Source organism: Aliifodinibius sp. S!AR15-10, from assembly GCF_031569985.1.
Taxonomy (GTDB): domain Bacteria; phylum Bacteroidota; class Rhodothermia; order Balneolales; family Balneolaceae; genus JAMQKA01.
In genome coordinates this window covers 1-57671 of record NZ_JAMQKA010000037.1, presented here as the reverse complement: position 1 = coordinate 57671, position 57671 = coordinate 1, and the positions used below count along the sequence as shown (strand labels likewise).

Below are 57671 nucleotides of genomic sequence, written 5' to 3'. Positions count from 1 at the left end.
GCGCAGATCACGCAGACAGGATAAGAAAAAATGACACAACCTTATTCCTCTATAGTCACTCACCTACAATAGAGGTCGCAGCGCGCCGGATATAATAATCGGTGCCCCACTGATCGTCGTGGGTTTCCTGCATGGTTTTAATCTTCTCTGATATATGAGTTGGTAGATTATCAATATCTAATGCCTTTATGGTATTCAAAGACCGTAACTTGGCAAAGGGATGCTCCAGGTCAAGCGATTGTTCCAGGATTTGGAGTGCCTCTGACTCATTGCCGTACCGGTACAACGCCTCCGCTACAGCAATTCTCACCGCCGGGGAAGAATCATCGGTATAGTTTAACAGCTTCTCCCCCATTTCAGCTGGTTTCTCATCTGCTACGGAAAATCCTGTGGCCGCCCAAAAACGCACGGCCCCATCTTCGTGATCCAGCCGCCCTGCCAGCGTATCCAGGTTTGCGGAGGCATTTCGTGTGGCGAGCTGAGCCGTCTCAATGATCTCACCAATCGGCAATGATTGCTCTCGCACTACATTATACAGGGGCTGGTCTCCCCGCAGAGAATCGATTGTCTCTTCCGGGATGAAACCCAGGTCAGTTGACTGGTGCATCCAGTCTGAGGTTGCCTTTCGCATACGCTCCAAGATCTCCTGGTACTCGGGGTCACCGGCAAGGTTGTTCACACTGTGGGGATCGGAATCCACGTTGTACAACTCTTCTGCGGGTTTAGTATCGAAAAAACGGCGTTGCGTTTCATTTAAATTGCCTTGCAGGTACTGTTCATGCCAGCTCTGCATCGAAGGAGCACGCCACAGGTACGCCAGGTGCTGCCCGTAAATCCGATGCGGCATGAAATTACGGACATAGAGAAACTCCTTGTCGCGAATCGCCCGCACCAGGTCAAACCGCTCATCCATCCGGCCTCGATAGGTCTGCACGTATTCTCGTGGTTCATCCTCATATTCACCCAAAAACGCTTGGCCATGCATATATTCCGGCGGTTCGATACCGGCCAGGCTCAAGACTGTTTTGGGGAAATCAACAAACGACACCAGCCGGTCTGTACGATCCTGGTCGGGTGCCAGGTGCTGGTATTTGGGCGGAAAATAGACGATAAGCGGTACGCGCAGACCTGACTCAAACATAAACCGCTTTGAACGTGGCAACACGCCGCCGTGGTCGCTATAGTAAAAAACAATCGTATTCTCAGCTTCGCCGGAAGCTTCCAGCTCGTCAAGCACCTCTCCCACCTGGGCGTCCATTTTGGTGATCTGGTCATAATAGTGGGCCCAGTCAGTTTTGATCGCCTCCGTATCCGGGTGGTATGGTGGAATCGGCATCTGGTCGGGATCATGTATCAGTGTATCGATCGGATCGTGGAGCCGGCTTTCATGTGTGGTTGTGAAGTTCCGCACGTGAAAGAAAGGTTGACCCGGATCCCGCGTTTTGTAGGTGGCACTGTCACTGGACTCCACCCACGCCTCCGGCTGGTCGACGGTGTTATAATCCTTCTTCACATTGTTGGTGGTATGATAGCCGACTTCCCGAAGGTATTTGGGAAAGAATTGGATCTGTTCAGGAATGGGAAATGTGCTGCGCATATTTTCGGTCCCCATCACATTGGCGTAGAGACCAGTGATGAGCGTAAAACGCGATGGCGCACAGACCGGTGTGGTTGCAAATGCATTTTCGTAAACCGTGCCCTGTTCGGCCAGTCGATCCAGGTTGGGCGTATCTGCCAGGGTATCCCCGTAAGCTCCCAGGTAGGGGCTGTTATCCTCGCTTGTAATCCAGAGGATATTAGGAGGTTCACTGGTTTCCTCCTGTTGCCCGCAACCCAGCATTACGACGGTTATCAATAGTATAATCCCTATTCGCATCTTCATCATTATTCCATCCCCTTTTCTTTAATTGTCTTAATTCACTAATATCCCGATCACTATTATAGAGTATGTGCCGGGCTTGAGCAAATAGAAGGAAAATCCTGAAAAACTATCCCTGGGCGTTCATCGAAGTTTTTCTAACTTGTTTATCACTGCTCCAATCGTCGTTCAACCAACTTTAGATAAAGTTCCTGCAGGGTGTTGTTAACTGGCTGCTCAGTGTTAACCCTTATATGGTTTGACGGGTGGATTTCGATAGGAGGCTGGTAATTCTGATCAAGTTCTTCGAAATCTTCGAGACGAGCATCGGAGACAATCTCGCTCCCATTATCACGCTGTTTTAACCGTTCTTTTATGGTTTCGTCAGAGGCTTCTGTCTCCACAAAAAGATACTCAAACTGCTGGGCTTCAAGCAATTTCATCCATTCCTGCCGGCCTTCCTGGTTGCTAAAGGTGGCATCCAGGATCACGCTTTCCCCCTGATTTAGCTTTTGCAAGGCACGATTATGCAGCTCCTCATACGTTTTGTCAGACATCTCCGGTGAATACAACTCCTCTCTCTCTGAGGCCGGCGTCCGCTCATAAATCGGCAGCCCGGCCATCGATTTGCGGACATAGTCGGAAGAGTAGTAGTCGATCGACATTTTCTCCGCAAGATTTCCCGCCAGTGTACTCTTTCCACTGCCGATCCGGCCCATAAAGATACAGGCCATCGGTTTGGAACCAAGGGTGGCATACCGCAGGGAGAGATCAAAATAGCGTCGCGCGGTTTCTTCAGCTTGTTTTCGATCCTCTTTAGCCACTTCCTGCTCGGTACTCTGAAGGCTTTTGACCTTGCCCTTCACATAGGCCCGATAACACTTATAAAAATTAATCATCCGGTGCAGATCGGCATCACCAAGCTTGGCCGCCATCTGTTCAACAAAATAGCGCTCCTCCTTCCATCGCCCGTTGAAATCCAGGTCCATTGCCAGGAAAGCCAGGTCCACCGCCAGATCGCCATACCGAAACCGCTCATTGAACTCAATACAATCGTATATCTGTACTTTTTGGGGAGTGATATGGATATGGTCGAGGTGTAGATCACCGTGCCCGTCAACAATCCGCTTCTCCTCGATACGGTGCTTGAACAACCCGGTGTTTTGTTCAAAGTACCCGTTGGTATACGCCTTAATAGCGTTATAGGAAGCCCGGTCAATAATCTCATCACTAAAGGGCTTTGTTTGCCGGAAGTTCTCATCCGTATTGTACTTGATCTTTTCTACGGCTCCATATTCAAGAACCTCCGGTGAAGGATCTTGCTCCCCGTAAAATGATGCCAACTTATCAACAACGCGATCGAGATGGGTGGTGGTCAGGCTCTCATTTTGAATGAGGGAGTGCAGGAAGTATTCTTCGGGAAGCCTGTTCATTTTCACTGCATATTCTACAACGGTGCTGTGCTCTCCCTCTTCCAAACCAAACTGGTTATCATGTAATGTGATCGGAACCACCCCCAGGTAGATATCATCGGTGAGGCGCCGATTGAGTTCGACCTCTCGCTGGCAGAATTTCTTTCGCTTTTGGAGTGTACTGTAGTCCAGGAACTCTAAATCCACAGTTTTTTTAATCTTATACACATATGGATCTGCTATAAAAACATGAGAGATGTGCGTTTGAAGATGCTTTACCTGCTCAGGTTGATGGGAATACGAATCCGGCTGCTCCAAGAAATGAATCAGCCTGGAATATTGATCATCAGAAAGCCTCATGGGACGCCGCTTTTCTTTTAAAAAAGGATTTCACCTGTTGTACAAAATTAAATATATGAATTAATAAAGCCTTTTACTTGTAACCGGCAAACAATAGCTTGGTCCCAATGCTCTGCGTTGGGACCTGTTGGGACGCTCCGTGTCCAGTATAGCCTATGGTGCCACAGGAACGCGGAGCGTCAGAGGGTCTTCCGCCGCAGAGCGTACGGAAGCGAGTAATGGGTGGGAAGATTCCTCGGATTACCGGAATGCTGCTGAATGCCGGTCAGCGACCGGTTTTTGGCAAATGGAAGGTTAGTGGTTCAAAAGCAAATCGTAACGACTGTTTATCTCTCACGTTAAACTAGACAGTTCCATTCAGAATCATTTCTGCCCTCTGAGCGACCCACTCTTGTTGAGGCGGTCCAAAAAGTCACGTTCAACAATCAGATTCCAAAAAGTAACAAATGAGTCTTCCTCCCTGATTATCAGGGAGGAAACAAAGGTGGGTCAACAGAGGGCAGCAAATATTTTTTATTCTGCTATCCCCAGCTTTAGAAAATGACCACGGGCATAGGGTCCAATAATTATAAAATAAGCCTCCTATATAATTGCAAGGACATTACAATTACAATTGCAAGACCCTTACGATTATAATCGTAAAAGCTTCTCAATTATAATCACGAGACTCTTGTGATTATAATCACAAAACCTATACGATTGTGAGACGCTTTAAACGGCATCTCTGGGAGCATTTTAACAAGGATCAACTTTCAGCAGTGCCCTTGGTAAATGACAACCACAGCTGGCCGGCAAGCAGGGGGATCAAACTAAACCCAAAAACGATGCCCCATCCCAAGATGGTTGGTGGTTGAATTTGAAGGACGAGAGCAATAGGTGGAATGTATACAGCCATCAATAAAAGAAGCAGGCAGAGCACCAGGGCGCCCCAGACCCACCGGTTGCGAACGATAGTGTTGTTGAAGATGCCTGAGGAGGAACTTCGCATGTTGAACACATGCCACAGTTGAGAAAGCGCCAGGGTTAAAAATGAGAGCGTGACCGCCGACCTGTTATCAAGTTCCAGCATGTTAAGGCTCAGCAGCAAAACACTGAGGACGGTAGTAGTAATCACCAGCCCATAAACAAAAATGCCTGTCCAGTGGCGGTTGTCCAGGATCGGTTCCTTCGGGGGGCGGGGTGGACGATGCATCACCCCATCTTCTGCTTCCCCCACTCCCAGTGCCAGGGCAGGAAAAACATCAGTGACAAGATTTAGAAATAATATCTGAAGTGGCAGAATCGGAAGTGGAGTTCCCAGCATCGATGCCATCCCAACCACCAGCACCTCACTAACATTGCAGGACATCAGGTAGTAGATAAAACGCCTGATATTGCCAAAGATAATGCGCCCCTGTTCAATGGCCGCCACAATCGAGGAGAAAGAATCGTCCGTAAGCACCATGTCCGCGGCCTCACGTGCCACCTGTGTGCCGCGCTGTCCCATCGCAATCCCGATATCCGCTTTCTTCAGTGCCGGCGCATCATTGACTCCATCCCCTGTCATCGCCACGATGTGCCCGTTTTGCTGATACAGTTCGATCAGATCCAGCTTTTGCCGGGGGCTGATACGTGCAAAGATTGATGTGTCCATCACTGTTCTTTTATCCTGCAGAGAAGCTTCCAGCTCCTCATTTTGCATCAAATCATTCCCATGTATCACCTCGCCTCCCGGCCCATCCTGTAACCCAACCGCGCGGGCTATATAGCGCGCCGTCTCAACCTGGTCTCCGGTTATCATTATGACGCGTATGCCAGCATTTCGGCAGTGATCAATAGCAGGTTTCACACCTTCCCGGGGTGGATCGAGCAATCCTACCAACCCGATGAACACCAAGCCTTCATATGGTTCTCCCGCGTCATCATCCGTATCTTTGTATGCAAAAGCCAGCACACGTAAGCCATCAGCAGCAAGATCCTGGTTTATCACTTTCCACTGATCCTTTTTTTCCTGAGTAAACGGCTTGATCTCACCCTTTTCAATCATATTATCGCAGCGATCCATCACAGAACCTGGCGCCCCTTTTACATGGATCCTGAATTCATCTTCACTCAAACGGTTCCAAGTTGCCATCATTTTCACCTCGGGGTCAAAAGCATCTTCCCTTATCTCGGGATATTTTTCGCTTAATGCCCTCGCTTCAACCCCCATTTTTCGTCCCGCTGACAACAGCGCAATCTCAAGTGGATCTCCGACTCCCTTTTCCAACACCCCCTGATCGCTCAGCGAAGCATTGTTGCACAACACTCCTGTCTCCAGCAGCAGGCGCAGGTCCGGGTCATCCTCAATATTCGGTACTTGATTCGCCTTCCCACTCCCATTTTCGTCAAGTTGAACCTTATGTTCCGAGAGCACTACCTGTGACACTGTCATCCGGTTTTCGGTAAGTGTTCCTGTTTTGTCAGTACAAATCACACCGGTAGCCCCTAGTGTCTCCACTGATGAGAGTCTATTGACCAGCGCATTGCGAGAGGCCATTATTCGAAGTCCCTTGGCCAGGGCAATGGTGGCCACCACAGGCAGCCCCTCCGGGATTGCAGCAACCGCAAGGGCGATGCCCGTCTCAATCATCAGGAACAGCTCCTTGCCGGCGATGATACCCGAAACTGCCACAAAAATGGCGATTACCAATGTCACCACAATCAGCCGGTACCCGAGCTCCGTTCGGGTTCCCGTCGCCACCACAATCCCCTCTCCTGCTCCACGGGTTATAGCGGTTCCCTTGTAGAGCATGCTGCAGCGTTCAGCGAGCACGGTATCTTTCCCAACAGGATCGGTCTGCTTGCTGACCGGCAGGCTCTCCCCTGTTAGCGCAGATTCATCGGCCTGCAGTCGCGAGGCAGCTATAACGCGCATATCAGCAGTCACAACATCGCCGCCCTCCAGGATCACAATATCGCCGGGGACCAGTTCAGAGGCGTCGATCTCCTCAATTGTCCCATCCCTCCGGACGCGCGTATTTACCCTCCCCAGCTTGAAAAGGGCTTCCATAGAGCGCACCGCCCGCAGTTCGGTAAAAAAACCGATCAAGGCATTGATCAGGATGACTACCAGGATTGCCCAGGCTTCAATCGATTCCCCAAACCAAAAAGCGACTAATGCTGCCACGCCCAGCAATCCAATGATCAGGCTGCGAAACTGCTCCAGCAAGATAATCCATACCGATTTCTTTTTGTGCCTCCGTAGAAGGTTCGGACCGAACTTGTTTCTCCTGGCAACAGCCTCTCTTGCAGTAAGGCCTTCTCGACGAGAGTCGTACTCCTCCATCACCTCATCTACCGGGAATGCCCATACTTCACCAGACGAGTCTTTAGGCCGTGTGGAACTTAGGTCTTCTTGGAGGGTTGGGGATGTACCTTGGGTATGCATGGGCAAACAGACGATATTTTTAGCTGATAATATGATCTCACGTTGTACTCACCACCAGACAAATGCAGCTCCTAATGACACATAAAAAGTGGCACCTTACTTCGGGTGAGCAGGTAATGAGTCGTTGAGCCAAATGCAATTCTCCTGAGTGCTGACATGGAATGGGCTCCGAGAATAAGAAGATCCGCAGATATTTTTTTCTGGTGCGCAAGCAGGTTTTCTCCAGGAGTATCTCCTTCCAGAACAGTCTTGGTCACATTTTTAAAACCATGACCTCTCAGGTAGTCCTCTGCCAACCGCAATACCAGGTTTGACTCGTCGCGGCTTCGCTCTGAACTTCCCGAATTGACATGAACCAGTTCCATCTCTAACTCATTGCCATACGGCTGTAGTTGCACAAACCACTGCAGCGTCCGTGCCACCGAGCGTTCACCGTCAAAAGCCACCAATGCTCGTTCAATATCTCTATATGATTCCATGACCACCAGGGAGGGCACAGTGCCTTTCTTTACAATCTTGGATAGGGTATTGGTCTTTTTTTCAGGCTGACTATAGAAAAAGTGGGTATCGCGGCCGATAATGAGCAGATCATGATATTTCATATCCTCAATGATGCGCTCATAGGGCACTCCCTCTTCCATGACCTCGCTGTGCTTGACACCGGCCGTACTGACCGTTTCCTCAAATGCGGCAAGTAGTTTTCCCGCCTCCTTGCGAGTATTTTCACTCACCATTTTCTGAAGGTGTTCGGGATAGTACATGATACCAACACTGCCGCCACTGACTTCAGCAGCTACTTGTTCAGTATCTACAACAGCAAGCCCGGTTACAGTTGCATCAAAATTCCGTGCCAGCTGAATTCCATAAATTGTGGCAACCTGTGTATCCACATCCGGATCCAGGGCTATTAATATTCTTTTAATCATAGCTTGTCTCCCATGTTAGTTAAGTGTACTGAAAAGATGCTTGTCCAGGTATCGAAACTCTGAATACCCGGTCGGTGATATTTCTCTTTTCTTAATTTCCGCCTCCGCATATGGTCGAACCGCCCCTTTGTCACGTTTCAGAAAATGCTGTACCATCTGTTCTGTGGGACTTATGATATCGCAGTAACCCGTCTTAACCACAGCCAAAGGGAGGTCCGGCATTAGTGATGTGCTAATGTCCTGAACCAGTACATGTCCCCCGGCCTGTTTTATAGCACCAGCGCCGGCCACGCCGTCTTTCCCACACCCACTCAAAATTACGCCCATGGCTCCCGGTCCATAAAGTCGCCCTGCCGAACGGAATAGCATATCGATGGAGGGGCGGGCGTCGTGCTCACGGGGTCCCTTGTGTACTTTCAGCACTGTCTCATTTCCATCCCGGTGTACTTCAGAGTGAAAACCACCTGGAGCTATCCAAACTCCACCGCCATTTAAAACAACTCCATCGGTTGCTTCCCGAACTTCCAAATCAGAGACTTCATCCAAGCGGGCGGCCAATACCTTCGTATAATATTTCGGAAGATGCTGCACAGCAACGATCGGGATGTTAAAATTTTTGGGTAACGTTTCAATAAGTTTGAAGAGTGCCGCTGGTCCCCCAGTGCATCCCCCGATGGTTATCAGGTTGAGGGGCCATATAGAAGTCAAATCTTTCTCAAAACTTTGTGACATGGTTCCTTCTCTCATCCCGTGATTTGCTCGCAACGATGCTTCAACAATTGGGATCAATCTTTTAGTCAGGTGGCGCTCGGCAAAAAGCATTGAGCAAAAATTTTCTGACTTTGTGATAAAGTCAACCGCTCCCAATCGCAGGGCTGCTATTACGACCGCTGCTCCGGGTTCACTCCGTTCACTCAAAATAATGACGGACAGGTTGGGAAACCGAATCTTGATGGTACTCAACTGCGCGATCTCTTCTACCGAATCAGGGCTAATTCCCAACAAAAGAAGATCTGGCTCTGCCTCGATAATATGTTCCACTGCCCGGTTTGACTCCCCGTTAATTACGATTTGATGTTGAGTTTTTTCCTGGAGGATTTGTGCAATGGCTCGGCGGGTGATTACATCTCCATCTATTACTAAAATCTTTGTCATTTTTCTATCCTTTTGATGTTCAGTATTCCTGTTTTTTCGTCTCCCATTAGTCGACCCTCCATTGATTTACAAGAACCTAAATCATCTTTGGCTAATCTTCTGTAGTAAAAAAATTGGATAATATGTAAGTCTTTTCACTACATGTGCTTGTGGAGTAATAATAACTGGTACTTTCAATTCATTCTGAATAAAATAATGATTACGGACCTTTGCGTAGGATACATGGATAAAAATTTTATCAATTTGACTGATGTTAACCCCAAAGGTCGCTAAGAAATCGCAAAGGACCACAATGGATTTCTTAATGTAACTTTGTGTATTCTCAGTGATACTCTGTGCAACCATTCCACCAGCGCCTTTGATAATTGTAATTTGGTATTTATTTATATATCTGTTATTCCGTTCAGCAGCGCATTCGAGTGCCCCAGCCCCTTGCTACGCTGCGGCACCCTTCCGGGAGAGGATTTCTATGAAGTTTTCTCTTGGTATGGATTTCTAACTTGTTTGGTGGCTGATATTCTCTAACTTCTTGGCCCAATTGCTGCTTCCACGTGATGGGTTTTCCCATCCTTTTTCATTCGAAAGGTAAAAGATCCTTTCTCATTTTCGTGGGATACTCCATCGATTACACCGGTTATTTTCCCCGAACTCAGGCCATTCTTGTTGCATACCTTGATTACATAGATCGAGTCTCCCTCCAACTCCCTTATCCGCACCGTGTATTCACTCCATTTGGAAGAAATGTGAGGCTCGATGGTTACTTTGTTGCCCTCGGTGATCCTGACTCCCAAAACCGATTCTACAAACACCCGGTACATCCATCCCGCGGATCCAGTGTACCAGGTCCACCCGCCCATGCCAGTCAGTGGGGGCTCGCCATAGATATCAGCAGCTACCGCATAGGGCTCCACCTTGTAGCGCATTACGAGGTCATAAGTAGCAGCATGCTGTACCGGCGAAAGCATCCGCAACAACTCAACCGCCCGCTCACCTCTGTCTAGTTCAGCAAAGGCACTTATCAGCCACAATGCCCCATGGGTGTATTGCCCGCCATTTTCGCGAACGCCGGGTATGTAGCCCTTGATATAGCCCGGGTCTTTTTCCGTTTTGTCAAAAGAGGGAGTCAACAGGCGTATAATACCCTCATGCTCCGACACCAGCATTTGATAGGCGGAATCCAGCGCTTTTTTTGCCTGACTGGACGGGGCGGCCTTCGAGATAACCGACCACGCCTGTGCAATCGCATCAATTTTACATTCGTCGTTTGTCGAGGATCCCAGCGGTGTCCCATCATCATAGAAGGCGCGGCGATACCATTCTCCATCCCATCCGTCCGTATTGAGATGAACTTTTAATTCCTTCTGGTAGGCAGAGTACCGGTCCACGCGCTCGCTCTCTTTTTTCTTTTTAACAATCGGAATAAAATCAGCCAGTATCCTGTAAAGGAAAAAGCCCAGCCAAACGCTCTCGCCCTGGCCCTGCTCTCCCACCCGATTCATACCGTCGTTCCAGTCGCCGGTTCCTATGAGGGGAAGTCCATTCTTCCCCTTGGTTAATGACCGATCGATGGCCCGGCAACAGTGATTGTAGAGTGTATCCTCGGTTCCGGCGTCTTTCGGAGTTAAATAGGCCTCATCCTCTCCCTCATTCAGCTTCCGGGCAGTAAGGAAGCCAACCTTCTCATCCAGGATGCTGTAATCACCTGTTCTGCGGACATAAAGCGCGGTTATATAGGGCAGCCACAAAAGATCATCGGTTATACGGGAACGGATGCCCCGGTCTGTCGGTGGGTGCCACCAGTGCAGCACATCACCTTCTGGAAACTGGTGGGCAGCATGCAGCAAAATTTGCTCCCTCGTCATTTGTGGATCCAGATACAGCGCAGCACCCGCATCCTGCAACTGATCCCTAAACCCGTAAGCTCCGCCCGACTGGTAAAACCCTGAACGCGCCCACATTCGGCACGCTATGTTTTGGTATTGGAGCCAGCCGTTGGCCAACAGATCCAGCTCGGGCAGCGGCGTCTGTACCCGGATTCTGCCTAACTTTTGTTGCCAAAACTCACGAACCTCGCGCAGGCTTGACTCCAGCACCTCGGGATCACAATACTTTTCAATCAATTCACGGGCCTTTTCTTCAGAAATCGCCTCACCCACCAGGTAGTATATGTCTAGTGTACTCCCTGACTCCATGAAAAAAGATGACTGCATCGCCCCGCACGAATCGATACCAGCTCCTGATTCTCCATCCAATAATTCGTTGTAAATCACTCCTACCGGGTTGTTTAGACTTCGATTCCTGCCAATAAACGCCTCACGGTTAGCCGTATAGCTGTCTTCAGTACTTTGTTCTGTAAACTGGGTGGTAAACGCTATACGACCGGCAAATTCGTTGTTGTAATGATTCTGTGCAAAAACAGACTGCAGTTCGGGGTCGATGTTCGTAAGAATATGCCTGGTGGATTTTTCTCGCTGAACGCCCAGCACCCAGTCATTGTACCGAATCAACGAAAGGTGCCGTGTGGAAAGGTCCGTGTTGTGCAGCCGGAGCTTCACAATTTTCAAGGGATCATTCAGGGGGACCCATTTTGTTACCTCCTGCTCAATATTCATGATGCGGCTTTGGGTTACAGAATAACCAAATCCGTGGCGCACCTCATACTGGTGACTGCCGGCCACAGGACCCGGCGTTGGTGTCCAGTAAAGCCGCTGCTCTTCATCCCTGACGTAAATCACCTCTCCCGGCGGATCCACCACCGCGTCGTTAGACCAGGGCGTCAGCCTGTTTTCCCGGCTATTCTGGCTCCAGCTATAATCAGACCCTTTCTCGGAGGTGATAAAGCCAAACTCTGGATTTGCTATCACATTGATCCAGGGGGCCGGCGGATATTCCAGGCGTCCTGTATCCTCGCTGGTCTTAAGTGTAATTACATACTCATTGCCATCTTGGGTAAAACCACCGAAACCGTTGTAAAACTTCAGATCAGCTCTCATCTGTGGCTGTTCTTCCTGCCCTTTCAAATCGATAGGACGATACTGATGTTTGAACTGGTAAGCATCTATATCCTGCCAATCTCCCTTGAAACTAAACTTTTTGATCTTTCCACTGAGTACGCAGGACGCTACTGTCTCCAGCAATATTCGGTCTTGCGGGGACAGATCATCTCCACGCAACACGAATAGACCGCCTCGCTCATTCAACCATTGACGTTCCGTTGACGACTGTATCATCTGGTGTATCGTCTGATGCAGCTCATCAGCATAGGATGGTGGATGATCATTGATAATGACCAGGTCGACCTTAAATCGCTTGAGTCGCCAGAGGGCGTGTGCTTTCAGAAGCAGGTCAATATATTTCAGATAATCGGTATCCTCTATACTGTACAGCAGGATCGGGTAATCCCCGGAGATACCGTAGGTCCACAGGCCGGACTGGGTTTTCCGATTTTTTTGAATGACGGATCCATGAGTCCTGAGAGCGGGTTCTCCATACAGAAGTGCCCCGGCAAGTTTTTGGAGAGTGTGGGCTTGTTGTCCGCTCAGCCCGATATGTTCCAACTCCACACGACCGTAAATTGAAGCCAATTCAAAAACCCGATCGGTGGCATAGGGATTGTCATAGCGATCGGCCATAGTGACGGCCTCTTCCCGGCTGTTGACCTTCCCCAGGCCATACGTTACACTTTTTTTCTGCCCCGGTTTCAGCTCAATAATCCGTCGCATACTTACAATTGGATCGGGCACATTGCCAGTTGATCCGCTTAGATCATGATCAATGTCCAAGGCAGCCGGTTCTTTCAGCGTTCTTCCACGGCCTATAAATTTTCCACGATCTGTTTCGTACTCCAGGGGTTCGGGCAGATTATTGATGTCATCGCTGGCCATGGTATGTACCAACCAGCTTTCTTTCTCTTCTTTGGCACGGGGACGCCGTCGGGCAATTAGGGCATGATGCTCGGGAATATGATCGGTTTGTACAAAGAGGTTTGAGAATGCCGGGTGTGCAGCATCCGCTTCCTGGGTATTGAGGACAATTTCGGCATAACTGGTCACCTCCAGCCGCCGCACGCGGTCCGAGTAGTTGGTCAGCGTAATTTTTCTCAGCTCGATATCGTCATCCGAGGAGACGCAGACCTCCATGAAAGATTCAATCCAGTCGTCAACCCGGGCCGTCTGCACTTTGCCGTCATGGAACCAGCTGTCGTAGCGATCGGCTTTCCGCTGTACAGGCTGATGCCCCATCGACCAGTACTCACCGTTTTGCAGATCTTTGATATAAAAGAAAAAACCATAGGGATCCTGCACTCGGTCGGCTCTCCAGCGAGTTAGTGTAATATCATCATGCGAAGAGTATCCGGTTCCGGCATGTGTAATCACAGTGCTGTGGCGCCCATTCGAGAGGATGTGGGTACGCGGTGTGGAATCGTTCAGTGCCTGCTGGTCAGAGTGGTCGACCACAGATTCAAGCTTCTGCTCTTCTCCAGGTTCCAATTCCACATCGATCGGTCGGGGTTCTTTAATGGGCACTCCTTTTGGAATCCGCTCCTGCAGCAGCAGCTCGCACGACTGCACCAGTGGATCGTTGTGGAACAGGTGCTGAATCAAATTATTTTTCAGTACGTTTGTCATTGCCAACAATCCCATACCCTGGTGGTGCGCCATATACATTTTGACAATGATATTATCCTCTCCTTTTTCTATGCGAGAAGGCGTGTAATCGATCGCTTCATAAAATCCATTCAGGCCGTATCCCCCCTCTTTTTTAATCTGTTTTAGGTTTTTAAAAGCCGCTCGCGGCCTGACCATCAGGGCCAGCATGCTTGCATATGGTGCCACCACATAGTCTTCGGCCAGTCCCCGGCGTAACCCCAAGCCGGGTGCCCCAAACGCCCGGTACTGGTAGTGCATTTCAAGATTCAACAACCCGTATGCACTTTCCGAAACGCCCCAGGGATTACTTCTGCTGGACCCGTACTCCTCCTGCCATTCCACCACATAGTCATAGGTTTGGCTTAGCAACGTACCTTCGTAGCGACTCATAAAGAGCAGCGGCATCAGGTACTCAAACATGGTGCCCCCCCATGACAACAAAATCTCGTTCCGTTCAATGCTCGTCAACCTCCTGCCCAGCCTGAACCAGTGTTCAGGAGGCACCTCTCCCTTTGCAATGGCCAGGTAGGAGGCCAGCCGAGCTTCACTTGATAACAGGTCATAGGTCCCTTTGTCAGCAGAAGCCCGGTCCATATTATACCCAATGCTAAAGAGACCCCGCTTTTTGTTGTACAGGATACTGAAATCCATCTCCCTGACCATCCCGCCACACCAGCCGGCCAGTTCTTCTGCCCGCTGGAGCCACTTGGCAAATGGTTCGCGTTGTGCCAAATCACCCAGTGCAGGGTAGGGATTTGATGCAAATATCTTTTTTCTGGCGGTCATTGCCTTGCTTACTTCACGGATCTCATATAGTTGTCGTTCTATCTGTAGCAATGGCTGATCAAACCAGTCCCGGATCTCTTCAAATTCAACATCTTTGATCCGGTCACTTAAGATATCCAGGTCTATCTCTCGGAGATTTTTAGCGTGTTCGGCAAGATCTGTCAGCATTGTTTCCCACTGCTCCAACCCAACGGGTAATGGCCTGCCCAACTTTTTGTCGAATAGGTCGAGAATTTCCGTTATCGCTTTATAGGTCTTACTCTCGGTCTCTCCCCGGCAATATTCTTCCGTCAATTGATGGAGTACAAAAACAGTGTCAGCCAAACCGCTCCAAAAAGCATTATTGGGCCACTCACGTTTTTTCAACTCTTCCATCATCTGCTTAACCACCAGCAGCGAGGCCGCAAGGTTTCCCGAGTCAACCGTGGAGATATACCGGGGATTCAGGATCTCTCCCAGCTTGGTGCTGTACCAGTTGAAAAAATGACCGTTGTAGGTTTCCAGCAATTTCATTGAACCCAGCGAATTGCCCAACCGATCCAGCAGCGTAGTAATATTCAGATATCCCAGTTCATAAGCAGATATAGCCGCTGTCAACGCCAGGCCCATATTGGTCGGCGAAGTCCGTCCCACGGCTCCAATGTATGGCTCTTCCTGGAAGTTATCGGGCGGCAGCCAGGAGTGCTCAGCCGTTGTATACCGCTCGAAGTATTGCCAGGTCCGGCGGGCGTATCCCCGCAGCTCGGTCTCCTCCTCATCGCTAAGCTCTTTTTTAGAAGGCTTGAAATCGCGACTGATATACCATCCCACAAGAGGAGCCGCAATCCATGCCAGGCCAAATGGGACCGCCAGAAAAAGGATAGAGGGCTTAAAAAACCAGCCGCCGACAATAACAACAACCGCCCAAAACAGGTTAATCCACATCGTGCGGTAGTATGTTGCCAGGCCACCTCCCACCTGACGCTCCGTGTGTAGCGCCGAGGTCCACTCCAGAAGGTTCTCCTTTGAAACGGTTATCCGCCATAATGTTCGGAAAACCGCATCCAGCTGGATGTAAGCCTGGTGCGGCATGAACACAAGAGTGGTGACCGATTGTATGGTGTTGATCTTTAGGTTATCACGGATTTTCTTGAGGTACAGCTTCCATGCCACACGCCGCGGCCTGTTCAGTATCTCCGTGGAAAAGCTGGAATAAATCGGGAACGCCATGATACCCACGACGGCCGCGGTCCATGCAAGCGCGGGGCCAGGCAAAATCGTCCAGCCCAACAGCAGGAAAATCAACAGTGCTGCCGGGTTCAACGAACGGCGAAGGTTGTCAAAAATCTTCCACCTGGAAATAATATTTATAGGATTATGGCCCTTCCCCTCCCCGTCACTTGATGGTACTTTCGGCAACAGCCACTGCAGAATCTGCCAGTCGCCGCGTACCCAGCGATGGTTTCTTTTTGAGTAACTTATGTAGGTGGTGGGATAGTCGTCAAAAAATTCGATATCGGTCAGTAATGCCGAACGCAGGTAGGTGCTCTCCAGCAAATCATGAGAAAGGACCATGTTTTCGGGAAAATGCCCACCCAGCAGCTTTTCAAAGAGTTCAACATTGTATAACCCCTTTCCGGTAAAGACCCCCTCACCAAACATATCCTGGTAGACATCGGAGACGGCCGTAGTGTAGGGATCCAGCCCCACGTTGCCGGAGTATATCCTGGCAAACCATGATTTGTTGGCCGATTGGGGGGGAATGGAGATGCGCGGCTGAAAGATACCATATCCTTTTGCGACACGGTTTCCGGATTCAGTAAGCCTGGGGCTGTTCAACGGGTGGGCGGCGGTTCGGATCAAATCGATGGCTCCACCCGGTGGCATTTTGGTATCGGCATCAAGGGTGAGGACATACCTTACCGGGATATCTTTAATGGATTCCCAAAAACCGCCTTCCACATGCTCATATGTCGATTCAGCCTTTGGATCTATTAGAAGCCTGTTTAACTCCTCCAGCTTTCCCCGCTTTCGTTCCCACCCCATCCAGACGTTCTCTTTCTCGTTCCACAGGCGTCTGCGATGCAAAAGAAAAAAGCGATTCTCAGAGTCCTCCTTATAGCGTTCATTGAGGTTTTGAATCTCCTGTTTTGCTGTGTTAATAATTTCTTCGTCATCTGGCATGTGTTCTTCCGGGGCATCGGTAAAGTCGGAGAGCATGGCGTATTTCAGCCCTTTGTTGGGATTGGCCAGGGCCCGTATTTCAAGGGATTCAAGTTGCTTCCTTACATCATCCGGTGAGGTGAACAGGGTGGGAACCACAACGAGCGTTCGGTATTCATCAGGGACCGGGCCCTCAATCTCGAGTTTGGGTAAAATACGGGGCGGAAGAAGCAGCGTCAAGATTCGATGTGTCGAAACCACCGACATATCCAGCGCCGGTAAAAAGGCCGCCAGGAGCGTTATAATTGTTAGCCACAAGGGAGCTTCAAGAAAACCGGTAGCAAGGGCAGCAATACCCATCAACACAATAAAATGCAGGAAAATGACAAAAAAATAGCCAACAGAATGGCGTTCAAACCAATGAAAGATCCATTCCCCAAAACGCTCCCGGTAGCCTACTTTCGTCTTTAGTTGCTGGTATCCTTCATCCATCAGGTAGTACCCAATGTGACTCTGAATATGGTTTTCTTCCCCTTTTATCTTGCTCTCATTTTCTGCAAGGACGAGCGCCTTTTCTGCTACTTCCTGCTCAGAGAGATTGGTATGGAGGCTCAACTTTTCGATTATCTTGCGGTAGGTGTCCCGAGTTTTAAAATCCATCTGGGCGTAATGCCCCGATGGGTCGAGCCGCAATATACGCTCCATGACCGAGGTCTCTTCTACAAAATCCGACCAGTCGGCCTCCGAAACCTCCCGCAGTGAACTTATGGCATTTTGGATACTCAGGTGAAGACGAGAGGTTTCCTGGGCTTCTGTCCGCATCTGCTTCTCGAGGGTGGTATCCTGTTTACGATACCGGTAATCGAACCAGCTCCTTTCCATCTCGGTGAGCATGCCGGTGTTCTGAAGTCGTCGCGCCAGTGCAAGAAGAAAATCGTTGTCTTCAAGATCACTTTTGGGGAGCGATCCCAGCTTTCTCAACAAATAACCGGGTTCATCGGTATCTCCTTCCAGCATTTTGTCGACCAGGTTGGTAGCCCTGATCTTCGTCTGGCGAATCTTTATCAGCTCCTCTGAACGCTCCGCCAGGCGCAATATCAGCATCAGCCTAATCATAATCGGTACAGCCCACAATTCGCCAATCCTTAGCGGTTCTATGTGCTGAAAGGCTTTCACCACGGTCTTGGTATTTTCACGATCAATAATATTATCACTCAGAACCGCCAGTTTGTGTACTACCTCATAGATCCGTGAATAGCCGGTGAAAGGTCCGCTCTCCAACCGCGGCAGTTTTCTGTAATACGAAATGGGCAGATCCTCTTTGAGCTGGACGATCTGCTCCTGGATGATATAGAAATTGTCGATCAACCATTCCCCGGCAACGGAGAGCTCGCGGTTTTTTCGGGCTGCCCGCGCAAGTGCACGGTATGTTGTTGTCAGCGTCTTTTTTGACGAACTAAGCAGTGGTTCAATAGCCTGGAGTGGCTTGGCCTTAAGTGTTACAGCTTGCTCACGGCCCAGCCGCTGGATTTCATCCTCCAGGAGCTGTTGATTGTAATGCACCTGTGCCTGGTCTGGCATGGTTTTCCTTTCTATTGTTTATTCTCGTTCCCCGTTACAGAGGTGGTTTGTGCAATAGAAATGTTAGCGTATTTCGATGATGTCTTTGGTTCCGTCACTTTCTGTAACTTCAATAGATGTCAACCATCCGTTCTCCTCCTGGTCCACATAAATTTCGACCGGGTGCACAATCATACGGTTAAGATGCTCTACATTTATATCGAGCGTATCATCTTTTGGATTGTAGCTGATGCCCATGAGTGGCGTCCACTGGGTTTCTGACTGTACCCCGATTTCTTCGGACATGACCCGGATTTCAGCATATTCCGGCTGTTTATCCTTTAGGAAATTTTTAGAAAAGGTGTCGAAGTAGACCATCCAATCGGTCTTGTCTATTTTTTTTATTGCCATCGGAAAGCTCCTTAAAATTGCGGTTATTTTTTCTAATGATGATTATTACCGGGCTGTTTTTTATACAGGGTATACCTGCAACTTTTGAAGGAGAAAGTATTACATCATTTCTGATTAGGTGGTTTACCCAATATTTTGACTGGTAATGTAAGTAAATTCACCACATGAAAGCGGGGGAAAGTACGCCATACCTGTATTGATCTGCTTATTACATTATAGGAGATCATAGAAGTAGTTGTGTTTATAGGTTCTGTTAATCACTCAACAGTGGTTAGCGATTATTTAGTTCAAGAGAGAGTTAGCCTGGAACGGTAAAACGTTTCAGGCTTTTTTATTTGGACTTTTACATTCAGGGCCGTTGTCGCTCCCTCGTTCGGCATATCTCCCTATCTCTTTTAAAATGCCGTACCGATTCCTAAACAAACGTCCGTGTTATCAGCAGTGTTTATTACCTCATCGGCTGGAAAGGTTACTCTTTTCTTTTAATCTTGATTCCCAAATCCACGTGCCCAAAGATATCCTCTTTGTGGTGTTGATGGAAAACATTGGCGATAAAAAGAACAGTGAGACTACCCACTAACGAAAAAATCACGCTGTCCCCGAACCCCAGCCATATCCCTATTGAGCCCACGACTACCGCCCCCACGGTACCCCAGGTAATATTGGCATATAAACTCCTGCCCTCATTTTTAATTATCATTCCAAATACTAATCCCACCGTTATACCTATAGAAATAAACCAGAAAAGAGCTGTTGCACTGAGTGTAGTCATATCTGCTCCCGTTTAGTTGAAGGTAATAATTTAATATAGCCGTTTGGCATTGAACTGAGGTAGGGGAAATCCCTCTTTTTTACGGTCATCCCGGACCTTTATGAGTTGCTGTTCAAGTAATCACCGGGTGTAAGGGAAAATCCTATCCCCGGGTTCGAACTTCCCCCCTCTCTCTCTCTATACCCGCAAGGATATATTGCAATTAAATGATACACCATCAATCCCAAATGGGAGATGTCACCCTTTACACGGAGAAAATCATGAAACTACTGATCGCATTTGGCACCACGGAGGGACAAACACGGAAGATTTGCGAGTACATCCGTGACGAAGCAAAAAAAGAGGGCGTTACCGTTTCAATGAGTGATACGACAGGGCCCCACCTTCAGCCCAAAGGTTTTGATGCTGCTGTCATAGCTGCATCGGTTCATTACGGGGAGTATCAAACATCACTGGAACATTTCGTGGAAGAACACAGCGACAAGTTAAACCAAATTCCGACCCTGTTCCTCTCGGTTAGCTTAACAGCCGCTAGTGATGAACCGGAATCCTGGAAAGAACTCGAACAGATAACAGCCAAATTCCTGGAGAAAACAGGCTGGTATCCCAATGATGTGGAACAGGTGGCGGGGGCACTGCGCTACTCCAAGTATAATTTCTTTAAAAAGTTCATAATGAGATTGATTGCCCAAAAAAGCGGAGGAAGCACCGACACTTCAAAGGATCATGAGTATACCGACTGGGCCCAGGTTAAAAACGCATTGATGAAACTTATCAACTATGTAGAAGAGAAGGAACAAGCTTCTGCTGATACTTCAAAAGTGGAGTAAAGATGGAGTCTCAATCTGAAATTATAGAACAACTGGTCCAGCGGTTGAATGACTGCTGGATCAATGACAAGCTGGAAAATTTGGACATGTTTTTCCACAAGAAAGTTGTCATGCTGGAACCGGGCACCAACCGGAAAATTACCGGACGTGAAGAGATGGTGGAAAGTTATCGAGAGTTTACTGAATCTGCTAAAGTGTCCGATTTCAAAATCAACGATATGTTGATCGATATTTTCGATAGCACGGCAGTTGCCTTTTACACTTACCGAATTCAATACCAGGTGGAGAATACAAAATATGATGAGAGTGGGTCTGAAATCTTGGTCTTTAACCGGCATAACGACCGTTGGCAAATTATCTGGCGAACACAAGAGCCGAGTAACCCATAACTGTCTATCATATCACATTTAAGCAAAAACCGGATCCTGTAATTGCTTATCGCCCTGGACTATTCCCTGATCGTAGAGAGTTCTCCTTTCAATAACCCAATCTAGGACCTGCCCAGACGGATTCCAAGTCATGATTTACCCTTGCATTTAATACGGTTGTGTCAGGCAGCTTGAATCCTACCGTAAGATAACAATTCATACCGGTGACATGGGTGTTTATTTTTTCAATGAGAAAATCCACCGTGAGTAGCACTGGCAGAAGACAGGCGACTGGATAGATATGAAGAGACGAACTATGAGCACAACTTTACCGAAACACGCTTTTTGTTGGGGCACGATGCATCGTGCCCTTACACTACTACTATTGTAACGCAAGTTCGACACACTTATGGAAGTTAAAATAACGTTGAGTTTGAGATCATTTATATTTTGCCCTTGGGGTCAATATAGGGCATCTAACCCTTTGGTTGCTGATAAATGATAACAAATACAATTCCCTTATCTAGAACTCACGTTATTTTAAAACATCAATTTACAATCAGTAGTGGCCTTCAGGTCAACTTTGCATCAGCTTGTGCTGTGAAGCATACCTTCAGCTTTGGTATGTAAACCTTGAGCGTGGTTGTGCCGGTGATTTTTTTAATGGACAGTTCTTTAGTAGCCCACCGGCGGATTTGTTCACATAAAAAAGGAACACCTCTGCCACGGAAAAGACTGCAATGACTTTTTGAGTAAGCCTTAAATAAACCTATACCTATTCAATTTAACAGTTTACTAACAAGGCCTTATAAAACAACAACTTATAATTTATTATATTTGGCTTAATTGCTCTTTGAAAATCCTCGCTATTGTTGTAGCGATCCAGGAGGTCATTATGCTAGAACAAGGGAACCATAAACACACCTTCTTAATTGAAAACCTAATCCAACTACTTCAAAATCTTAACTTTACTCATATCCGAAAAAAAAGGAGTACAAAGGACCAGCACAAGGGCGACTCGAATTACATTCCACCGCTGTCTGCCAAGAAAAATGAAGTGGAATACTACTTTGAGTTCATAGTCGGGAAAGATCCTGAGCCTGATGATCTAAAAGCTTGCCTTAACCATCGTGATCAAGAAATTGGGGAGGGTTGGGACATTGCGTTAGTCCTTGTAACCCAATATGGAAACAAAGAAAAGGTGAAAGGTCTGGCTGATCAGCTAAACCTCTCATATGACTACATTTGGGAAATTTAAGCAGTACACTCCGGAAACGCTTGCGGCGTAAGGGTTTTTACTACAATCCTTTCATCGTTCTACGGATAACCTGTTCCAAACTTCTATCCTACCTTCTGGTATAGTCAAAACGAAACGGGGAGTGTACCTCACCCGATTCAGCTCAATGAAAGATAGCTCAAATGAAAAACAAAGTTCACGAGTATTGCGAGTCCCTCTCGAACCACAAATCCCATCGGTTGTATCTGATGCAGAACTCAGGGCTGCCCGGCCCAAGGGCTAACCTTGAACTGGCTAAAGCATTTGCCCAGACTGCAGGTCAAAAAGTAATCGATGAATATTCCTCAATGAATTCCAGACAGGCCCACGCCAATACGCCGGAGGAGTTCCTGGCTTTTTGTGGTATATTGGGCTTGGGTAGACTCGCCATGGAAGGCAAAGAAAAATCACTGGGCAAACTTCGCAAGGCTGCCTCCGACAAGCGATGGCGGATCCGTGAAGCGGTGGCGATGGCACTTCAGATGATCGGTCACTTTGATATGGACTGGCTGATCGGCATTGCACGTAATTGGATTAAAGGCAACTACTTTGAACAGCGCGCGGCCATAGCCGGTCTTTGCGAGCCGGACCTTCTGTGGGATCCCCGGTTTGCCAAACCGGTGTTTGAGATTCTTGAACAAGCGACAGTCAATATTGAGAAGAGCAAGAACCGCAGAACCCGGGGTTTTAAAGTGCTCAGAAAAGGACTGGCGTATTGCTGGAGCGTGGCTGTGGCGGCCTATCCAAACGAAGGGAAACCGATATTTGAAAACTGGGTGTCTTCAGAGGACCGGGACGTCAAGTGGATCGTAAAACAAAATCTCAAGAAAAAACGGTTACAGAAAATTGATCCCAACTGGGTTGAACGGTTATCCCAGCGGCTCATCATGTATGCAATGAGAAGAACCAGCAACAAGAGTTGATTTTTAAATGGGGGGGGGTATATCCGATTGGTTTTGCACTTTTTTCGCATAAGCTTTGAGGCTGAAAGGATTACCCTTGGTCAGTTAACGCCTCAAAGCCTGCCGTGATATCGATAATTTCTTCGGTAATCTCACTTTGCCGTCGTTGGTGATAAGATCTGTTTAGCATCGCAAGATGATCCTCAATTCTCTGCTCCGCAACCTGCATCGAGTTCAACCGGCTCCCCTGTTCGCTGGTGAGGGACTCCGCAAATGATTTATAGATAGAGACAAAAATATACTGCCGCAACAACATGGAAAGCAGCTCTTCCGGCGGCATGGAATATGTGGGCAACTGGTTTGTAGGCCACGAACGCTGGCGCAGCGACTCAAGCCAATGGCGGTCAATCGGCAACACCTGGTGGCGCACGGGAATAAAGCTGGACTGCGAGACCGGCTTGTTATTGAACAGGACAATAGTTTGATACCGCTTCCCGGAATACCAGCGCTGCAACATCAGCACCAACTCTTCAACCCGCTCGTTGATGGCCAACACCGAGCCGGGCACGTCAACTATATGATCCACTTCCATACCATGATTTTGCAAACTTGCAGCTACGCGGTATCCCGTGGCTACAATTTTTGAAGGCGTATCCTCAAGCCCGTCGCGCAATCGCTTGGTAAAATAGGACGCCAACACTTCGTTAAACTGGCCACACATCGGTTGCCCGGATCCAAACAGAATGACCACCAGCTTTCTTTCCGGTTCACGAAGCGCCACATCCAGCAATCCCCGCTGCCTTTTAAACAAGATCTGTAATCCCATCTTCACCGTATCAAAATATTGCTGAACAGCGCCGGCCGCCTCTTCATATTGATGTATGCTGACTGCAGCCAGTACTTTCATCGTTTTTACGATCGACAGTAGATCCTGCGAGGTCTTTATTTGTCGTTTTACTGCCTCAATCCGCTGCATAATCCGCTTCCTGTTTTTGTTTTCCTTTCACTGCGTCGACTGCATCTCGAACTACCTGCATCAGCCGCACCCGTTCCTCCTCAAGAAGGTGTTCCCCACTTTCAATTTTTACCGCAATAACTTCCAGTTTTTCTTTAACTGCAGTCCGTATCGCTTTTTTGGCCTCTGTTATAGCAGAAAGTTCCAGCTCATCAAGGAATCCCTCATTTACAGCCATCAATTCCGCGACCTGCTCTATCACACTCATGGGATCGTACTGCGGCTGTTTCATCACTTCCCGCACCCTGCGTCCACGCTCTATAATTTTGCGGGATGCCTCATCCATGCGGGCACTAAAGCGAGAAAATATCTCCAGCTCCTGGAACTGGGTATACGACAATTTTAGATTCTTGGAAACGAACCGATAGTACGGCAACTGGGCCGCCCCACCCACGCGAGACACCGACAGGCCGATATCGATAGCCGGCAGGATATCCCGCTGGAACAGCTGCGGGGAAAGGTAAATCTGGCCGTCTGTAATTGAGATCAGGTTTGTGGGGATGAAGGCAGAGATATTTTGGGACTGAGTTTCAATGATGGGAAAAGCGGTCAGGGAACCGCTGCCGTACTCTTCTTTTAGGAGCGTAGCCCGCTCCAGCAGCCGGGCATGAATATAAAATATATCACCAGGATACGCTTCCCGACCCGGTGGACGACGCAACAGCAGGGCCATCTGGCGATAGGCCCGGGCATGCCAGGTCAGGTCATCATAGACAACCAGGACATCGCGACCGCGCTCCATGAAATATTCCCCGATACTCGTGGCCGCGTAAGGAGCCACGAACTGGATTCCCGCCGGCGCATCGGCCCCTGCCGAAACCACGATGGAGTATGACATGGCATCATGTTTTTTGAGGTCGGCAATCACCTTGGCAATAGCTGCATTCTGCTTACCCACTGCACAATAAATACAGATAACATCTTTATCATTCTGGTTAATAATGGTGTCGATTGCTATGGCAGTTTTGCCCGTCTGCCGATCCCCGAGAATCAACTCACGCTGGCCACGGCCAATTGGAATCAAAGCATCGATCGTTTTGATACCGGTTTGTAGAGGTGTGGCAACTTTGTCACGATGCATAATCGGCGGAGCAGGTCGTTCAACGGCATACCTCGTTTGGGAATAGACGACCCCTTCCCCATCCAGGGGACGCCCCAGCGGATCGATCACACGGCCCAGCAGAAGATCGCCCACCGGCAGATCGAGCACACGGCCCGTGCGATGAACTTCATCTCCCGCCTCTATTCTTTCTTCCTCGTCCAACAAAATGACACCCACCTGTTTCTCGTCGAGATTATAGGCCATCCCCATAACCCCATGTGGAAATTTCAGCAGCTCATCCGATTTTACATCGGGAAGGCCGTCGACCAATGCAATGCCCTCCCCGATAGAGAGCACCGTACCCGTTTCGTAGATCTGCAACCCATCGGGTTTTTGCATGACCTGGTTCTTGATAAATGCGAACGCAGATTGAATAATATTTGAGTAATTCGGATCCTGCATCAGCTCTGCTCCTTTATATCACCGGGCTTGGTCAATACAGCATTGCCATTCATATTCTGCGCAAATGCCTGTTCCATCTCATCTCTGAGCCGCCCGATATAGCCATTTAAACTCCACCCCGCACGCCAGCCTCCCGCCCTGATTTCTACTCCAAAACCGAGAGCAGGTACAACTTCAAAGCTAAACTCCACATTCGGTGCTATCTTCTCCCGCAGGACGTCAATGATACGCTTCTTTTGGATTTCTCCAACCTCAAAACTGCTCTTCACCACAATGACGCCCTCACCATAATCAAGGGCAGAAGCCACCAGCCTGCGGTTTTCCTTTTTATCAATCTCGTGCAGCCGTTGTATAAAAATTTCTGTAACCTGCTCCTCCAGGTCACGGGTTGACAAGTCCCGGAGAATCTGTCGTACGACCTCTACAATTTTATTACTTGTCTCAATCTGTAACTCCCGCAGGAAAGCCGTCTTTTCCCCGGAGAGCGACTCGCTCCACCGTCGTTGTTGCTCCTCAACATCCTGCCGCACCTTTTGTAGCAACTCTCTCTTTTTCTGTTCTACTTCCTGTTCAATCTGCCGAAGCATCTCCTGTTTTTTCTCCTCAAAATCTTTGATTCTCTTCTCGAATTGGGATTCCTTTTCATTGGCCTCCACCATTTTGATGCGTGCTTCCTCCAACTGTCCGGATATCTTCTTTTCACGACGGTCCATCGCCTCTGTCACTGGTCGATACAGGAATCGCCTCAACAGCAATACCAGGATCAGGAAATTGACAATCTGGGCAAAAAATGTGAACCAGTCGATCTGCATGTTATCCTCCGGCCATAATTACATAATCCCAAAACGGGTTGGCGAATATCAGTATTAAGGCTACGACAAAGCAGTAGATAGCGGTCGATTCCACCATGGCCAGACCCACAAACAGCGTCCGTGTTATGGTCGCCGACTCATCCGGTTGCTAGGCCAGGGCCATCAGTGCCTGGGCCAGTGCTTTCCCCTCTCCAAGCGCCGGACCTATCGATCCCACTGCAATAGTAAACCCCGAAACAATAATCGATATCATGCCAATTGTTGTGATAGCATCCATATCATACCTCAGATGGGTTAGATTTATTTGTTGATGAAGAATTCGATTGCTCAATTTGAACCTCGGCATCCCGGGACCGCTGCCCCGAAGCGATATAGACCAGCGCAAGTATGGCAAAAACATATGCCTGGATAACCCCGATTAACAACCCAAAGGCCTGCATCGCCACCGGGAAAAACAACGGGGCCAGGCTTAATAGAATTGCTACAATCAGGCTTCCGCTCATAATATTCCCAAACAGGCGGATCGCCAACGCCACCGTCCGCGAAATCTCCCCGATAATATTGAACGGCAGCATGAATGGGGTGGGCTTCAGGTACTGCCCAAGATATCCCTTCCACCCCTGTCGCATAATGCCGAACACCGGCACGGCACAAAACACCAGGGTTGCCAGCGCAGCCGTGGTTGACAACGAGGTAGTGGGAGCCATAAACCCGGGGATAACGTCGATCACATTGGAAACCACGATAAACAGGAACAGGGTACCCACAAACGGCAGGTAACGGTCCGGCTCCTGCCTGCTTGCTTCCCTGATCTGCTCACGGATCAGGGCCACAACCGCCTCCAGCATATGCTGCCAGCGGCTAATCGATGTGGCAGGATCGATACGTGAGGTTACCGCCCAGGCACCTACAGATAATATGCCGATCACAACCCAGCTATATACCAGCGTGGCATTGATCGCAATAAACTCCCATTCCCAGTAGACAATATTGTCTGCATTAAATTCCATCGTGCATATCTTTTAGGGTTAGCGGCGGTAAGCCCACTTTACGAATAACTACTGCCCTCACTACAACAAAACCGAGTACTCCTGTTGCCAGGGCGGGCCATCCGGGTAATAACAACAGGTAAAAGCCAGCCATAACTGCAAGTGAGCGGACCAGGAAGCTCAGAAGCATTAGTCTGTATGGATTTCGGCTGCTGGTCATTTTTTGAACAGTCCACCACAGTCCGGAGAAGTAGAAGCCGCCCATTAGTCCTCCGCCGGCCAAGGCCATTACTAGCAGGATTATATCGCTCATACCAACTCCCCCTTTAAGGTTTTGGTTTTCATTCTTTCCAGAAGCTCCATACTACTCCTGCCCCTCACTCTCTTTTTTCACCCAGTACCAGGCATTCATGCATCCGAGGCCAACGCCAAGCACGAGCAACATCAGTGTCCATGAGTAGTCCGAATCCCATGTTCGATCTATCCAAATTCCCAAACCGAGTAGAAGGAGCGCGGGAACGGCTACCGACCATCCTACCAGGCCGAACATGCCGAGTCCAAACCAGATACCGCGCTTTTTCTCCTGGCGCGCCTTCGATCTCCGCTCAGACTTTTCGCCCACGTTCGCAACGAACTGTCGGCGTTTATCACTGATGTCGTCAGTCATTTTGTTACCCTCGTTGTTCATTCATTTTTGCAAATCGACGAATAAAGTCGGCCTCCAGCTGGTTCATCGCCATGCTGATTTCTGCCTCCTTCTGGTCAATTCTCTGGAACTTCTCTTGAACTTCCTGTTCCAACTCATCCAGGTTGTCTCCAGGTATTGCATTTCGCACGGAAACCATCACCTCGAACCCACATTTTACAAGAATGCCCCTGTCAACGGCGATGAAATGCTCCTCCTCGGCTTCAGTGTAGCTGAGAATACCCGGAACCAGTCCCGCCAGGTAGTCCACATGACGCGGCAAAAGGCAGAAGAATCCATTGGGTGCTTCCGCCATTACTTTATCCACCCCGGCATGCAGGATCATTCGATCCGGGGTCCATATCCGCAGTGATATTTTTTGCAGGCTCATTGGTATTTCCTCCTGATATCCTCCAGGCTGCCGATCATGTAAAATTCCTGTTCTTTCGCCTCCGGGTATAGATCACCCAAAATATCCTCACATCCTCCAAGTGCATCTTCCAGGCTCACAAGCACCCCTTTTTGCCCGGTAAAACGCTCAGTCACCGCAAAAGGCTGCGTAAAAAAACGTTCCAGCCGCCGGGCCCGGTGCACCAGCTGTTGATCTTCGCGCGATAGCTCCTCCATACCCAGCATCGCGATAATATCTTTCAGGTCATCATAGTAGGCCAGGGTTTCTTTGACCCGGCGGACAATGCGGTAGTGGCGTTCACCAACCACTGTTGGCGAAAGCATCTTGGAACCGGACTGCAGCAGGTCAATGGCTGGATAAAAACCGTGGCTGGCGCGCTCCCTCGAGAGTACAATAAAGGAGGAGAGATGGGAAAAGGTGTGTGTGATGGCGGGATCCGTAAAATCATCGGCCGGGACATAGACTGCCTGGACAGAAGTAATAGACCCATTTTGGGTGTTACAAATCCGCTCCTGCAGATCTGCCAACTCCGACCCAAGCGTAGGCTGATATCCCATGCGCGAAGTGACTTGCCCCATCAGTCCCGATACTTCCGCGCCGGCTTGCACAAACCGGAAAATATTGTCGATCAGTAGCAGGATGTTCATCCTTTCGTTATCACGAAAATATTCTGCCATGGTCAATGCAGTTTTCCCCACCCGGAAACGGGCACCCGGCGGTTCATTCATTTGCCCGTATACCAGCACCGTGTGATCGAGGACACCCGAATCCCGGATTTCCCGGTAAAGCTCTTCCGCCTCGCGGCATCGCTCTCCAATGCCACAGAACAGGCTCACCCCCTCGTAATGTGCCACCATATTTTGCATCAGTTCCATAATGAGAACCGTTTTTCCAACCCCGGCCCCGCCAAACATACCTGCCTTTCCCCCCTTTTCAAGCGGGGCCAGCAGATCAATTGCTTTTATGCCGGTATGCAAAATTTCCTGGGAGCTCACCTGTTGGGATAGGGGTACCGGTGGTTGATAGATCGAGCGCCACTCAACCGGAACGACCGGTGGCTGCTGATCAATCGGCTCCCCAAAAACATTAAACACCCGTCCAAGCAGCGACTTCCCCACCGGCACCCGTAACGGATGGCCCGTGTCTGCTACTTCTGTTCCCCGCGATAAACCACGCGTTGAAGTCAGTGAAAGACAGCGAACCTTTGTTTTATCAAGATGGTATACAACCTCCATCACTACTGATTCGGTTTTATCGCCAGGTGCAACAACCACAAGCTGGTTTTGTATTTCCGGTAATTGCCCGGCAAACCGGACATCAACGACGTTACCCCGAATGCTAGTGATAACCCCATTATTTACTTTCTCAGCAGTACCATTTTCAGCATACGGTTGAAATTCTTTTTTCGTGATAGAATCATACATGCATACCTTCTTTCTTTTGTTCGGCTTCAGCTACGGAGCGAATCACATTGACAACACTATCCGGATTCAACGAAATGGAATCGATGCCCGCATTCACCAGGAAAGCCGCGTATTCAGGATCATCACTTGGAGCCTGTCCGCAGAATCCCACCTTCGCATTTACTTTGTGGGCTCGCTGTATGATGTCCATAACAGCTTTTTTCACAGCAGGATTATGCTCGTCAAAGAGATATGCCAGGTCCGGGGAATCACGGTCGACCCCCAGGATAAGCTGTGTCAAATCGTTGGAACCGATCGAGAAGCCATCAAAATAGTGGGCAAAATCTTCCAGCAGGATCACATTTGCCGGTATCTCACACATCATGTACACCTGTAGATTTCGGCTGCCCCGCTGAAGGCCATTGGCTTTCATCTCCTGTAGTACCCGTTCTGCTTCCCCGGTTGTGCGGCAGAAGGGAATCATGACGATCACATTCTCCAGCCCCATCTCCTCGCGCACTCTTCGCAGGGCGTAGCATTCCAGGGCAAATCCTTCGCAGTAGTTCTCGCTGTAATAGCGGGAGGCCCCGCGCCATCCGAGCATCGGGTTCTCTTCATCCGGTTCAAAGGCTTCTCCCCCCACCAGGCTGGCATACTCATTGGTTTTAAAATCGCTGGTCCGCACGATGACGGGATTCGGATACTTGGACGCTGCAATCTTGGCAATACCTTCCGACAGGCGATCTACGAAGTAATCCCGCTTATCTTTGTACCCTTTGGTCAGCTTGCGAATTTTTTCGCGTTCGTGTTCTTTGATCACTTTGTCAAAATTGATAAGGGCCATCGGGTGGATTTTGATATGATTGCTGATGATAAACTCCATCCGGGCCAGGCCCACCCCGTTTACCGGTAATTTCCACCATTTGAAAGCGGAATCCGGGGTTGCCAGGTTCAGCATGATATCTGTTTTGAAATTGGGAATCTGATCCAGGTTTACCTCTGTTACCTCGTAGTCCAGGAATCCGTCAAAAACGGCGCCCTCCTCTCCCTCCGCACATGAGAGGGTTATTTGGCTTCCATCCGCCAATACGTTGGTGCCCACTTTTGTACCCACGATAGCGGGAATCCCCATCTCTCGGCTTACGATAGCTGCGTGACAAGTGCGTCCCCCATAGTCTGTGATGATACCAGCGACCTGTTTCATGGCGGGCACCCAGTCGGGTTCTGTCATCTCGGTGACCATGATACATCCTTTTCCAACAGACTTCAGGTCAGAAATATGATCCACTTTACAAACCCGCCCGTGGACTATAGAACTGCCGATACTCTGGCCGGTCAATATTGATTGCTGGCTATCTCGCTTTAGCTTAAATGACTTAAAAATGATACCCTTGTCAGACGAGTGAACGGTTTCCGGCCGAGCTTGGACAATAAATATTTTCCCGGTCTTTTCATCTTTTACCCACTCAATATCCATGGGGCTGCGGTAGTGGTTTTCGATGCTGAGACCCCAGTTTGCCAATTGGATAATCTCATCGTCATTCAGAACAAAGCTGTTTTGTTCCTCCGGGGTGGTAACCACACTCTTCGTCCGTCCGTTGTCATCTTCAGTGTAGATCATCTTCTGTTCTTTACTTCCCAGCTTTTTCTGTAGTATGGGATTTACAGAATCTTTTTCATTAGGGAGAAGCGGTTTGAACACCGTGTATTGATCCGGATTCACGGTTCCCTGCACGATATGCTCTCCGAGCCCCCAGGCTGCATTAATCAATACGACATTCGGAAAACCCGTTTCCGTATCAATGGTAAACATCACGCCGGAGCCGGAATGGTCAGCTTTCACCATCTTTTGGACGCCAACCGACAAGGCGACTTCCATATGATCAAAACCTTTATCCTCGCGATAGGAAATCGCCCGGTCGGTAAACAGGGAGGCGAAACAGCTCTTGCAAATTTTAAGCAACTCATCTTCTCCGCGGACATTAAGATAGGTTTCCTGGAGGCCGGCAAAACTGGCGGTCGGCAGGTCTTCGGCCGTTGCACTGCTGCGCACAGCCACATCCACCTGGTAATGGTCATGCATTATGGAAAGACGTTTATAAGCCTCTTTTATGGCTTCTGCCAGGGCTATCGGGAAGATCCCTTTACCTATCATTTTTCGGACTTTCAGTCCCGCTTCGTCTAGCTGGATATCCTCTTTTCGATAACGCTCAATCTGCTCGCGTATCGGCTCCTCAAGATTATTTGCCGCTATAAACATCCGGTAAGCATAAGCGGTGGTTGCAAATCCGTCCGGTACATTAATGCCCAGTGGAACAAGGTTTTTGCGCATCTCTCCCAGTGAAGCATTTTTGCCTCCTACTTCACCGACGTCATTCATTCCAATATCATCAAACCATTTGATGAAAGTATTGTTTTTTGTTTTCATAACTTACCCTTTTCTCTAGCTAGTCAATTTGAAAATTATCTTAATTACCTTGCAGTGTAGCCGCCGTCTACCAACAGGGCATGTCCCGTTACAAATGAAGATTGTGCTGATGAAAGCCAGATCACCGCATCAGCAATTTCACTGGCTTTTCCCAATCGTCCGATGGGATGCAGCGCGATGGTGGCCTGCCTCGTCTCCTCATCTGTGGTGATTCCTGCTCGTTCCAGCATTGGTGTCTCAATGAAGGCGGGACAGATCGTATTAATTCTAATATGATCTTTGGCGTACTCCAGTGCTGCTGCTTTTGTCAATCCTATCAGCCCATGTTTGGAGGCGGTATACACCGCAGCTTCCTGAAATCCCACGGTGCCCAGTATGGAAGACATGTTAACAATAGAGCCCCCTCCTGATTCGAGCATCGCCGGTATTTCGTATTTCATACACAGCCACTGCCCTTTCAGGTTGATATTCATCAGGTGGTCCCACTCTTCGACGCTATAGTCAGCGGTCTTTTTCATCACTCCCTCTGTCCCTGCATTATTGCAGGCATAATCGAGCCGGCCGAACTCTCTTACGGTCTCTTCAACCATTTTCTTAACCTGCTCGGGGTCTGCTATATCAGTCTTGAGCACCAGTACTTTTGCCTTTTTCTCTTTTACCAGGGATTGCGTCTCTTCCAACTCGTCCTGGTTAATATCGGCTATTACCACATTCACTCCCTTTTCAGCAAATGCCACTGCCGTTGCTCGGCCTATTCCTGTCGCGGCTCCCGTAACGATTGCTACTTTATTTTTGAACTCAGTATCCATAATGCTACCCCTTGATATTTGTTTATAGCCGCCACAATAGTTTTTGTATTAAAACCTGAAAAGGAGGGAGCGCTCTCACCTACTCCCTCCCTCTCTTCCAGCTACTCAATTTTCACCTTTTTAGGCTTGCTTTCTTCGGCTTTCTTGACATTAATTGTCAACACACCATCTCGGTATTTAGCCTTGATATCATCTTCTTTCACAGCGTTTGGCAGGGTAAATGAACGCAGGAAACTACCATGATATCGTTCTCGACGCATGTAGTTTTCTTTCTCTTCTTTTGACTCTTTCTTGCGCTCACCACTAATCGTCAAACGATTGTCTTTGAAGTTGATATTTACGTCCTCTTTTGGAATGCCGGGCAGATCTACCTTGATGACATATTCATCATCAGTTTCAACCATATCAGTATTGGGGGCCCAGACATCAAAATTATTCCCTTCTCGCTCCCTTAACCAAGAAAACGGGACCATTTCATCAAACAGGTGATCCATTTCCCGTCGTAGTTCATCGATTGGAGAAGTTTCCGGTCTTTTTACTAAGGATCTCATACCAAAACCTCCATAGAATTTCATATTAATATTGATTTGCCAAGAGCATTGCTTCACTCTTTCTAACAGTAGTAATTACGTTATATAGCTTTTCTGCCAATGACATAAGATCCTTGGAATGAGTGTAATCTTTTGGGCTCGGGCTGTTATAAGGGATTTCCCTACGGGCTGGAGGCTGGAGGCTGGAGGCTGGAGGCTGGAGGCTGGAGGCTGGAGGCTGGAGGCTGGAGGCTGGAGGCTGGAGGCTGGAGGCTGGAGGCTGGAGGCTGGAGGCTGGAGGCTGGAGGCTGGAGGCTGGAATATATTTTCTAGATTGGTGGTGCCAAATCGATTTTAGATTTTTTTTGAGATTTTGCCGGTTTCCGGTCTCTTCTTCTTGCCTCCATTCATCCTGAACGTGCAGCACACCTTGGAAGTATACCACACCAAAGGCATCTCGTTCCGTACCTCCGGTGCGGAACGCCCTGTGCCACCTCTGGTGAGGCTGTCTAAAAAGTCACGTTCAACAATCAGATTCCTAAAAAATAAGGCCTATGGTTCCAATCGATCGGTTCAATCCTCCTGTCCTTCGCGCCAGTGGGCGGACAAGCTATTCTCCAAGAGCCTGCACCTACTGCTGTCGGTGAGGAACTCTTGGATTACGATCTTGCTCGGGATGCAATAAAGGCACTTTTAAAGTCCCTCCCCGAAGGTATTCGGGACAGGCTTTGGAGCCGTGACCGACTACCGGCGGTAGAGGGATTTAGCTTGCTTAACGAAGCCTTGGCAAAGTTGAGGGAGATTGATATTACCTTCATTATTAAGGCACCCATTTCCTGGTTTGGACTTTTTGGACAGCCTCACGCCCTGTGCCACCCTGGTGGTCGGCAGTGCAGTTGCCTCCAAATTAATGGTTACCACTGTTTCACCTGGGATAGGAATTGTAATTCGAAGCGCTGCTTCGAACACTTGTGCGAAGCAGCGCTCCGCGTTACAATTCCCTAAGTCCGAGAGACCGTAGCTTAACCCTAGTCCGATAATAAGAAATACTTAAATAATAATTGTCATCGAAAGGAGACTTAAATGATGGCCGATGACCTTGCATGTAAGATCATTTAATTTCACAGTTTACCCATTGAAATCAGGATAGGCAGGATTAAAGGATTTTCGGGATTCCTCTCCAGTAAACATTACCATCCTGTAGATCCTCTAATCCTGTAAATCCCGGTTCTAATTTTCCCCCGATGATCTCGTAATTCCTCCTGGTGAAAGATTTTATAGCGAACTGACGTTAATTTAAGCCATACGCATTACTCGTCACGAATCACGCCTCATAGGTCGGGAGTGCAACTGCCTCCCAACTTAATTTTAAATTCTTAATTCCAATTCCCCTACCCAAGTTCGGCGTCTTCATTTTCCACCCATTTAACGGCATGCACCATCAGTTCGGTGGCATTTTCAAGATTGAGTTTGGTTTTAATGCGTGCCCGGTACGATTCCACAGTCTTGATGGAAAGATGCAGCTTCTTGGCAATCTCACGGGTACTGTTGCCTTTGCCGGTCAGCTCAAACACTTCCAGCTCCCGGTCGCTCAACAGATCGATCGGGGACTCTGTCATATCTTTTTGTCCGCGTGCCATCCCCATCAGCAGCTTTTCGCTGACTTCACTACTCACATAAATGCCGCCATTCATAATTTTTCTGACTGCTTTCAGCAATACCTCACCGGCTTCCAGCTTCATGACATAACCCTTCGCCCCGGCACGGATCACCCGTTCAGCATACAGGGTTTCGTCATGGCGCGATACGACCAGAATTTTAACATCACCATCCCTTGCTGTCAGGTGTTTTACCAGCTCCAGCCCGCTCATGCCCGGCAGAGACACATCCACTATCATCAGATCGGGCTCCAGTTCATCAAATTTTTGGATCGCTTCCTCCGCCTTATCAAATTGAGCTACAACATCGAATTCAAGCTCATTATCCAGCGTCTGAGCCAACCCTTTTCGCATCATCGGATGGTCATCAACAATCACAATCTTCTTTTTATATCCACTTGCCATATCAGTCACCTATTTAATTTTAAAATGTTCAAATTCCTGTAGCGGTATTTTACAGTTCAGCATAGTCAGCCCATCCGAGGACTCTTTCATATCCAGGTATCCTCCCAGCATATGGGCACGGTAGTTCATTGTATTTACCCCAATACCTTTAAGTTTGTTCATGTTTTCAGGATTTGAAAACCCCACGCCATCATCAATTACGCTCAACTCAAGGTACCCGCCCGAAACACTCATTTTCACCGTAACCTCCGAGGCTTTACCGTGCTTCACCGCATTACTGATGGCCTCCTGCACAATACGATACAGGTGTAGCGTGGCCACCTTGTCATCAATTTCAAAGTCAGTTTCAAATTCTCTGCTACAATTTATATTGAAAAGTCGTTTGGCCCTCCGGCAAAGTTGTTCCAGGGCCACTTGCAACCCCTCTTCTTCAAGCTCCATATGTACCAGCCCGTGAGATAGTGAGCGTGCCTGCTCATCTGCTTCATGAATCATTTCGGCAATCTCCTGGACCTCATCGCCCCCGGGCAGTTCATTTGACTTGAGCTTATTCGCCAGGTTTTGAGTAATAAGCCCTATGCCGGTAAGCATCTGGCCGAGCCCGTCATGCAGTTCACGCCCTATTTTACGCCGTTCCTCCTCGCTAATCTGAAGAATTTCATTTTCCAGGCGCCGCCGTTCGCTGATATCCCTAACTATGCCGGTAAATACTTTTTCCCCATTAACATCAACTTCACTCACGGAAAGCTCCATGGGAAAAACATCGCCATTCTTGCGTTTACCACGCACTTCGCGACCGATACCGATAATTTTTCTTTCCCCGGTCTCCAGGTAGTTCTTCATGTATTGGTCGTGTTCCTCGAAATAAGGTGAGGGCATCAGCATTTTCACATTTTTATCAACCACCTCCTCACTGGAATACCCAAAAATTTCTTCTGCCGCCTTGTTGAACCCTTTGATTTTCGCCTTCTTGTTGATCGTGATGATCCCCTCAACCGCAGTGTCTAAAATCGCCTGCATACGGCGTTCCTGGTGAAGCAGTTCTTTTTTAACTTTGATAGCATCCGTAATGTCATTAGCCGTGCCCAAAATAATCTCTCGACCACTATCCAGGGTTAACATCCTTCGTTTAACATCGACCCATATCACTTTTCCATCCTTTCGCTTGCCCTGGAAGGTACCGTCGATCTGCTTTCCTTCTTTCAGGAATTGCAATTCCCTTCTAAACTTTTCTTCGCTTTGGTCGGGATAGATAGACCACACTTTCTGCCCCCTGATCTCCTCCGGGACGTATCCGAATATGCGCTCCCCGGCATCATTCCAAAAGATGATATTTCCTTCTAGATCGATGAGCTTGATAAGGCGCGGTACACTATCGAGGATTCTCCGAAAATCAATCTCCTCTAAAATGGATTGTAATGGGTCATTTTTTTTGTCCATTCGCTTTCAGGTCTGTTTGCCCCTCAATTTCATTATATTCAAAAAAGGAATTAGATACATCCGCAGGGCGAAGAAAAATTGATGTCCTATTTTCCCCCACAAAATATTCCTCTTTAGCCCTACTTTTACACTACCGGTTCCTCTCTTTTGTACTGCTGAAACCACTCTTACCATACCTACAAATACTTATAATGTCAAAAATTATGAAACAGGTTGAATCGACAAAAGATCTTTACCTTGAATATCTGAAAGATATTTACAGTGCTGAAGTGCATACCGTGGTAGCATTGCATTTCTTTGAACATTCTGCCTCTGAAGATAAACTAAAAAAGCTTATCCACAATCACACAGGAGAGACCCGGTTGCAAGTGCTGCGGATGGAAGAAGTTATTGACCAGTATGACGACGGGTTGAGCACGGAGCACTGCCGCAGCATGAAAACCATGATTGAAGAAGCAAAAGAACTTGTCAAACGATGCACGCCTGGAGGAATCAGGGACCTGGCAATTCTGGGTTCCATAAAGCGTATCAACCAGTGCAAAATAATGGTTTACCAGACGCTGATTGAAATGGGGTCACGCTGGGCATCGACAGATGAAACGGAACTTCTCGAGCTGAACCTGCGCGAAGAACGTGCCTTTTACGATTCGATAGATACCATGAGTAAACTCGTAACAGATTAACAGTGAGCTTCAGTAAGCTAACAGTATTTTCTAACTAAATGGAAAAGTCATGGGAAAAGACAAAGAAATTTTTGACCTGTATGATTTAATGCTGGAGCAACTCCGCGACCTTTATGACGGTGAGAGACAGCAATTAAAGGTATTGCCTGTATTCGATAAAAAGGCATTTTCTTTTGAACTGCGCGAGATCATTGAATGGCACCAGGTAGAGACCAAAAGACAGGTCCTGAGGCTGGACAGCATTTTCAGTACTCTCAAGGAACCATCCGAGGGAGAGGAATGCGATGGGATCAGGGGACTCATCAAAGAGGCGGAAAAACTACATATGCGTTGCAAGAACCCGGAAATTTGTGACGCCGCACTCATCACGGCTATACAGCATATCAACCACTATGAAATTGCCGGCTATGGCACCGCCATCGCGTACGCCAAAACGCTGGAACGGCACAATATTGCAGAGATGCTGCTGAAAAGCTTACGTGAAGAAAAACAGGCGGATTACGGGCTCAGTGACCTTGCCGAAGGACAGATTAATCCTGACGCGAGGTGGAGTTCTCTAATAAAAAAAATAGAGGCTACAGGGAAGGATAAGGGACGGCCGGTTTAGCCTGCGACTGCCCTGCAATATTTTCTCTTACACAAAAGGGGGTATTGCACTCTCAAACTTCGACGATCATTCTGCAGATTTTATACGTAAGAAAACTTCAATTGAGAATAACATACGTGGGGTTCGACCATGCTGACAGATATAAAAACAGTATTTTTACCAACCGATTTTTCAGAAAACGCAAACCAGGCACTTCCCTACGCGGCCGAATTAGCCCTTATAACAAATGCTACGCTCACCCTTATGTACTGCGTGGAGGAACCGTTCGATTTTGCGCCGATGGTGGCAGACAAGAAGGAAAAGATTGTTGAAAAAGTGACCGCCCGTTTTGAAAAACTGGTTGCTGACCTGAAAAAAAAGAAAAGGTTCAAAGATCTGAAGGTGGAAACAAAACTGCTCTCGGGGCACCCGGTGGTTAATATTGTGGAGGAGGGTAAAGCCGATAAAAAGGGAGTCATTGTGATGGGGACCAAAGGGGCTACCCAGTCACGGAACTTGATATTTGGCAGCTTTACCACCGAGACCATTCTGCAATCGAATATCCCGGTGCTGGCAGTCCCGGAAGGGAGCTCATTCAACAAGTTCAAGCAGATTGTATTTACCACTGATTTTCATGAATCTGACTTGGATATCCTCTCCGAAGTCGTAGAGTTGACGCAACTCTTCAACTCAAAAATTCGTGTGGTTCACATTGCCCGGAAAAAGAGTCTGGAAACGGAAATAAAATTCCGGGGCTTCCGGGAGCTTGTCAAAGAAAAACACCCTGATGCCAAGTTCACATTTGATCTCGCTTTTGAAGATGATTTCTTCACCGGTATTGCCGACTACCTGGATGACCATCCGGCCGATCTGCTGGTGATGGTTCGCTACAAGAAAACCTTCTGGGAATCACTTGTGTCACGCAGTTTTACCAAAGAGCTTGGCTTCTACAGTGAAGTACCCCTGTTGGTGCTCGTAGGTAATGAGATAAGAGAAACTGAAAAGGTAACTTGATCTACAGCCCGGTGCCTGAAAATATGAATGCTTTTAAAATCCTCCCACCCGGCAAGGGTAAAGTGGAAAAGTTAGGGAGTTACGCGAAGTGCTCTTTTGCATAAATTTATTGTAGGGCATTAAAAAAAACAACCACTTACACAGGGCGCTATCCTCGATTATAAAAGTAATCACTCCAGTCCATTACTATTGAATTGAATACTACATTGGTCACCCGGAAAAGTGGCAAATCATAATGTCCCCCCAAAGTGCCGGTGATGCTTTGGAGAACAAACAATACTATAAATTTGAGAGGTGATGTTATGAAGCCATTCTATTGCCAGTATGGACGAAACCTGGTATCTGTATCCTGCATATTAATTCTTGTTATAACTTTTCTGGGTTGTACTGAGAACCCGGCGTTAAATACCGAAAAAGAGCTATCGATAGAGGACCCAGCGGCTATTGAGTCTTCGATAAACAAGAAAATAGCCTCAGAGATAGCCAAAGCTGAAGCAAAAATCCAGGATTTCCAGGCGATCAACTCCGTGGGTTCCCAAACCTCAAAAGAAAAACGGCAGGTCATTGTAGTTTATCCCGGAGAATCGATCCAGTCGGCTGTTGATGAAGCCAACCCCGGGGCTTTGATATTGATAAAACCGGGCATCTATTCTGAAGCAGTAGAAATCAACAAGTCGGGACTTGCATTGATTGGATTAGGTGGGTTAAGTGGTGAAGAGGTTGTTATTCAAAATCCCGGGGATGAAGAGGATGGAGTCTTGGTAAGACCGGCAGGTGGTGCTGAAAGTGTAGACGGCTTCGCCATGTACAATATTACGGTGCGTGACTTCCTGGAAAATGGCGTATTTACGGTCCGCACGCACAACTATTTTATTGCTCACGTCACGACCATCAACAATGGTGAATACGGCATTTTCCCGGTACGATCCAATAATGGCGTCGTATTCAGGTCAAGTGCAGAGGGACATACCGACGCGGGTATTTATATCGGCCAATCTGAAAATGTGTGGATCCTGAACAACAGGTCCTACGCAAACGTGCTGGGGTTTGAAGTTGAAAACAGCTCCAATATTGTGACCGCCCATAATTACAGTGCCGATAATACGATCGGAATACTGGCAGTATTACTTCCGCCAAGTCAATTCATTACCGTGCTTGAATCTGACAATGTGCTGATTGCCCACAATGAGGTCGTCAACAACAACCGTGACAATTTTGCTGAGCCCGGAGAACTGGCCTCCTTCATTCCCAAGGGTATCGGACTGATGGTTATCGGCGTCGACAGGGCCCGGGTGATCCAGAACACTGTGAGGGATAACGACCTAATCGGGCTTGGCCTCGGCAGCACACTGCTGTTTGGAGCTCTTGCCGGCCTGCCTCCCGAAGCTTTTGAAGATATTGACCCGGACGCCGATAATGCAGAAATAAAACTGAATAGGGTACTTAATAACGGAACCAATCCGCCGCCGCTCCCCGCCCTGTTGACCGGAATTGAGAGCGATCTGTTTTGGGATGGAAGTGGCGACAACAACTGCTGGTGGAACAACGAGTTTGAAACGAGTGTACCTTCTCCACTGCCACTATGTTCATCACCTGGAATATGATATGATGCGGTGATATGTCTCGTGGGGCTCATCACTGCTAAACGTAATTTGAAGCGCTACTTGGAACCCATTCGCGCAAAGCAGCGCTTTGCGTTACCTATGATCCAAGATGTTTGATCGCGCCGTGGTATGGTTACTCATTACGCATTACTTGTCACGCATCACTCACCATTCCCAATTCATAATTCTTAATTTTTAATTCCCAATCCTCTGCTTTGCCATCTTTTTCCCGACACGAGCAAGGGAGCTACACCTACAGTGAAAAAGCCGGGAAATGGCCAATTTATAACAGGTCAATGCAAAATAAACAGATGAGTAACCATGTATGAGAAAAAAGTAAAACTGCCAGTTGATGGCTGGTTTGTCGAGGGAGATTTAGTATTACCGGTAAATGCGGGGAGCATTATCATTTTTTCAGGAGCTGTATGCCGATACGATCCCCAGGCCAACCAGTTGGCCCGCTACCTAAACGAAGCTGGATTTGGCACTTTGTTATTCAATTTGATGACCACCCGCGAAGTTGAGGGATTCAGGCGACAGGATATCGACTCTATCACCGAGCGCCTGCTGGCATTTACTCTGTGGATACACAGCCACTCGGAATACCGAAATCTTGAAATCGGGTATATGGGCTTAAACATCGGGGGAGCTGTGGCATTGCGTTCTGCGGGAGAGCTGGGAAAGGCTATCAAGGCAGTCGTCACCCAGGGAGCCCGTACGGACCTGGCCCTTGGCGCGTTGTCAGCAATGGAATCGCCCACCCTGCTTATTGTCGGAGAGCTCGATTTCCAGGGACTTACCCTCAATCAGAAAGCCTTCCAACAACTAAAGTGTAAAAAACAGTTGGTCGTTATTCCCGGCGGTTCTCATTCGCTGCCTGAACCCGGTAAACTGGAACAGGCCGGCAAAGACGCCACCACCTGGTTCAAAAAACATATGTCGGGTATTGATTCAGAGAAACCACTTCAATTTGACATCCCAAAAGGCAAGTAAAAGTACTATGAAAAAAAGCAGAGTATTCAAGCAAGAGCGTCATCAAATATTCAAAGAGAAACCCAAAGATCCCTACCGCAGCAATCAAAAACTACAAGAACCCACCGTTTGCAGTGAATGTGGGGCACTCTTTGCCAACGGTCGATGGTGTTGGCAAAGAGTGCCTGACAATAACGTAAACCAAACCTTGTGCCCGGCATGTCAGCGTATCACAGACAACTACCCGGCCGGTTTTATTGAGTTGGGCGGTGATTTCTTCCGTGAACATTATGATGAGATTATTAACCTGGTCAAAAACACAGGGGAACAGGAAGAGAATCAGCATCCGCTGGAACGGATCATCAAGATTACCAAACGGGATGGTAAAACGCTCATCACCACCACCGGCCTGCATATTGCACGCCGAATTGGGGATGCAATTTTTAACTCCTACCAGGGAAGCCTGGAATACAACTATGCTGCAAAACATCTCATCCGGGTCAATTGGCAGAGGTAGAAGTATGGCACAACATTTATCCGCTCAACAATTACAAATATCGGGGGCTGCTATGGATATCAAACATATTCTTTTTCCCACAGACTTTTCTGAAAACGCCGAAAATGCGCTGCCGTTTGTCCTGGAGGTGGCCAAGCGAACCGGGGCTAAAATCACGCTGCTGCACGTCATTGAGACGCCCTCATACGTCACACATGATGCAGATAGCTTACCGAAAACACATTCTCAAAAAGCCAAAAACATGTTGGCAGATGTGGCAGAACGCATTGGCAGCGATGACCAACATACTGAGCTCCAAATCGAAACAATGCTGCACAACGGCACGGTAGTGACAGAGATACTGGATGCCAGCAAAGAGACCGACATCGACCTGGTGGTGATGGGAACGAAAGGCAAAACCCAGATGGACCGTATTCTGTTTGGAAGCATCGCAGCTCATGTCATCCTGGGTTCGCAGGTGCCGGTGCTGGCTGTCCCGGAGAACTGCCATACGCTCACCTTCGACCCGATCACTTTTGCCACCGATTACCGCGCCGGGGACTGGCAGGCACTCAAGCACACCATCGGATGGGCCAGGATGTTCAATTCCGACCTGAATGTACTTCATGTCTCTGCAGCACGCGACCTACAAACGGATATTAAGTTCCGGGGCTTCCGGGATCTGGTGCAGGAAAAAGTAAACAACCATCCCATCCAGTTTGACCTGGTGATACAAAAGCAATTTCTCTCTGGTGTTGCCGACTACCTGACCGAACACCCGGTGGGCATGCTGGTGCTGGTCCGCTATAAAAAGAACAGGATAGAAGCCCTCCTACAGAAGAATCACACCAAGGAGCTGAGTTATTATTCAAAGGTGCCGCTGCTAGTTCTTCCCGGGGAGTTAGATTAAATAATCTCGTACCGATGCTACTACTTTTTGCTAACAGAATGTTGGGAGTGCAACTTCCTCCCAACATTTTGCATGGTGCAGCAACCCAATAATGAGTTTGTTGTTCATCTCCTATCGCCTGGCATTGAAAATACCAGGCTAGAAACTCTGCGTGTGTTTACACACACGAAAGTGTATAGACGTATTTCAATGCGGGGCGGTGGCGTCTCCAGGCCTTGCCCTTTTCCGAGGAAGATCTCTCCCTTCGCAGGCTGCGGTCGAGATGACAGTTCTGGGATAAGGGCTTTGTAAAATAGAGAATGGACTGCAATCTACAATCAAGCCCCCTTCACCCCATCGTCATTTCGACCGAGAGGGAGAAATCTTTCCCGATAAGGCCCCTCGGTTTCAATTGTTACTTTCCCGCTACCCACTACTCATCGAGCACAAAGGTGACCTTTGCATTCACGCGGTAGCGCACCACCTTGTTGTCTTCCACAATGCCCTGGGTCTCCTGCAGATATACGTTTTTGATTGAGTGGACGGTTTTCGCGGCTTGTGTTACGGCATTCTCCAACGCCTCTTCCACACTGTTCCCTTCAGCCAGCACTTCAATAACCTTTGCCAGTGACATAGTTCCCTCCATTTTGATAGTGAATATTACATCGATTGCTTAAAAATAACCAGCAACAGAGATTGGCTTTGAAGGTGCACCCCTACTCCTTCCGTAGGTCATTCCCCGTTATTACAAGTAGACCCGCCCACCCTGGCTTCTCAGGACCAGATTTTTTTATGGCTTGGGGAGGTAAGATATCGCCGTTTAAATTCATCCAATAGGTACACACTGAGTAACAAATGGAGAGTGATTATGGATCAACTAAATAAATTATCCGGTATCGCGCACTGGCTTCCCAGGCTTTCCCTGGCTTCCATCTTCATTTATCACGGTCTTCCCAAGATAACCATGACCGGGGATGTCGCTGCCATGATGGGCATGCCGTTCATTATGGTGCTATTGCTGGGTATCGTAGAAGTAGGCAGCTCCCTGTTGATGCTTTGGGGTGGAGTGGGGCCGGAATGGGCCACCCGAATCGCAGGACTATTATTTACTGCAGTAATGATCGGGGCTATTGTGCTTGTGCACGCCCAGTACGGCTGGAACTCCATCAATATGGGAAATAACGGGGGACGAGGCATGGAATTCCAGGTATTGATTATCGCTGTCTCCCTGCTCTACGCGTTTAAAGGAAATGCTTTGAATCAAAAAGTTGAGGTTAGCCAAGCCTCATGACCTCCAATCGACTCCAATAAAGAGGGGAAGGCTGGAAATGCTTTCCTCTCTATTATTCCCTTGTAGTAAATAGTCTGAGTTCGAGATAAAAACTGTCATTGCGAGGGATTCGGCGACCATCGGGATCCCGACAGTGGTCGGAGGCAATCTCCTAATAGGTTAAACAAAAACCGGGCAGGGAGATCGCCACGTCGAGCTCAAGATGGAGTCGGCTACTATCAAAGACGCCTCCTCGCGATGACAGCTACAATTTTTGTGATCCTATCTCGAACTGACGTTAAATAAGAATCCAATAGGTATTTATCGATCTGCGATATCTGCGTAATCAACGGGCGACAATATACTTCTCCTTTTCCCTACATATGGAGTCTGACTTTATCCTACCTCAAATTTTAAAAAACCAGCTATTTTTGGGTAAGGTTCGTCTAAATAGTGAGTAGACATGAAAAGAAAATACAAGCATATAAAAATAGAACTGGAGACGCCCACCCTTTCAGCCAGAGATCTGCAGGATCTGCAGCGGTGGGAAGATGAAGGCGGCCATCTTACCGAGTATCCCGATCTACTGGCTTCAATCTCATCCGGCCTGCCACTTCACAAGAAGGAGATTTTTGAGGTTGTCGAGAGCGACCTCGTCATAGAAAATGGCAAGCTCTACCTGCAGGCGGATCTCAATATTCTGTCTCATCACTGATAATACTTGTCCCAAACGAAATGCCTTTTCCACGGCTTCCTAAAAGAGTACTCAGATCATATCCCATCTCGTGGTCCAATTCAAAACTGTGCCCTTCTCTGGAAAGATTTCTCTCTGCGCAAGCTACGTTCGAAATGACGATAAGGGGAAGGGGCTTAGGTGGTGTTTTGCTACCCACCCTCTAGCATGTATGGGCACGGTGTACCGTGCCTCAACCCCCGGGGGATGGCAAGCAATAGCCAGGTAATGCAACACTTTACGAATCTTGCAGGCCTTGGCGGTACGCGGTCATCTCCTGGGAAGGGGGCAAACGAGGCGCCAACGTGGAGATCGCCGCGTCGCAACATCCGCTCCTCGCGATGACATATTAAAAGTCATTTGCCCTTTCTATTGTCATTGTGATCCCTTCGTTTTTTGCAGGGGGGGGGGCGGCAATCCCCCATACAGGAACAACACCATCGCAGCCCGGGACGAGAGGTATGGAGTGAACAAAGGTTAACCGCAGCATGTACGGGCACGGTGCACCGTGCCCCAACACGCCGGGGGGGTAAGCAATTGTCACAGGTAATGACATATAAACAAAGTCTGTCTTAACGAGCCCCGTCGGCAGTGCGGGTCTCCTGGGAAGGGCGCAAACGCTCCCCCATGAAACAACGGAAAGTGAATCCCCTTCTACTTTCCCATGCCTACATACTCCCCTTACTGCTCCTTCCTTCGGTACCGTTAACTATAGCCTCTCTGCACAGACTACTCCGTGAACCTGATATTGCAATATCAGCCCGTGTGATATTAGTATATCGTGCTCCGTGATATTAGTATATCGGACTGCATGATATTACAATATCGTACCGCATGATATGGTAATATCGCACACCATGATATACCAATATCATACACGTTGGAGTTATAAGGGTGGGGAGGCGGAGCAGTATATTCCGATCAGGAGACCTTTAAAGGACCAATGCGACCATAGCGAATGCTCGAGTTATAGCGTATGATGGCACGCACTTCCAGCTCATACTCTCCGGCGGGCAGCTCGTCCGGCAATGCCACCATGAGCCTGCTCGGCTTGTTTTGCATGAACGGGCCGGCCTTCATTTCATTTCCGCCTTTTGGAATCAGGAATACCCCCTGCTCCTCATCCCCGGGGTCATGTTTTAAGAGGGAGCCATAGATCTCAACGACCCCACCTGGTGTCAGCTTCCTGTTTGTTGTACCCGATTCATAGTCTTTGACGTGTACTATGCGTGGTCGTCGTTGTCTGCGGGTCACCTTTCGGCTGGAAATATTATCGGCGACCTCCTGTAATCTTGACCCCGGGCTAATATTAAGGTTCATCTTGTGGCGTTCGGAATCAAAATAATCGTTGGTGCTCTCAAAGACACCCGAAATGGAGGTCGAAACCTGCATAATCGAAGTATTAATGCTGTCCCCATCGGCAACAAATTTGGCGATGATTTTCTCGTATCCCTCAACGACGGCCAGGATATCTTCCTTGGTAATGCTGTGACCGCCCTGGGCGATCTCCTCGACAATATCCTCCGTGGTGCGACTTTCCTGCCCTTTGACGATAGCGCGGTAATCATCATTCTCTGTCAGCGGGTTGGGATGCAGTGCATATTTGATAGGAATGATTCCTCTCTGGTTTTGTTACGGTTGTGTTTAATAGGTTCTGCTACCTAGTAGACCGCTGAGAAAGGAAATCCTTACAAAAAAATTTATTTCAATAGGAGATCGCCGCGTCGCGGGAAACCACCGCTCCTCGCGATGACATTAAACAAAGGCATACAACCCAGAAGCTGTCATTGCGAGCCCTGCGTTTTTTGCCGGGCGCGGCAATCCCCCACACGGGAACAACGCCGTCGCAGCTCGGGGCTAAAGTGTATGGAGTGAACAAAGGTCAACCGCAGCATGTACGGGCACGGTGCACCGTGCCCCAACACAGCCTGTCTTAACGAACCCTGCGCGCCTTGGCTGGGCTCCTCGGAAGGGCGGCAAACTGAGACCCCGACGTGGAGATCGCCGCGTCGCGGTACAAAACACCGCTCCTCGCGATGATAATATCAGGGCTAAAACTAATCCATCGGGTGACAAAACCAGTCACCCGGAGCAAATAACTATTAAAAATCGATACCGATTGAGAAATAGTGGATCGGTTTATTGGCAAATCCATCCCGGTAATAGGGCCAGCCTACATCCCATCGGAAAGGCAAGCCCAGCAGGATCGTTCGCAGGCCAAACCCCGCACCAATGAGCACATCACCCTCCAGGGCATTAAACGTGGTCGACCCCGCCGGCGGCGTACCTGTCCCTATTTCACCGGAGGATGTCAAATAGTACTCTACTTCTCTGCTCACCTTGAAGTCAAGATCTGCATCGTTAAGAATGGCACTCCGGGTATTGCCGGTGGGACCAAAGAATTCAATCGGTACATCTTTGCCCCAGGCCATGCCCGCATCTACAAAAGCAACGCCTGTCATATTATAAAGAGGTAAAAACGGGATCGGGCCTGGTAATATCGCTGCAAACAGCGGGAACCTGAACTCTGCATTTATCAGTGAAAACTTGTCGCCGTAAATGGCGTTGTATTCATGTCCACGCAGCGGAAGGGCCGGTAGCGTCAAGAAGGTTTCGGCAAGTTTGTCAAGTGGAATAGAATTGCCGGACCACCGCTGGTTGATCCATCCCAGCATACCACCCATAAAATAGGTTTGGGAGTCTCGCCCTATAGAAGCCGCACCGGAACCGCGCGCAGCAAATGTATAGCCATACCCGAGGTTAACATACTTGCGATAGTCTCCCATCAACGAAACAAACTCCAGGTTTTCGCCTATCACGGGTGGACTCCCGGATAGACTCAGCGCATACCGGTGACCGCCCCTTGGAGTAATAAAACCGGGTAGTGTTTTATCTACCGTATAGGTTGTTTGAGGATAGATAAACGTAGATTCCTGGTTGTCAGAGAAACTGAATCCTGCAATGGAGTAATCCTGGGCAATGTTGAGGGCCGACAGGCTGAAGTCCAGCCTCCTGAACTTATCGATCGGGTATTGTGCCGAAATAGCCCCGCCCGAGGACCGGAATCGATACAACTGTCCACTAAAAGTCTGGTAGTTGGCGGAAGAGTGGAAATAACTTATCTGAAAGTCAGTCCTCTTCTTCAAGTAACCATAGGCAAGAAAATAGTCGCTGTTGCGAAGATCGAATACCAGGTTGCTTCCAAATATGATCTGGTGATCGCCCAGCAAGTCGCTGAATACAACCTGGACAAGCCCATAGGTTCCGTAATAGGTGGAAAAGCTTCCCCCCGCATAGGTGTAGTCGGTAGTGAATCTCAGCCGGTACGATTTGGGTTGATAGCGACCGTCCTCGGTAATACTGTTTGTGGGAGCAAATCGCTGTGCATCCAGGTATTCATTGGCAAAAACGGAGTCTTCCACAACCTCAGAGGCGAAAACATAATTTCGAAAATCGATGGAATCACCCGAGTCCCCGGTTGTATCGGGTTCAGCTTCCATCGCTTGCTGAACCGACTTTCCATTTTCTGCAGCCAGCAACCCAGGATCTGTGTCTGGCGTTTGGGCGACCGGCTCAGGTTCTGGCTCCGGTTTTACAGAGGCCCGGGCAAACATCTGTCGTACATAGAGTGTGGCCGGCACCCGTTGGATTTCAGATTCTTTTTGACGGCGCAGTGCCCATTCATTTGGTTTCAGCTCTTTGTCTGACAGCCGTTCGAATGGCGAGGTAATCAGGAAAATATCGAGCGACCCTTCATCAATGGCGTTTACTGCAAGCCGGCTGCCATCGGCGCTGATAGAGATCTGCATGACGCCCGACTGCAAGTTTGTTAACGGAGCGGTGGTCCGTGTATTAAGATCCAGCTGGTAGATATTGGGGATCCCGTTTTGATCTGATATAAATATCAGGCGGCCATCCCTGGTGGTTGCCGGTTGGCGTTCCGACCACTGTGGCGTTTTGGTCAGCCGCACTGCCCGCGACGTGCCCAGCTCCACCCTGTAGATATCAGTGGAATAAAGATCATCATTAAGCAGCAGCCGGTAGTTTCCCTTGACACTGTTAAGATCCACTTTGTCACCCCGTTGCGAAGCAAAATAGATTGCCCTGGAATCCGCACTCCACACCGGCTCAAAGTCAGATATCACGTCATTTGTAATATTCATGAATTCCTGGGTTTCCAGGTCATAGACAAAGATATCCTGGCTGGAACCGATATTGCCGTCAAATGCTATTTTCTTTCCATCTGGCGACCATGCCACCGAACCGATCGCATCGAGGCTTGGGAATTTAATCTTCTGTATTTTCCCCGTTTCATAGTCCACAATCGCCAGGTCATCCGAACCTTTTGATTTAGCTGAAAGCGTAAGCTTGCTGCCATCGGGCGACCAGTCTAGGTTGGGATTCAGGATATTCAGCTCCTCAAAATTGATGTTGTCGGTCCCCTTGATTAAGGTCTTCAGCTTTTGGCCCGTTATGGCACTGACTACCACCACGTCAAAATAACCGCGGTCGTTGGTAATCATGGCAATTTTATCGCCCTGTGGAGCGATGGCCGGGCTGGTGTTGTAGGTACTGTTCTTTGTCCAGTCTGTTATGTGTGTGGCAAAGTTCCGGATATTTTCGCGTTCTGCTACTTCCGGAAGGTATCGCTTGCGATAAAAATCTTTCCAGCGATCCGACAACTGTTCCACATTAAGTCCCAATGCCTGCTCAAACGCAACCGCGATATTCCGGCGGGTTTTAATAATCTGGAGAATTTCACCAATTTTATTTCGGCCATATTCCTCGACAATAAAGTTCCACAGCGATTGTCCACCCCGGTAGGCGAAGTAGCCGCCCAGGTTGGTTAAGTCAGGCAGGTAATCGTGGATTATGGCATCCCGGATCCACATATCGGTATTTGTATCCCACCCATTGGATACATATTCTGCCAGCCCCTCATCAAACCAGTTCGGGAAGATCAGCTGCACATTGTTGCTGATGATGGATTGAATGCTGCCACCGTAGAACATATCATTGAAGACGGCATGCATCAACTCGTGTTGCAGGGTGCTACGGAACTCCGCGTAATTGCCACTGAAAGGCATGGTAATACGGTTTTTAAAGAGGTCCGTTACCCCGCCGATTCCTTCTGATTCCGTGGGTAGTGCTACCACATTGGTCTGAGAAAAATCGTTATGAGAATCATAGATTATTACCCTGATACGGTTTGATATTTCGTGATCAAAATCCTCATTGAGCTGCTTTAGCGAAGATTCCAGGGTGCGGACGGTAAAATCAGCCAGCTCGTAGTTCAATGACCCGTAATAGTGTACATCAAAGTGATCGGATTGAATATATTTCCAATCGAAGTTGTTATACTGCACCCGGTTTTTACCAAAATTAAAATACTGGGCAACACTGACCTGCGTGATGGCCACAGATAGAATGATTGCCCATAGAAGCCGTCTCAAAAGCCAGAAACGACATAGATTTTTTTTCATTAATTTCTCTCCAACTAGCTAGCGATATTTAAACAACAACAATAAACCCTGCCGGGATTAAAGCACTAAACGGCCCAGAGATTCACCCCGAGCCGTTTATGTAAATCTTACCCGCTTACACGGGTCACTTTTTCAACTCTTTCCTGATCGCGCTGAAACCTCTTCGCAGATCTTTCCAGAGGTTCTCTGCGTCTTTCCTGGCCTCTTTGAACGCCTCTTCACTTGCCTCCTCCAGCCGGTGCAGTTTATCTCTCAGCTGGTTTCTCTTGATTTTGAGCAGATCGATATTTTCAGAGAATTTGCTCTTTATCTTTTCTATCTGTTTCTCACTCTTCTCCTCCAGTTCTTCCAGCTCTTTGTCCCACTTTTTAAGTTGTTTGGTCAGCTTGTCTATATACTCTTCACGTTTCGATTTCCTGCTGTTTTGCTTGACGACACTGGTAGTCTCTTTTTCTTTTTTGGGTGTTGGTGCCATGATAGTCCTCTTATTTTTTTAAACAGTGTATTTTTCCAGGCTTTTGTCCCACAATTGACGAATGTCTTTAGGCAACGTAGCATAGATATCGTTTATTTCGCCTTCGCTCACGTGATCTTGCAAAACCAGAAGAACGGCCTTAAACGCCGATTCCGGTTTTAAGGTCACGCCCGGTCCCATAGAAATCTCAATACGATCTATAAGGTCGGTAAGGTGAAACTTTTCCGGTTTGTTATTCAAGTTGTATCCTTCCAAAAAGAGCCCGCGGAGCAGCATGGGCAGCTGTGCCGAAAGCTGAAAAACTTCCTCCGGAGTAATGCGATCCCGGATGGCATGCAGCACTCCCCGAAGGGCACTCCAGGCCCAGTCGCGGCGATCTGCGGTTTTGAGATATACTGCGACTTCATCAATCCAGCGATCTGCTTCTTCAGTATACTTTTCCAGGCTTACATCTTTTTTCTTACTCATTGACGTCTGTTTTTTAGGCTTTCGTTCTTTACTGCTTCCACGAACTTTTGAATGCTTAGATTTGCGTTTTTCAGCTGGAAGTTTTTCAAACCAGTGAAGTTCTTTTTGTTGCTTATCCATAATGGCCTCCTTTCCGGTTACCTTATGGACCTCATTTGTGGATTTCGTTTGTTATAGATATCAATAATTACACTGGCAGAGTTACAGGTATTCCCAAACTTTTTTGAAGGAGCTTCCACTACATGGAAACAGTCATTACTCTTCCAGTTGCAGTAAAGCATCCGGGCCGTCCGTGGCTTCTCCTGTTGATGAAGCGTTAATTTCTTCGGCATGTCGAATTTGACCGCCCAGGTACCCTGTATACGATAACGAAGCAAGCGTAATCAACCCCAACAACAACAGTGACCAGAACAGGCCCCGGGTACCCCTGGCGCCAATATTCAGCATCACCAATCCCGCTACGCCACCGATTCCCAACATGATGGTCAACCATTTTGATATATCTGCCGAATCCTCGTGCGCTTCAATGTCATCATGCGATATGACAGCAATTTCCTCAACAATGTCCTCAGCCTCCTCACCTGATTGCACCACGGCCAATACGGAAACACCGGCAAGGATAAAACCAACCATAGCCAACTTTTTAATTGCGTTATTTTTGCTGTATATCCCCCACAGCAGAATGGCCATAGCAAATATGGTGGCCCAGATGGGCATATGGTTGAGCAGTAAGTGATAGTGTGCAGCATTCATAGCGTCTCCTCCTTAAAAATATAATTTAGATTTCGGTTGCCTGAGATTAATTGTTCATCGTGCGGCTTTTTCGCCATCCTCGCCAGGCCGGGTAACCATTCTTGTCCCTGAGCTGCAGTGTCATTTCACCTCGTACAACAATGGAAGCAACAAGCGCCGGGACCTTATTAAATGTTACGCGAGAGCCTGTAACCGTTACGCGATCTCCCTTTTCAAACGGCTGCTGTTTTTCGATATACCAAACTGGTCCCAGGTGAACCGGGATAGTTTCTTTATCGGTTTTTACCATAATATGAACGCCCGCCATATTGGTGCTTTTTTTAACATACACTACATCAGTAACCTCCCCACTGACAGTCTCGACTGTACCGGGACCAAAGGGTCTCATGTAGTTCTGCATCTTCCCCATTCCGCGCTGTGCCCAAAGCGGGGTACTAGCCATCATTCCTGCCAGCACCAATACGATAAGTGAGGTTATATATCTTTTCATAATACTCTCCGTTTTATTCTTTTTAGTTAAGGATTCAAGATTTTCAGATTTTAATGCTCCATCCCAATCCAAATGCCTGATCGGCGGAGGACTCACTCAATCCCACAGAACATGAACTATTAAGTGATACCCGGTCGGAGACAAAATAACCGACACCAAACCCGAGGGTCATCGGGGGATCGTAATCCTCAATGATTTCGGTGTAGCCGCTGAAGGTTGTATTGACCATCCAGCCGCTGCCAAAAGATCTGCTCAACCCCAGGCTGTAGGTGAATGGATTTTTGAGCTCCAGGTCGGGCATGTTCCCAAACCACCACTTCATCAGGTCTATAAACAGGAAGTAGTTACTGACCCGTTGTAGACCCGAAACGCCGACGCCGAAATCCCACTCACCGGTGCCAAATCCACTACTGGGATTGGCAAACGGGATCTTGAGACCCGAATTCAGTTGTACAGAAGTCATCCCCGAGCTGGAATTATAAAGTTTTAGGTTTGCGTAAATACTCGGATCACCGAAACTGGACTCGGTGTATGAACTTGTATCCGGAATCGGAACTGCATTCCCGCCCTTCCCCTGGGTTTGGGTAACAGCATCTACACCATCGGCCTTGCTTTTCATATTCCCTTGCATGCCTTTTCCGCCCCGGCCTGGCCTGTTCCCCGTTGAATCTCTCAAAGCCTGATGCTGCGGTCCCCCGGTGGGTATGAAACCGGCTCCTCCATAGGATATCCACGGGGAATTTTGCAAAATGAAGGGGATGGAAAATGCAATTCCTCCTCTCTCACCTGACCAACTCAACCCATTGGAAAGTAAAAAACTTCCTGTGGTTTCTTCAAAAAAATAGGAGCCGGTGGCATACTGCATCGATCCTGAATACGAGATCTGTTGACCTATTGCCGTGCCGGCTCCCAGAATCATCGCAAGTAACACCTCAAGGATGAATAGTTTCTTTCTCATCTTTTCATACACTCTTGGATGATCAGTTTTGCGCCGTGCCTTTAGCTGCTTGCTCTTGTAGTCGCTTTGTCATTCTCTCCATTGAGTTTACAGCTTCATCCATCTGGCTGGTCATGTCCTGCAGGTGTTGACGCAGACGGTCCATATCCTGCTTCATCTCCTTGTTCTGCATCATAACTTTGTCTTGTTGCATGAGATTACACCGCTCGGCTGCATTTTTCATATTGCCCAGCATAAGGTGCAGCTGTTCGCCCATTCGGTTCATCATCTGGTACTGGTTACGCATCTGCTCGTTTTGCGTCTGCTCCATACGACGATTCATCTCTTGAGACAACGTCTGGGTACGCTCCATCATCTGATTCATGTGCTGCATCATCTGTTGCATATTCTGCATCTGATTCATCTGCTGTTGCATCTGTTGATGCTCTTTCTGTTGGGCAAAACCTAGGGTTGTACCTAATAGTAAAAGCAGCGTCAACATAATACTTGCTTTGTTTAACATGTCTCTTCCTCACTATTATTTGAATATTCTTACTGCTCTAAAATCAACCTTCTGAATCATCAATAAAGAGCGGGAATGACTGTGAAGGACGTAGTTTAAGTTCATCTCGGGCTGTAGGGTTAACTATTACAAGAACCTACTGTTTAATTTTAGCCGGAATACTGAGGAGTTAGCCGTGCTCCTACAATCTTCGCCCTTTCGGTGAAAGATCTCTTCCTGCGCAAGCTCCGGTCGAGATGACAGATTCAGCAATGGAATTTGATACGGGTTGGAGGGCTATTATTGAAAGCAGAGCCCATTCCTGTAATCGTCATTTCGACCGAGGGGGAGAAATCTTCCTTGATAAGGACAAAAGTTACGCTTTAAATATCCCCCCGAAATGTGATATCTTTGATGCCATGTCAAAAACAGCAATCCATATCGACCCTACATTTATCCGGAAAAAAATATCACCGGCCGACTGGAGATCACAGGCCGAACAACACGAGGAGCGAATCTCTGAACTGATTGATGATTACCTGGTACGGCGGCAGCAACAGGAAAAAGACCCGGTGATCGACTTCCTGTTTGAATATTACACATTCCGCCCCTCCCACCTGAAACGCTGGTCACCGGGGTTTGGACGATTACTGGTAGGCGAAGATTTTGAACAGCTTGAAATCAGCGAGCTTGAAGTTACCCGGGATGGGGCATTTCTCAATCCCGACCTGTTCCCCGAGAATCGGAAAAGCGCGGTGCAATGGATATTGACCGTACTCCAGAACTCCGCTGGCAACAAACCTTCCTTTGGCTGCTTTGGCATGCATGAGTGGGCGATGGTCTACAAGGCAGATCGTATCCGGCACGACCAGGTGCCCCTGCGTATGTCGGAAGAAGAGCTGGCCGAGTTCGTGGAATCGCGCCCCTTGGTTTGCACCCATTTTGATGCTTTCCGCTTTTTCACAGATGAGGCCCAACCGATGAACAAACATGAACCGGCCCGCGACAACTTCCAGGAGATGGAGCAGCCGGGGTGCATACATACCAACATGGATCTCTATAAGTGGGCGTTTAAAATGTACCCCTGGATCGGGAGTGATCTTATTAGGGAAGCGTTTGAGCTGGCCATGGAAGCGCGATTTATCGACATGAAAGCCAGTCCCTATGACCTGAGAGAGCGCGGCCTCGAACCGATAAAGATAGAGACAGAAGAAGGGCGCCTGGAATACGTTAAAAAACAGCAAGCGATCTTTGAGAAGGGACAGCCGGTACGGGATAAGCTTATCAAAGAATACCAGCAGTTATCTGATTATTTCGACTGTTAAATGAACGGTTGCAGGTTATAGGTTGAAAGTTGAAGGTTGGTTACCAGCAACCTTCATCCTCAATAACTTTTAACTTGTGACCTTCAACTTGCAACTTCTTCCTTACACCGGGAAAGAGATCTTCCCGAAATTCACGCGCCGCGACACCCCGCGTTTTGGATTGATCAAAAAACCGTCACCAGCCAGCATCTCGTTGGCCAACACTGCAAAACTTGCGGCCTCCTTTGCATCGGGGTTGTAGCCGATCACCTCAAAGCTTTCCACCTGCATATTCTCCAGCAGGTTTCGCAGCCACTTCATCATGGTGTCGTTGTGCATCCCTCCCCCGCTGAGGTAGACCACCGGCGGTAGTTCCTCTTCCAGCTTGTTCGCCACAGATCGAATGGCATCGGCAATGCTCTCTGCAGAGAGCCAGGTTACCGTGGCTACCAGGTCTTGGGGGTCAATATCTACCACACTCGCTGCTTTTTTCTTCTTCTCAATCCAGTCCAGGTTAAAAAGCTCTGGGCCTGTCGTTTTAGGGAACGGCTTCTTGAAATAGGAGTCGCGCTTCATCTCAGCCAGCAGCTCCGTCTTTACCTTTCCCGCCTCGGCAATCTCTCCGTCCCGGTCATAATCCTTATTAAAATGCTTCTGCACGATTGCATTTATCATCGTATTTCCCGGGCCGCTGTCGGTGGTCACATACTCCGCTTCCGACTGCTCGGCGGGAAGAAAAGAAAAATTAGCAATGCCCCCGATATTCAGCAGAAACCGGTTTTCTGTGGGGTGGGAATACAGCTGCCTGTCAACTATAGAGGCCAGCGGGGCCCCTTCTCCCCCGGCAGCGGTATGTTTCTGGCGAAAATCACTCAGCGTCAAGATGCCGGTCTTCCGGGCGATATGATCCCCGTCGCCAACCTGGAGAGTGGCATTGGGCATCCCTTTCTGCTTGTGCTTTACAAAGGGGGCGTGATAAATGGTCTGCCCGTGGCTTGCTATCGCATCAATTGCTTCGGGCTCAATCTGCCAATCGCCCAGTGTTTCCAGCACCAAGTCGGCATGCAGGTTGGCCAGCCAGCTGTTGGCCAGGCACACTTCCTGCAGAGAGACTGTTTCCCTCGATACGATGGGACCCAATCTCTTGACAATGCTCTCCGAATAAGTGCACGTTTTAAATTCCAACAAGTCGAGCTCTGTCTCCCCACCTGCCCCTTTCACCTCACAAAGTGCAATGTCCAGACCGTCGAGCGAAGTACCGGACATCAATCCTATAATTTTTCTGTTTGATTTGGAGCCAATTTGTGAAAGGCGCTGAATCGACTGGTTCATAATTAAATTGCGTATTTGACTGTTCACGCCGTATGTTTGGGCGAAAGATGAGTAGCAATTATCCAATACGCAACATTATTATGGCTGAATTCGACGAATCTGATTACGAGGCATACGAACAGGACCTGGAACTCCTGGTCGACACGTTGAGAAAATGTTTCAATGCCGGAGAAGCCCGTTATTACGTAGCGGGACATCAGAATACTCTTTTCATTGAAATTGAGGGTCTTGATGCCCTAAACCCTGAAGAAATATCCGAGGTAGCAGAGCCGGTATTGGATGAGTTGGATATGGATTTTGATGAGATTTCGTTGTTACCGCTTAAGAATTAATAAATGGCCTCTCCCCTCATTTTATAGGGATCTTTCATTTTTCGATAAAGAAAAAACGACAAAAGACGGACCGTCAAACTTTACCCCACAAATTCGAAAAGAATAACTGGGATTCATCATCATTTGTGGTGTCCATTTTTTTAGCGACAAAAAAATAGGCGCTTTGACTGGAAAATGGTTCTAACATTTAGCTCGTAGTTTTTATCGTCAGGTAGTTGTTTTTTAGTGACAAAAAAGTAACAGCTGGATTGGAATAAGAGGTCTAATTATCAGATAGGAGTCTTATTTCCGTTGTAGTGTTCATTTTTTGTACGGCCAAAAAACGAACCTTTAGATTCCCGTTAGTAAAACGTTCTATATTGAAGGGACAAGTAACAGACTGGAGCTGTCGGGGTGACCTAGAAAACGAACCAGCTTAAAGAGCTATTTTTGGTATACGTCC

At 48.2% G+C, this 57671-nt stretch carries 46 protein-coding genes and 2 pseudogenes; 15 read left to right on the top strand and 33 right to left on the bottom strand.

From position 1 onward, the window contains the following. Positions 1 to 55 precede the first annotated feature (55 nt). The 8 genes from NC796_RS19285 to NC796_RS19250 form a co-directional block, all read right to left on the bottom strand. Positions 56 to 1885 (bottom strand): sulfatase-like hydrolase/transferase, encoded by a 1830-nt coding sequence (locus NC796_RS19285; protein WP_310686826.1) that lies wholly within the window; start codon positions 1883 to 1885, stop codon positions 56 to 58. A gap of 143 nt (positions 1886 to 2028) precedes the next feature. Next, positions 2029 to 3630: an AAA family ATPase gene (locus NC796_RS19280; protein WP_310686823.1), complete on the bottom strand. Its 1602-nt coding sequence runs from the start codon at positions 3628 to 3630 to the stop codon at positions 2029 to 2031. A gap of 745 nt (positions 3631 to 4375) precedes the next feature. Then, positions 4376 to 7039, bottom strand: coding sequence for a cation-transporting P-type ATPase (locus NC796_RS19275; protein ID WP_310686820.1), 2664 nt, complete (start codon positions 7037 to 7039; stop codon positions 4376 to 4378). A 71-nt stretch (positions 7040 to 7110) separates the two neighbouring features. Next, a complete protein-coding gene (locus tag NC796_RS19270; protein ID WP_310686818.1) occupies positions 7111 to 7965 on the bottom strand; it encodes a universal stress protein in 855 nt (284 codons plus the stop codon). Between the two features lie 15 nt (positions 7966 to 7980). Further along, a complete protein-coding gene (locus tag NC796_RS19265) occupies positions 7981 to 9120 on the bottom strand; it encodes a chemotaxis protein CheB (RefSeq protein ID WP_310686816.1) in 1140 nt (379 codons plus the stop codon). Between the two features lie 521 nt (positions 9121 to 9641). Beyond that, on the bottom strand, positions 9642 to 18278 hold the full coding sequence (locus NC796_RS19260) for a GH36-type glycosyl hydrolase domain-containing protein (protein ID WP_310686814.1): 8637 nt from the start codon (positions 18276 to 18278) through the stop codon (positions 9642 to 9644). A gap of 63 nt (positions 18279 to 18341) precedes the next feature. Then, the gene (locus NC796_RS19255) at positions 18342 to 18668 is read right to left on the bottom strand and encodes a DUF5335 family protein (RefSeq protein ID WP_310686812.1); all 327 of its coding nucleotides are present in this window, start codon (positions 18666 to 18668) and stop codon (positions 18342 to 18344) included. A gap of 469 nt (positions 18669 to 19137) precedes the next feature. Further along, the gene (locus NC796_RS19250; RefSeq protein WP_310686810.1) at positions 19138 to 19440 is read right to left on the bottom strand and encodes a hypothetical protein; all 303 of its coding nucleotides are present in this window, start codon (positions 19438 to 19440) and stop codon (positions 19138 to 19140) included. Positions 19441 to 19700: 260 nt separating this feature from the next. Between NC796_RS19250 and hemG the strand changes: the two genes are divergently transcribed. From hemG to NC796_RS19230, 4 genes are all read left to right on the top strand, one after another. Continuing rightward, on the top strand, positions 19701 to 20270 hold the full coding sequence (gene hemG, locus NC796_RS19245; RefSeq protein ID WP_310686808.1) for a menaquinone-dependent protoporphyrinogen IX dehydrogenase: 570 nt from the start codon (positions 19701 to 19703) through the stop codon (positions 20268 to 20270). Between the two features lie 2 nt (positions 20271 to 20272). Beyond that, positions 20273 to 20659: a nuclear transport factor 2 family protein gene (locus NC796_RS19240; RefSeq protein ID WP_310686806.1), complete on the top strand. Its 387-nt coding sequence runs from the start codon at positions 20273 to 20275 to the stop codon at positions 20657 to 20659. Between the two features lie 874 nt (positions 20660 to 21533). Continuing rightward, a complete protein-coding gene (locus NC796_RS19235) occupies positions 21534 to 21896 on the top strand; it encodes a hypothetical protein (protein WP_310686804.1) in 363 nt (120 codons plus the stop codon). A 161-nt stretch (positions 21897 to 22057) separates the two neighbouring features. Then, positions 22058 to 22837: a hypothetical protein gene (locus NC796_RS19230; protein ID WP_310686801.1), complete on the top strand. Its 780-nt coding sequence runs from the start codon at positions 22058 to 22060 to the stop codon at positions 22835 to 22837. 70 nt (positions 22838 to 22907) lie between these two features. On the opposite strand, the gene NC796_RS19225 is transcribed toward NC796_RS19230, so the two are convergent. The 14 genes and pseudogenes from NC796_RS19225 to NC796_RS19160 form a co-directional block, all read right to left on the bottom strand. Beyond that, the gene (locus NC796_RS19225; RefSeq protein WP_310686799.1) at positions 22908 to 23792 is read right to left on the bottom strand and encodes a F0F1 ATP synthase subunit gamma; all 885 of its coding nucleotides are present in this window, start codon (positions 23790 to 23792) and stop codon (positions 22908 to 22910) included. Next, the gene (locus NC796_RS19220; RefSeq protein WP_310686797.1) at positions 23779 to 25335 is read right to left on the bottom strand and encodes an alternate F1F0 ATPase, F1 subunit alpha; all 1557 of its coding nucleotides are present in this window, start codon (positions 25333 to 25335) and stop codon (positions 23779 to 23781) included. The genes NC796_RS19225 and NC796_RS19220 overlap by 14 nt, the downstream gene beginning before the upstream one ends. Further along, positions 25335 to 26147: a hypothetical protein gene (locus NC796_RS19215; RefSeq protein ID WP_310686795.1), complete on the bottom strand. Its 813-nt coding sequence runs from the start codon at positions 26145 to 26147 to the stop codon at positions 25335 to 25337. Before NC796_RS19215 ends, NC796_RS19220 begins: the two co-directional genes overlap by 1 nt. A gap of 1 nt (position 26148) precedes the next feature. After that, positions 26149 to 26424: pseudogene (locus NC796_RS26870) on the bottom strand (F0F1 ATP synthase subunit C). A gap of 1 nt (position 26425) precedes the next feature. Continuing rightward, on the bottom strand, positions 26426 to 27157 hold the full coding sequence (locus NC796_RS19205; protein ID WP_310686791.1) for a F0F1 ATP synthase subunit A: 732 nt from the start codon (positions 27155 to 27157) through the stop codon (positions 26426 to 26428). Continuing rightward, entirely contained in the window at positions 27147 to 27449 is a 303-nt protein-coding gene (locus NC796_RS19200; RefSeq protein WP_310686789.1) for an ATP synthase subunit I, read from the bottom strand. The genes NC796_RS19205 and NC796_RS19200 overlap by 11 nt, the downstream gene beginning before the upstream one ends. A gap of 51 nt (positions 27450 to 27500) precedes the next feature. Continuing rightward, positions 27501 to 27803: an AtpZ/AtpI family protein gene (locus NC796_RS19195; RefSeq protein WP_310686787.1), complete on the bottom strand. Its 303-nt coding sequence runs from the start codon at positions 27801 to 27803 to the stop codon at positions 27501 to 27503. A gap of 4 nt (positions 27804 to 27807) precedes the next feature. Further along, positions 27808 to 28212, bottom strand: coding sequence for a F0F1 ATP synthase subunit epsilon (locus tag NC796_RS19190; protein WP_310686785.1), 405 nt, complete (start codon positions 28210 to 28212; stop codon positions 27808 to 27810). Further along, on the bottom strand, positions 28209 to 29657 hold the full coding sequence (gene atpD / locus NC796_RS19185) for a F0F1 ATP synthase subunit beta (RefSeq protein WP_310686783.1): 1449 nt from the start codon (positions 29655 to 29657) through the stop codon (positions 28209 to 28211). Before atpD ends, NC796_RS19190 begins: the two co-directional genes overlap by 4 nt. Beyond that, complete coding sequence (ppsA, locus tag NC796_RS19180; protein ID WP_310686782.1) at positions 29650 to 32064, bottom strand: phosphoenolpyruvate synthase; 2415 nt, start codon at positions 32062 to 32064, stop codon at positions 29650 to 29652. The genes atpD and ppsA overlap by 8 nt, the downstream gene beginning before the upstream one ends. A 44-nt stretch (positions 32065 to 32108) precedes the next feature. Then, positions 32109 to 32873 (bottom strand): SDR family oxidoreductase, encoded by a 765-nt coding sequence (locus NC796_RS19175; RefSeq protein WP_310686780.1) that lies wholly within the window; start codon positions 32871 to 32873, stop codon positions 32109 to 32111. 101 nt (positions 32874 to 32974) lie between these two features. Beyond that, entirely contained in the window at positions 32975 to 33424 is a 450-nt protein-coding gene (locus tag NC796_RS19170; RefSeq protein ID WP_310686778.1) for an Hsp20/alpha crystallin family protein, read from the bottom strand. 1370 nt (positions 33425 to 34794) lie between these two features. Next, positions 34795 to 35466 (bottom strand): response regulator transcription factor, encoded by a 672-nt coding sequence (locus tag NC796_RS19165; RefSeq protein WP_310686776.1) that lies wholly within the window; start codon positions 35464 to 35466, stop codon positions 34795 to 34797. A gap of 9 nt (positions 35467 to 35475) precedes the next feature. Then, a complete protein-coding gene (locus NC796_RS19160) occupies positions 35476 to 36906 on the bottom strand; it encodes a PAS domain S-box protein (RefSeq protein ID WP_310686775.1) in 1431 nt (476 codons plus the stop codon). Positions 36907 to 37109: 203 nt separating this feature from the next. Here NC796_RS19160 and NC796_RS19155 point away from each other — a divergent pair, with 203 nt between their 5' ends. From NC796_RS19155 to NC796_RS19125, 7 genes are all read left to right on the top strand, one after another. After that, complete coding sequence (locus NC796_RS19155; protein ID WP_310686774.1) at positions 37110 to 37589, top strand: DUF892 family protein; 480 nt, start codon at positions 37110 to 37112, stop codon at positions 37587 to 37589. Between the two features lie 49 nt (positions 37590 to 37638). Then, complete coding sequence (locus tag NC796_RS19150; RefSeq protein ID WP_310686771.1) at positions 37639 to 38196, top strand: DUF892 family protein; 558 nt, start codon at positions 37639 to 37641, stop codon at positions 38194 to 38196. 129 nt (positions 38197 to 38325) lie between these two features. Further along, positions 38326 to 39189, top strand: a complete 864-nt coding sequence (locus NC796_RS19145; protein WP_310686770.1) for a universal stress protein — start codon at positions 38326 to 38328, stop codon at positions 39187 to 39189. A gap of 302 nt (positions 39190 to 39491) precedes the next feature. After that, complete coding sequence (locus NC796_RS19140) at positions 39492 to 40793, top strand: right-handed parallel beta-helix repeat-containing protein (RefSeq protein WP_310686768.1); 1302 nt, start codon at positions 39492 to 39494, stop codon at positions 40791 to 40793. A 321-nt stretch (positions 40794 to 41114) separates the two neighbouring features. After that, entirely contained in the window at positions 41115 to 41786 is a 672-nt protein-coding gene (locus NC796_RS19135) for a dienelactone hydrolase family protein (RefSeq protein WP_310686767.1), read from the top strand. A gap of 7 nt (positions 41787 to 41793) precedes the next feature. Further along, entirely contained in the window at positions 41794 to 42282 is a 489-nt protein-coding gene (locus tag NC796_RS19130) for a BCAM0308 family protein (RefSeq protein ID WP_310686766.1), read from the top strand. A gap of 4 nt (positions 42283 to 42286) precedes the next feature. After that, positions 42287 to 43171 carry a universal stress protein gene (locus tag NC796_RS19125; protein ID WP_310686765.1) on the top strand — a complete coding sequence of 295 codons (885 nt, stop codon included), beginning with the start codon at positions 42287 to 42289 and terminating at the stop codon, positions 43169 to 43171. Between the two features lie 412 nt (positions 43172 to 43583). On the opposite strand, the gene NC796_RS19120 is transcribed toward NC796_RS19125, so the two are convergent. After that, positions 43584 to 43784 carry a dodecin family protein gene (locus NC796_RS19120; protein ID WP_310686764.1) on the bottom strand — a complete coding sequence of 67 codons (201 nt, stop codon included), beginning with the start codon at positions 43782 to 43784 and terminating at the stop codon, positions 43584 to 43586. Positions 43785 to 44018: 234 nt separating this feature from the next. Here NC796_RS19120 and NC796_RS19115 point away from each other — a divergent pair, with 234 nt between their 5' ends. Next, complete coding sequence (locus NC796_RS19115) at positions 44019 to 44441, top strand: DoxX family protein (RefSeq protein WP_310686762.1); 423 nt, start codon at positions 44019 to 44021, stop codon at positions 44439 to 44441. Between the two features lie 442 nt (positions 44442 to 44883). Then, positions 44884 to 45135 (top strand): hypothetical protein, encoded by a 252-nt coding sequence (locus NC796_RS19110; RefSeq protein WP_310686761.1) that lies wholly within the window; start codon positions 44884 to 44886, stop codon positions 45133 to 45135. Between the two features lie 939 nt (positions 45136 to 46074). Here NC796_RS19110 and NC796_RS19105 read toward each other — a convergent pair. From NC796_RS19105 to NC796_RS19065, 9 genes and pseudogenes are all read right to left on the bottom strand, one after another. Further along, the gene (locus NC796_RS19105; RefSeq protein WP_310686760.1) at positions 46075 to 46473 is read right to left on the bottom strand and encodes a DUF4469 domain-containing protein; all 399 of its coding nucleotides are present in this window, start codon (positions 46471 to 46473) and stop codon (positions 46075 to 46077) included. Then, a pseudogene (locus NC796_RS26865) lies at positions 46474 to 46707 on the bottom strand (DNA-binding domain-containing protein); the annotation flags it as partial. 548 nt (positions 46708 to 47255) lie between these two features. Then, the gene (locus NC796_RS19095) at positions 47256 to 50636 is read right to left on the bottom strand and encodes a peptidase MA family metallohydrolase (RefSeq protein WP_310686757.1); all 3381 of its coding nucleotides are present in this window, start codon (positions 50634 to 50636) and stop codon (positions 47256 to 47258) included. A gap of 124 nt (positions 50637 to 50760) precedes the next feature. Continuing rightward, positions 50761 to 51111 carry a hypothetical protein gene (locus NC796_RS19090; protein ID WP_310686755.1) on the bottom strand — a complete coding sequence of 117 codons (351 nt, stop codon included), beginning with the start codon at positions 51109 to 51111 and terminating at the stop codon, positions 50761 to 50763. A gap of 18 nt (positions 51112 to 51129) precedes the next feature. Continuing rightward, positions 51130 to 51699, bottom strand: a complete 570-nt coding sequence (locus tag NC796_RS19085; protein ID WP_310686754.1) for a DUF2267 domain-containing protein — start codon at positions 51697 to 51699, stop codon at positions 51130 to 51132. Between the two features lie 135 nt (positions 51700 to 51834). Next, positions 51835 to 52332 (bottom strand): hypothetical protein, encoded by a 498-nt coding sequence (locus NC796_RS19080; protein ID WP_310686753.1) that lies wholly within the window; start codon positions 52330 to 52332, stop codon positions 51835 to 51837. Positions 52333 to 52378: 46 nt separating this feature from the next. Then, the gene (locus tag NC796_RS19075; protein ID WP_310686752.1) at positions 52379 to 52822 is read right to left on the bottom strand and encodes a hypothetical protein; all 444 of its coding nucleotides are present in this window, start codon (positions 52820 to 52822) and stop codon (positions 52379 to 52381) included. Positions 52823 to 52865: 43 nt separating this feature from the next. Next, positions 52866 to 53780, bottom strand: coding sequence for a transporter (locus NC796_RS19070; protein WP_310686751.1), 915 nt, complete (start codon positions 53778 to 53780; stop codon positions 52866 to 52868). A 22-nt stretch (positions 53781 to 53802) separates the two neighbouring features. Further along, entirely contained in the window at positions 53803 to 54282 is a 480-nt protein-coding gene (locus tag NC796_RS19065) for a hypothetical protein (protein ID WP_310686750.1), read from the bottom strand. A 251-nt stretch (positions 54283 to 54533) separates the two neighbouring features. On the opposite strand from NC796_RS19065, the gene NC796_RS19060 reads away from it, so the two are divergent. Then, positions 54534 to 55586 (top strand): 3-methyladenine DNA glycosylase, encoded by a 1053-nt coding sequence (locus NC796_RS19060; RefSeq protein WP_310686748.1) that lies wholly within the window; start codon positions 54534 to 54536, stop codon positions 55584 to 55586. A gap of 102 nt (positions 55587 to 55688) precedes the next feature. Here NC796_RS19060 and NC796_RS19055 read toward each other — a convergent pair whose 3' ends face one another. After that, the gene (locus NC796_RS19055) at positions 55689 to 56897 is read right to left on the bottom strand and encodes an anhydro-N-acetylmuramic acid kinase (RefSeq protein WP_310686746.1); all 1209 of its coding nucleotides are present in this window, start codon (positions 56895 to 56897) and stop codon (positions 55689 to 55691) included. A gap of 80 nt (positions 56898 to 56977) precedes the next feature. Between NC796_RS19055 and NC796_RS19050 the strand changes: the two genes are divergently transcribed. Next, positions 56978 to 57229: a hypothetical protein gene (locus NC796_RS19050; protein WP_310686745.1), complete on the top strand. Its 252-nt coding sequence runs from the start codon at positions 56978 to 56980 to the stop codon at positions 57227 to 57229. Positions 57230 to 57671: the final 442 nt, after the last annotated feature.

Excerpts from the sequence above, each read along its gene's own strand:
- NC796_RS19280 (WP_310686823.1), bottom strand. The coding sequence starts at position 3,630 with ATGAGGCTTTCTGATGATCAATATTCCAGGCTGATTCATTTCTTGGAG.
- NC796_RS19190 (WP_310686785.1), bottom strand. The coding sequence starts at position 28,212 with ATGAGCCTGCAAAAAATATCACTGCGGATATGGACCCCGGATCGAATG.
- NC796_RS19120 (WP_310686764.1), bottom strand. The coding sequence starts at position 43,784 with ATGTCACTGGCAAAGGTTATTGAAGTGCTGGCTGAAGGGAACAGTGTG.
- NC796_RS19075 (WP_310686752.1), bottom strand. The coding sequence starts at position 52,822 with ATGAAAAGATATATAACCTCACTTATCGTATTGGTGCTGGCAGGAATG.
- NC796_RS19085 (WP_310686754.1), bottom strand. The coding sequence starts at position 51,699 with ATGGATAAGCAACAAAAAGAACTTCACTGGTTTGAAAAACTTCCAGCT.
- NC796_RS19060 (WP_310686748.1), top strand. The coding sequence starts at position 54,534 with ATGGAATTTGATACGGGTTGGAGGGCTATTATTGAAAGCAGAGCCCAT.
- NC796_RS19215 (WP_310686795.1), bottom strand. The coding sequence starts at position 26,147 with ATGCAGATCGACTGGTTCACATTTTTTGCCCAGATTGTCAATTTCCTG.
- NC796_RS19235 (WP_310686804.1), top strand. The coding sequence starts at position 21,534 with ATGCTAGAACAAGGGAACCATAAACACACCTTCTTAATTGAAAACCTA.
- NC796_RS19145 (WP_310686770.1), top strand. The coding sequence starts at position 38,326 with ATGCTGACAGATATAAAAACAGTATTTTTACCAACCGATTTTTCAGAA.
- NC796_RS19135 (WP_310686767.1), top strand. The coding sequence starts at position 41,115 with ATGTATGAGAAAAAAGTAAAACTGCCAGTTGATGGCTGGTTTGTCGAG.
- NC796_RS19285 (WP_310686826.1), bottom strand. The coding sequence starts at position 1,885 with ATGATGAAGATGCGAATAGGGATTATACTATTGATAACCGTCGTAATG.
- NC796_RS19070 (WP_310686751.1), bottom strand. The coding sequence starts at position 53,780 with ATGAGAAAGAAACTATTCATCCTTGAGGTGTTACTTGCGATGATTCTG.
- NC796_RS19240 (WP_310686806.1), top strand. The coding sequence starts at position 20,273 with ATGGAGTCTCAATCTGAAATTATAGAACAACTGGTCCAGCGGTTGAAT.
- atpD (WP_310686783.1), bottom strand. The coding sequence starts at position 29,657 with ATGTATGATTCTATCACGAAAAAAGAATTTCAACCGTATGCTGAAAAT.
- NC796_RS19155 (WP_310686774.1), top strand. The coding sequence starts at position 37,110 with ATGAAACAGGTTGAATCGACAAAAGATCTTTACCTTGAATATCTGAAA.
- NC796_RS19115 (WP_310686762.1), top strand. The coding sequence starts at position 44,019 with ATGGATCAACTAAATAAATTATCCGGTATCGCGCACTGGCTTCCCAGG.
- NC796_RS19175 (WP_310686780.1), bottom strand. The coding sequence starts at position 32,873 with ATGGATACTGAGTTCAAAAATAAAGTAGCAATCGTTACGGGAGCCGCG.
- NC796_RS19055 (WP_310686746.1), bottom strand. The coding sequence starts at position 56,897 with ATGAACCAGTCGATTCAGCGCCTTTCACAAATTGGCTCCAAATCAAAC.
- NC796_RS19200 (WP_310686789.1), bottom strand. The coding sequence starts at position 27,449 with ATGAGCGATATAATCCTGCTAGTAATGGCCTTGGCCGGCGGAGGACTA.
- NC796_RS19125 (WP_310686765.1), top strand. The coding sequence starts at position 42,287 with ATGGCACAACATTTATCCGCTCAACAATTACAAATATCGGGGGCTGCT.
- NC796_RS19095 (WP_310686757.1), bottom strand. The coding sequence starts at position 50,636 with ATGAAAAAAAATCTATGTCGTTTCTGGCTTTTGAGACGGCTTCTATGG.
- NC796_RS19130 (WP_310686766.1), top strand. The coding sequence starts at position 41,794 with ATGAAAAAAAGCAGAGTATTCAAGCAAGAGCGTCATCAAATATTCAAA.
- NC796_RS19140 (WP_310686768.1), top strand. The coding sequence starts at position 39,492 with ATGAAGCCATTCTATTGCCAGTATGGACGAAACCTGGTATCTGTATCC.
- NC796_RS19230 (WP_310686801.1), top strand. The coding sequence starts at position 22,058 with ATGAAAAACAAAGTTCACGAGTATTGCGAGTCCCTCTCGAACCACAAA.
- ppsA (WP_310686782.1), bottom strand. The coding sequence starts at position 32,064 with ATGAAAACAAAAAACAATACTTTCATCAAATGGTTTGATGATATTGGA.
- NC796_RS19275 (WP_310686820.1), bottom strand. The coding sequence starts at position 7,039 with ATGCATACCCAAGGTACATCCCCAACCCTCCAAGAAGACCTAAGTTCC.
- NC796_RS19255 (WP_310686812.1), bottom strand. The coding sequence starts at position 18,668 with ATGGCAATAAAAAAAATAGACAAGACCGATTGGATGGTCTACTTCGAC.
- NC796_RS19220 (WP_310686797.1), bottom strand. The coding sequence starts at position 25,335 with ATGCAGGATCCGAATTACTCAAATATTATTCAATCTGCGTTCGCATTT.
- hemG (WP_310686808.1), top strand. The coding sequence starts at position 19,701 with ATGAAACTACTGATCGCATTTGGCACCACGGAGGGACAAACACGGAAG.
- NC796_RS19080 (WP_310686753.1), bottom strand. The coding sequence starts at position 52,332 with ATGAATGCTGCACACTATCACTTACTGCTCAACCATATGCCCATCTGG.
- NC796_RS19160 (WP_310686775.1), bottom strand. The coding sequence starts at position 36,906 with ATGGACAAAAAAAATGACCCATTACAATCCATTTTAGAGGAGATTGAT.
- NC796_RS19150 (WP_310686771.1), top strand. The coding sequence starts at position 37,639 with ATGGGAAAAGACAAAGAAATTTTTGACCTGTATGATTTAATGCTGGAG.
- NC796_RS19270 (WP_310686818.1), bottom strand. The coding sequence starts at position 7,965 with ATGATTAAAAGAATATTAATAGCCCTGGATCCGGATGTGGATACACAG.
- NC796_RS19260 (WP_310686814.1), bottom strand. The coding sequence starts at position 18,278 with ATGCCAGACCAGGCACAGGTGCATTACAATCAACAGCTCCTGGAGGAT.
- NC796_RS19170 (WP_310686778.1), bottom strand. The coding sequence starts at position 33,424 with ATGAGATCCTTAGTAAAAAGACCGGAAACTTCTCCAATCGATGAACTA.
- NC796_RS19110 (WP_310686761.1), top strand. The coding sequence starts at position 44,884 with ATGAAAAGAAAATACAAGCATATAAAAATAGAACTGGAGACGCCCACC.
- NC796_RS19090 (WP_310686755.1), bottom strand. The coding sequence starts at position 51,111 with ATGGCACCAACACCCAAAAAAGAAAAAGAGACTACCAGTGTCGTCAAG.
- NC796_RS19050 (WP_310686745.1), top strand. The coding sequence starts at position 56,978 with ATGGCTGAATTCGACGAATCTGATTACGAGGCATACGAACAGGACCTG.
- NC796_RS19265 (WP_310686816.1), bottom strand. The coding sequence starts at position 9,120 with ATGACAAAGATTTTAGTAATAGATGGAGATGTAATCACCCGCCGAGCC.
- NC796_RS19225 (WP_310686799.1), bottom strand. The coding sequence starts at position 23,792 with ATGCAGCGGATTGAGGCAGTAAAACGACAAATAAAGACCTCGCAGGAT.
- NC796_RS19250 (WP_310686810.1), bottom strand. The coding sequence starts at position 19,440 with ATGACTACACTCAGTGCAACAGCTCTTTTCTGGTTTATTTCTATAGGT.
- NC796_RS19195 (WP_310686787.1), bottom strand. The coding sequence starts at position 27,803 with ATGACTGACGACATCAGTGATAAACGCCGACAGTTCGTTGCGAACGTG.
- NC796_RS19065 (WP_310686750.1), bottom strand. The coding sequence starts at position 54,282 with ATGTTAAACAAAGCAAGTATTATGTTGACGCTGCTTTTACTATTAGGT.
- NC796_RS19105 (WP_310686760.1), bottom strand. The coding sequence starts at position 46,473 with ATGAACCTTAATATTAGCCCGGGGTCAAGATTACAGGAGGTCGCCGAT.
- NC796_RS19165 (WP_310686776.1), bottom strand. The coding sequence starts at position 35,466 with ATGGCAAGTGGATATAAAAAGAAGATTGTGATTGTTGATGACCATCCG.
- NC796_RS19205 (WP_310686791.1), bottom strand. The coding sequence starts at position 27,157 with ATGGAATTTAATGCAGACAATATTGTCTACTGGGAATGGGAGTTTATT.